A 54,175-nucleotide genomic window follows, 5' to 3' on the forward strand; every position below is an offset into this window, starting at 1 on the left:
AGGCGTACCGCAAAGGGTTCTGATGCGGAATCATGTCGGCACGGGGCGTCATCATGAGCTGACGAGTTCCGAGACAGCTACGCTGACCGAATACCTCGTCACTCCGAACCCCGGATCGGCTTCGCCGATCAAAATCACGCTCCTCGCGAGCAACCGACCACTCCCGACCAGACCACGGCGCGACGCCCCCCAGCCCGGCAACGAGGTTGGACGACCGGCGGGTGCTGAACGGAATCGTGTGGAAGCCGCGGACGGGGTCGGCGTGACGTGACGTGCCGGCACGGTACGGGCCCTGGAGGACCCTCTACACCCGTTTCCGCAGGTGGGTGCTGGACCGGACGTTCACGCGAATGCCGGCCGCCCGTGCAGGCCATGAGGGACGCGACCGGTGACGGCTGGCTGGTGTCGGTCGACTCCACGGTCCCGCGGGCCCACCAGCATGCCGTGGGCGCCCGTTAAAAGGGGCAGGGCGGCGGGACGAAATATGTGATCACGCCCCTGGACGATCCCCAGGCGCACTGACCACGAAAGTCCACCTGTCCTGCGACGGCCGCGGCCGGCCTCTCGGCTTTGTCCTCACCGGCGGCAACGCCGCCGACTGAACCCGCTTCGAGGAGGTCATGGACACCGTCAAGGTCCGCCGGGCCGGCGGACAAGAGCCACAGCTCCCGGCAGCCGTCACCATCCCGCAGACGTTCACGGCTTGCGGATGGATCGGTTCGTGAAGCTGGTGAGAGTGGTGCGGGAGCGGGGCGGGAAGGGACCCGGTGGCGGCCGACCGTGATGTTTGCCGCTGGCGGGCCGCCTTCTGCCGGTGGCGGTGTACTACTGCACGAACCTCACGATGCGGCAGCCGGCCCCGCTGTTCGGTATCTCCTCGGCGACGGTCGGCCGGGTCATCCAGCGGCTGAGGCCGTTGCCGGCGCTGGAGCCGGCAACGCGGCCCGTCGCGGACGTACACCCGGCTGGTCATGGCATCGGCCCGGCCGACGCCGAGAACAAGGCCGATGCCCACGTGTGGCGGGAGTCGAACCTGCCGGTCGTGGCCGCCGGGACGACGGTGATCGGGGACGTTGCCTACCTGGGCACCGGGCTGATCACCCAGCACCACAGAAGGGCCGGTCGGCCCGTTGCGTGGGGCAGGAGGGGGACAACGCCGGACACCGACGGGTCCGTGGCCCGCGTCGAGCACACCTTCGCCCGGATGAAGACTTGTACGTGTCCGAGATCCGTGATCTCGACCCCGCCGAGCGTTGCGGTGATGAACCAGAACACCAGGGCCATTGCGAAGACGAGGAATGACGGACGGCATGACACCGAGCCGGCAGGTCAGGGTGAAAGACTGCCGCGGCCACGGGCGGCGCGGAAGGTGTCCCGCTCACCCCGAACCAGGGCGGTCACCCAGTCGAGCGGGCCGGGCTCGATCAGGACCGGGTGCTGCTCGCCTGTCGCCGGGGCGGTGCCTGTGGCGATCACGGGCGCTGTGCCCTCCGGGTCGGTCGGTTATCCGTCGGCCAGCTCGGCGAGCGCCTGGGCGAAGTCGGCGGCGGCCGTGGTGGTCTCGGTGCTCATGCGTCGGCTTTCGTTCGCTGGGCGATCTCTTCGTCGAGTGGGTACGCCTCGCCCCACGGGTTCGGCTCCTCGACGGGGCGGCCGTGCCTGATGTCGCGCAGCCGTTCGCCGCGGCGCTCCTGGACGTAGCCGCGGCAGTGCAGGGGGTCGTGCTGCGAGGTGGGCCAGTTCGAGGCGGTCGCGCACCACCCGCAGTGTGGCGTGCGGGTCAGGCCACGCCGTATGGCGAGGGTGAGCAGAGTGGCGGCGCAGCCGAGCAGCGCGCCGATCGCGAGCATCATGCCGTGTCTCCGTCCGTCGTGGTGGTGTTGGCGGCGAGGAAGACGGCGGCGGCATCTTCACTCGTGTCGTATGTGAGGTCCTCGGGTGCCTCCTGGACCTTGCGGTTCGCGGCGGTGGCAATCCACCACCGGGATGGGTTCACAGCCTCGGTGCTGACCGGTTGGGGCCGGCGCTTGCTGCGCCCTGGCGGGTCGTACCCCAGGCAACGCCAAGGTCTGGGTGGTCCGCGCCGTGCATTGTCCGGCGCTCTCCTTCCGAAATGGACACGCGTCAGAGCGTGGCCCCCTGCATGGACTCCCGGCCTCCGGCGATGGACGCGAGCACTGCGCCGAAGGTCCGAGGGAGCCGACCGCAGCAGGTCGAGGCCATCTCGACTGCGAGGCACGGCAGTTCCTTGCACCAGGCTGCGCCCTGCTTTCGCAGAGCCCTCCGGATCAACTCTGTTGATCCCCAAGCGCCAGACGGGCCCGCAGGCACTCTGCGCAACCGAGTCCCGCTCTGTGCAGCCTCTACAACCCCTATCGCGCGACATTCTGACTCACCACAGACCATCATTGAATGGCCACTCGAATAAGATACCCTCAGAGACCAGTGGATCCAATCAGACTGGTCGGCAACAGGGGATGCGAGGCGAGAAGAGATGAGGACCTGGAGGACGAAGAAGGTTGGACTCTCCACTGCGGTGCTGACTGCGGGCGTTGTGCTCGTCGGGTGCTCCAGCGGCAACCACGGAACGGCCAAGGAGGCGCAGCCGTCGCCTGTACCAAGCCCGACCGTGAGCACAGCCAAGGTCGCCGACACGGCTCTCGGCAAGGCGCTGGACAAGCTCGCCTTCCAAGGCGCCGGAAGCTCCGGAAAGAACAGCGGAGCTTGCCTGGGTAACGCGGTGCGGAAGGCGGGAATGTCGGAGAAGGCGCTGGCCTACATCATCAAGGCCGACAGCGACGACATGGGCACGGTCATCGGCGGACTGCACAAGGTGAGCGAGGACGACGCCGCACTGCTGGCCTCGCGGTCGCTGCGCGAGGACTTCGACGGATGCGTCAGCGAGGCCGTACTTCCGAACAGCGGTAGCCCCAAGGCCCAGAGCTACACGCCGCCGGAGGCAGCCGCGAAGCCAGTGACGGGCAAGCCGAACCTGAAGCCTGCTTACCCAGTCCGCGCGGATCAGCCAGTCAGCTCTTCCATCGAGCTCACCAAGGGCCTGGTCTCGATGTTCTCCTCCTACGCCCGTGACGAGAGCCAGAAGAAGACCTACGCGGCGGCTGGCCCCTGCCTGTCGACCTTGGTGTACAAGGCAGGCTTCAGCCAGGAGGCGCTGCACTTCCTCGCAGGTGGTGCGCCGCTCGGCACCGGGTCGATCGCCGAACACCTGCCGAACGACAAGGACAAGGCGGTCTGGCAGTCCCCGAGGTTCACCCAGGAGCTTGTCGACTGCACGGCGAACGCGACGCCGACTCCCCTGTCCCCCTCCTGATCGGGCGCTCATCAGACAGATGATGAACCCATTGCGACGCGTATCGCTCGGCCCGTTCCAGGAACCACAAAGAGTGGCAGGTGTCTTATCCACTAGCGTCGATAGGGCGACTGCACGGATTGGCGAGGCAAGGCATTGGAGAAGCCGCAGATGACTGCCGTACACGAGTTGGACGAGACGACGCAACCTGTGCGCGGCGCGAAGAAGAAGCTGCCGGGCGGGCCACGGAGCAGCAGCGGTGGCCGCCAGGGCATGTTCGTCCGGCTGAGTTCGGACGAGAAGCAGCGCGCGGAGTACTGGGCCGACAAGCGCGGGTTCTCCTCGGTGAGCGAGTACGTGGCCGAGGCGGTGGTCGAGAAGATCCGGCGCGAGAACCTCGACTATGACCTGCCGACCCTGGAGATCGCGCGGCTCAATGAGCTCGTCGATCAGGTCGCGGCGCTGGCGAAGAACTCGGCGAACCTCGAACGCGTCGTCACCATGGGCTTCGACTCGCTGATCGGGCTCACCCGCGGCGACAACTACCTGCTCGACGAGGAGGACGGTGAGCTCGTATGAGCCGGGACTTCGCGGAGATGCTGGAGGCGGCCACGCCCACCGACGAGGTGATGGATGTGGACACGTCCTTCCTCGACGCCTACCGGCGTGGTGGGAGCGAGGAGTTGAAGCGCGTCCAGGCTCGTCAACTCGAGGGTGAAGGCCCGCGGGCTGATCTCGATGGGGAACCCGAAACAGATCGCCCGAACCGGGAGCCGGACCGCGAGCCCGACGTCGGCGACTCCGAGCGGACCGGCAGGTCCGATCAGCGCGGTGGCGCCGGCGGCGGGCAGAACACCGCTGACGAGGTGCTCCCGGGCGGTGTGCCGGCGGGTCCTGCGGCCGATGCCGTTTCCGCTCCCGGCGCACAGCCGGACGCGGAGGGCGCTGCCGCAGCCGAAATCGATGCTCATGACGATGCCGCCGCACCGGACCAACCCGAGCAGGTGGGGCCCGGATCGCCGCAGTTCACCGGTGATCTGCGCGCCGTGCGGAGCGCGCCCTCGAAAAGGGGCTCGGGCAGTACAGCCGAGACCGCCACGCTCCCCCAGTCGGGCTTCCGGCTCGACGGCGTGCAGAGCCAGCCGCACATCAAGGCGCTGCCCGAGAGCGTCATGAACGCGCTGCGGGAGCAGCTGCGAGCAGCCGCGGTCCGTGAGCTGGGCGTGAGCGACAGCGCCGCTCGGGAGTTCAGCCGGCGGCTGAGCCAGGGCACGCTGGTGATGGCGTTCTTGTTGGCACAGCTCGACCTGCGCCTTGATGCCGATCCTGCCACCGAGCGCGCCGTGGAGCTGTTCCGCTCCCGCGACCCGCTGCTGGGCAGCGTGTTGACACGGTTGGTGAGCATCGAGTCTGCCGAACGCGAGCGGGACGGGTTGTTGCGCAAGCTGCGCGACGAGCTGGGCGAGGTGCGCCAGACCAGCGCGGTGATCGAGCAGGCGCTCGCATACTCCATCGCCGACCGCACGGAGAACTTCCTGCGGGGCTCGCACAACCTTCATGACGCGCCGATCACACACAAGGAGGCGATCCATCTCCGGGACATGGCCCGTGAGGCGACCAGGAAGCAGTCGAGGCTCGAACGCGAGCGGGAAGGGCGGCCGATCCGGTGACCGCGACGAGCGAGGAGCAGTGCTTTGCCGTCCGTCAGCGCTGCAAGGCGTGGGGTTGTCGGTTCTCTGTGTCCAGGACCCGGGTGTACCACGGCTGCTACTGCACTCCGCTGTGTGCGGGTATGGCCGCGCCGGCCTCGCGGCTCCGAGGACGTGCCGCGTCTCACCGGCGGCCTCGTTCCACGTACGTGAAGCCCCAGGGCGTGCACGGCGCGAACCGTCCGGGTCCGGGCGAAGTGAGTTCGCCGCGATGACGAAGAACACCTCGTCCATGCGCGCCGAACCCGGCCTGAAAGAGCAGGTCGGCGCCGCCCGCGCCGAGGGCGTGTGGCAGGCCGCTCCAGGTGGCCCGAAGAAGGTCGCCTTCAAGAAGGTCTGGTCGGGCCACGAGTTCAGCGATGACGAGGTGGCACAGCTGCTCGCGGGCGAAACGATCTCGTTCGAGGCGAGGTCGAAGGAGAACAAGTCCTTCCCGGCCACCGGTGCGCTCGGCGTCGGCAAGTTCAAGGGGCGCACGTTCGTCGGGTTCCAGCCGGAGGTGCCGGACAAGCCGACGAAGTGGTCCGGCCGGACGTTCACGCCGGCGGAGGTCGCGGTGCTCCTGGCGGGCCAGGCGCTGGAGATCGACGACTTCGTCAGCGCGCGGACTCGCAGGACCTTCGGTTGCAAGGTCACCTGGGACGCGAAGGCCGGGAAGATCATCCCTGATTTCGGCTCCGCCGACGAGCCACCTCGGTCCTGGTGCCAGGTGACCTTCACCGATGCGCAGCGCAAGGACCTGGCGGCAGGTAAGACCATCCAGGGCACGGGCTTCGTCTCGGCCAAGGGCAAGACCTTCGACGCCCGCATCTCCTGGAAGAAAGAGGGCGGCAAGAAGAAGATCGTCCCGTCGTTCGGTTGATGTCGGCCGGGTAGACGAGTAGCAGCGGGTCCCGGACCTCGGGGCCCGCTGCTGCCATTTCACGACAGAGAACGAGGCGGCACCCGCAGCGGGATCCGTCCGGGCCCTGGGGGTTGGACGAGCAGCTCGCCCTGCCGAGCGAGCGCCTGCACCACGAGGCGCCAGCGGTCCCGGGGTTGGTCCAGCGGCTCGTCACGGCCACGGCCGGCGCCCCGACGCTCTGGTGTCTGCGCGTGGTGCATCAAATGCACCACGCGCGAGTGCTCTCGGTGCCTGATCCGGTCAAGCAGACACTGCGCGGGGCCGGGCACGCCCTCCCCCCCTCGGCACTCGGCACTCGGCACTCGGCACTCGGCACTCGGAGCAGGCAGTGCTCGGATGACTCGGATACGCCAGTCAGACTCGCCCAACGTCACCGCCCGAGTCCCTTTCACTCTCGTTTCGAATGGCTTATCTGAGATAGGATGCCATTCGCGCGCCTCATACATGAAGGCTTCTCGATAGGTCGAACAATGGCCATTGCGATCGCAGGGGGGATGGGAGATTCATGGCGAAAATGTCCTATAAGGTGCCAAGTTCGCTGAACAGGAGCTTCCTGGATCACGAGATCACGCTCAGCAAGGGCGGCTGGGCGGCGAAGCCCTCCCCGATCAAGCAGCTGCTCTTCTTCGGTGGCGGCATCCTCGCCCTGCTGTGGTTCAGCACGTCGACGTTCGTCGCGAGCTCGGGCCCAGTCTCCATCGCGTTCTTCGTTCTCTGGGGCCTGGCGGCGATCGCCTACTTCGGCGGGCTGATGAAGACGAAGGAACTGCGCATCATGCGGGTGCCGGCCCTCCTTGCCTATGTGCCCCGCAAGGCCCGCCACGTCTTCACCCGTCGCAGCTCGAACCCCACGGACTTCTACTCGATCGTCGGCATCGACGGGATCGACGAGGACGGGCTGATCCGTTTCTCCGACGGCGGCGAAGGCCGGGTCTACCTGGTCGTCGGCTCAGCGAGCTATCTGCTCTTCGACGAGGACCGGATCGGGATCCTCGACCGGGTGGACTCCTTCTGGCGCAAGGTCGAGACGACCTGCGAGCACAGCTTCATCACAACGAAGGAGCCGCAGCGGATCTACCACCAGGTGGCGAACCTGGAGCAGCGCAACCAGGCCCTTCAGCTCCGTGACCCCGATCTGATCGAGCTGCAGAACGAGCAGTACGACATCCTCACGCAGCACGTGGGCGGGAAGTTCCCCTCGATCCACCAGTACCTGCTGCTCAAGGGCAAGAACACCGACGCACTGCGCAAGGGACACCAAATCCTCCAGGCCGAGGTCGGCGGCTCCACCCTCATGATCAAGGAAGCCACGATGCTCGACCGCGAGGAGGCCGAGCCGATGCTGCGGGTCTTCTACCAGGGCATCGACGACGAGCTGCTCGATCTCAAGACGTCGCTGAACTGACAGCGCCAGGCCGACCCACACGACGAGGAACGAACGAAGGACACCATGGCGCTGATGACGAAAGTCCGGGCACAGCTCGGCGTCCCGGGAAAGAAGCCTGACGAGACGAATGAGAGCGCGGAGCTTCCGGTCGGTGATCTGCCCGCGGACGACGCTGCTCGGGCCGAGGTCCTGCAGGACACCGCGTCGGCGGCTCCCGGCGTGGCCGACGAAGCCACCGAGCCGAAGAAGAACTGGTGGCAGCGCCGCCGGGAGGTGAAGCACCTCCAGGGTACGTTCGACGCCTATCCTCATCTGCTCGCGCTGAAGCCGAAGGAGAAGTACCTCTTCCACTCCGACTACTTCGAGGTCGACGGCTCGGTCGCCTGCATCCTGGCGTACTTCCACGACGACGCCGCGCACGACAACTTCGCCGCCTTCTGGGGCATCGACCGGATCCCGGACGGTCTGGACGAGCGGGTCACCGCGGTCGTGCTCGAGCAGGTCAAGCGGATGGACGACAAGTGGATCGACTCATATTCGAAACAGTCCGAGAAGCTGGAACGGCTCGATGCCAACGAGCAGGAGGAGACGGGCACAACCTCCTCCAGGCGCAAGGCCGCGAAGATCTCCGGTGACCTCGGGGTCACGATCGGAGAGCTCCAAGACGGCGCGAGCTACCTCTCGGTGCACAACCGGCTCTTTCTCAAGGCCCCGGATCTGGCGACCCTGGACGACACGATCGACCGGGTCACGCGCCTGTACATCGACCGCTTCGGCACGCTGAAGGCCGCGCCCTACGCCGGCGAGCAGCGCCAGGAGCTCTCGGGCCTGTGGAAGAACAACGAGAAGAAGAAGGGCAAGGGCTTCCACTTCACCTCGACCGAGCTGGCCGGCTCGTACTCGCTGGTGACCAACGGCCTCAACGACAAGGGCGGCGAGTACGTCGGCTACATGGTCGGCGACGTCAACAACAGCGCCGTGCTCATGGACGTGAACGCCTACGCCCACCACGTGATCGTCGCCGACGCCACCCTCAGCGAGTACCTCGACCGCCAGCGGGTGGCCAACATGTGGTGCTCGAAGATCTCGCAAGCGACGCTGCTGAACAACGGCCAGGTCGTCCACCTCGTCCTTGACGGGGCGAATCTCGACAAGCTCGGCCCGAGGTTCGAGCGGCTCACCTCGCGCGTGGACCTGAACCAGGGCGACGTGAACATGTTCGAAATGTTCGGCGAGGAGGAGGACGAGCTGACGGTCTTCTCCGCTCAGATGGAGAAGCTCAAGCTGATGTTCGAGCAGCTCTACGAGACCACCGACGGTGCCGTCGGCTCGATCATCCGCAGTGCCCTCGAAGACACGGCCACGGACTTCTACATCGAGCAGGGCATGTGGCGGCACAACGCCAAGGAGCAGCGCAACCGCCTGCGCGTGGTGAACATCCCGCACACCCAGGTGCCGCGTCTTCAGATGTTCGTCTCCTACCTGGCGACCGCGCACAAGGCACTGCTGAACTCCAGCAAGACCGACCCGGACCAGCTGCGCGCCTACAACGTGCTCAGAGGCATCGCCAACGCGATGCTGAGCACCAACGGCGACCTGTTCAACAACCACACGGCCTCGGCTGTGGACGGGGTCCGGGATTCGCGGCGCGTGGTCTACGACTTCTCGCGGCTCATGCGCCGCGGCAAGGGCGTGGCGATGGCGCAGCTGGTGAACATCGTCGGCTTCGCCGTCGGCAAGCTGGCAATCGGCGACACAGTGATCATCCACGGCACCGAGCACATCGACGACCGGGTGAAGAAGTACCTCAAGGACCAGTTCGACCATATGCACGAGCGCGGCGGCCGGGTGGTCTACAGCTACAACGACGTCGACAAGATGCTGGCCGACAGCGACTTCAACAAGTTCGACGCCGCGGACTACACGCTCTTCGGCCCGATGCGCGACAAAACAGTGGCGGAGTACCAGAAGCAGTTGCACCAGCGGATCCCGCCGGATCTCGCCCAACTCATCACGACCAAGGACGAGAACCTCACGTACCTGCGCCGGGGCGTCTCCAACGTGGTCTTTCACCTGGATTTGGCACTGGGGATCAACCCCTACCGCGAGGCCCAACGCAGGCAGGTCCGACTGGAGGCGGCCAAGGCCGAGGAGACGGCGCGGATGGACTCGATCATGCACGACAAGCCGACACCGGGCGCGAACCTCACCAGCATCCGGAAGCACAGCGAGGGCGACGGCGGTGGGGCCGACGCGGGCCAGGCTGACGCGATCAAGCGCACCGACGGCAAGAGCCTGCAGCAGCCCGGGAACAACGCAAAGCGACCAGCAACAAGGCCGAAGCCCAAGAAGCTGGAAAAGACATGAGCGAGGTCAGCACTGATACGAGGACGAGGAGCAGAGGAGAGACCATGAACGGGACGATCACGGCGGTGGCGAGGCTGCGTGCCCGGGCCGGCCACAGCGTGGGTGCCGTCCGCCCGGGCCGGCTCGCGCGCGGGCTCGCCGTCATGCTCCTGGCGGCGCTGCTCGTGCCGGTGTTCATGATCGCGACGTCTTCGCCGGCGTCTGCGGACGACAAGAAGGAGCGCGACAACTACAGCCTCTACCAGCTGGCCTCGAACGCGAGCTCGTACTTCAGCGAGAAGAACTCGCCGCAGAACGACAAGGGCATGCACGAGAACTGGAAGCCGGTCACGTCCAGCCCGGCCTCGGGCGGTTCCATTCTCGGCTACGCCGACCCGGAGTTCAGCCTGGGCAACATCGTGGGCTGGTTCTTCGCCGAGGTGTCGGGGTCCTCGCAGACCGTCACCTACGAGACCCTGGCCGCGAAGGATGACAAGGGCAACGCCAAGTACGCGGGAATGCTCGACTACGCGCACTTCGGGGCGGCCAACAACGACCTTGGCCTGGACACGATGTCCTCGGGCATCGGCGGCCAGATCGTGAGCGTGATCGGGGGGTCGATCATCTGGGTCCTCTACGCCCTGGCGCTGGCGGTCGGCACGCTGTTCTACGTCATCATCCAGTTCCTGAAGCTCGTCAACCCCTTCCTGTGGTTCTACAACGCGGTCGCGGCGGTGAATCCGACTTTTGCCGAGGGTATGACGGGAGGCGATACCGGAGGCGGCGCGCTCTCGGGTCTGCAGCACTGGATCAGCGGCTGGTACGGCTTGCTCGTCGACATCTCCTGGCAGGCGCTCGTGCCGATCTTCATCGGCGTCCTGCTCATCGGCCTGGTCCTGTTCAAGAAGATGGACCGTGGCTCGGCGATCAAGAAGCTCATCGTGCGCGTCGTCTTCATCGGCGTCGGCCTGCCGCTCGTCGGGTCGATGTACTCCGGCGTGCTCGGAAAGTTCGACGACTCCGTTCTCGGTCAACACGCCGGCCCGACGCGCGTCGTGCTGAGCACTTACGTCGACTTCGAGGCGTGGATGATGAACGACCGCCTGGGGATTCCGGACCAGGCCACTGTTTCCTGGGACGATGACCAGGCCAGCCCGGACGCGATGATGTCCGTGCGCACCAGTGCGCTGGCGATCAACAAGCAGTCCCACGGGGCGACGTTCAACGGCATCAACATCGGGACGAAGGCCAAAGACGCCGAGTCGGCTTGGAAGGACGGCACCGTATCCGTCAACGGAGGCCGTGCCTCGGACGACTTCAAAGCGGTGTTCTCGACCTTCGGGATCATCGGCAAGTACATCGCGAGCAACGAGATGGCAGCCTCCGACTTCGAGTCGGGGATCAAGACCTCGATCACGCAACTGGACGAGAGCTCGGATACCAAGAAGAGCTGGTTCGTCGACAAGGACAGCTACGGCGACGTGAAGGAGTTCGGTGAAGAAGAGGGGCCGAAGCCGGTCGATCACCCGGTGATCTCGACCGACGGCACGGGCTTGACCTCCTCTCGTCCCGGTAAGGACTCGACGGTCTTCACGACGACGGGGACGAAGGGTGGCTGTGGCTTCACGGTGGGCAAGACACCCTCCTCGTGCAACCTGTCTCCCCTGGCGGCGTACAACTACCTCAACACCGGGTTCAACCCCGGCTCACTGGCCATGTACTCGTCCAACAACGCCACCAGCGGGTTCACCCGCGAGAACCACATGGCCGTCAGCCAGGTGGGCACGGGGCCGGCGAAGTTCATGTACTGGAGCAACGCGGCCACGGTCCTGGGCTCCATCGTCCTGCTCGGCTTCTGGTACGCCATCGGCATGCTGGCCGGGGCGATCAAGCGGACCTTCGGCCTGGTGGCCGCCGTACCGTTCGCGACGCTGGGCGCCCTGCAGGCAATCGCCAAAGTGATCGTGTACTCCACAGCGATGATCATGGAAGTCCTCGTCACGCTGTTCGTCTACCAGTTCGTCTCGGAGTTCCTGATCTCGGTCCCGGACATCATGGCCGGCCCCGTGTCGAGCTTCATGAGCCCGGGTGGCTTGTGGGGCAGCGCCGCGCTCGGCGGGATCATCGTGGTGGTCCTGACCCTGATCTCCTCGCTGGTGATCATAGGCATCACCTTCGCCCTGCTACGGGTGCGCAAGACTGTGCTGCAGGCGATGGACGAGGTGGTCACCAAGCTCGTGGACAAGTTCCTCGAGACGAACAGCACGCCGAAGCCGGACAAGGGTGGGCTGATGCCTGCTCTGGCCTCGGGTGCGGGGGCCGGCGCGGGTATGGCCATGGGCAACAAGCTCGCCAATGGCTTCGACAGCAAGACCAGCGGTCCGGCGTCCCCGAGCGGGGGCAAGCCCACGGGCAAGACGGCGTCGACGAACGCCGGCGGCACGAACGGTGGCGCCACGGAGTTGACGTCCGGTAAGCAGCGGCTGACCCTCGAGGGTGGCGGGCAGGACGGACCGGATGGACCGGACAGGCCCGCGCTGGATGGTGGCCCTGGTGGTCGTGGCTCCGGCGGCGGCAGTGACGGCGTCAAGGCTCTGCCGGGCGGCACCGGTCCCGCCGGTGTCCTGGGCACGCCCGGTCACGACGGACCCGCGGACAAGGGTGGTCCGCTGCAGCTGACGAGTGGTGGAGCGGGCAGCTCGCGCTCGGACAAGCAGACGGCGCAGGGTCTGAGCGCCCAGGGTGGCCTGTCGAACCTCGGGTACACAAGCGGCCACAAGGTCATCCAAGGTGAGGTACTTTCCTCGTCGACGGACCCGTCGAGTTCTCGTGGTGGTGCTCAGGGCGAGAGCGGCGCCAACGGCGCTGGTCCTGTCCCGACCAGCGGAGCCCGTGGGGCTGTCGCCGGTCAGACGGGACCGACGCAGTTCGGCGCGGGTTCCCAGGGTGCGCAGAGCCAACAGGACGGCAACCAGCAGGCCGCACCGCAGCGCTTCAGCGGCGACGCCGTGCCTGCTCCGGCTCCGACGCGGCCGGGTGCGCCGAGCGCGCGTCCCACGCAGTCGGGTGCGCCGAGCGCGCGTCCGACCCAGTTCGGCGCGGGTTCCCAGGGTGCGCAGAGCCAACAGGACGGCAACCAGCAGGCCGCACCGCAGCGCTTCGGCGGCGACGCCGTGCCTGCCCCGGCACCTGCTCCGGCTCCGACGCGGCCGGGTGCGCCGAGCGCGCGTCCCACGCCCTCCGCTCAGAGCACCCCTGCCCCGGCTCGGGCCCAGACCCCCATCCGGCCGCCGGCACGGCCGGAGCAGGCCGAGGCGCAGACGAACAGTGACCGGCTGCTGCCCGTGAACAACGCCCGCCGCGACGGCTCCTCGACTCCGAGGCAGCCAGGGGCCGGTGCTACGGCTGCGCCTGGTGCGCGGACTCCGGGTCGGACGCAGGCAGCGGGTCAGCCGGGTTCGATCCAGGCGCCGACGCCGCGCCCGACGCCTGCCCCGCCGGGGCGTGCTCCGCGGCCGCCGGCTCCTGCACCGGCTCCTGCACCGGCTCCTGCACCGGCTCCTTCGCCGGGGCGGGCTCCGGTTCCACGTCCGCGCCGGACTGCCGATCCGGCCCCCCGGAGCGTGGAGACCCCGGAGCCGCAGCCGCGGCCGACCGTTCGCCGAGGCCGGCGCGAGGGGGACTGATCCTCCGATCGAGGGCGAGCGTGGAGGCCTGACGCACCCGGTGAGAACGATCAACCTCACCGGGTGCGTCGTCCATACCCGGCGCCGCAGCTTCAGGAGGAGGCGTCAGAGGCTTGACCAGCCGAGGACGGACAGAACCCCGTGGACGCGATGCCCACGGGGTTCAGTGCTGCTCGCCGGCCGGCGGGACGTCGACGCTACTTGGCACACTTGGTCTTGAATCCGTCCAACAGTGCCTTGCCGGCATCGGAGTTGTCACGCACGTACGCGCTACCGCTGATGCTGATCGAGGTGTTGCTGGTCGAGATTGGCTCGCTGCCGGTCCGCTTGTTGCGGGTGTCGTCTCCGGCGACCGTCCATATGATCTGGGACTGATCCTTGTTGAACTCGCCGGTGCTGGTCACGCCCGGCTTCTCGTAGACACCATCGCAGCCGTACTCATGATGCGAGACGCTGTTGCCCTTGACGACCAGCTGGCCGAGTTTGGACGTGCCGTTGACGTCCTTGATGTAGTAGGTGCCGTCGAGCTTGCCGGCGCTGTCGCTGCTTCCGCCGCAGGCGGTGAGTATGAGTGAGCCCGCGGCCAGGGCCGCGACGGACACGGCAATCCTGGCCCGCGTCCTACGTGCAGTCCTGGTGATCCTCATGGCGTTTCCCTTCGTTCGTTATGGCAGTCGATTCGAGACGGACAGGCCAGTCAAAATAACCTATGGATAGGGGACTTTGGCGGACCGGGACCGTTTGTCAGGTCCTTCTCGGAGGTTGTCGAGCCGATGCCCGGTCAGCGCCAGTGCGGCCTGGGCCTGATCGGGCGCGTGTTCGCCGTCCTGGATGCGCCACTGCGGACGCTGCACCGGCGGGGCGTCTGCCGACCACGAGTACCTGTTCCCGGCCATTGGCGGCGGGCTGCCGGCCAACACGAACTCGGCTATCAGAAGACCGCGGCCGTCCTCGGCACCAAAGCCGCGCTCGCGAACCTGGTCGGCATCGCTCCTCTGGAGGATCGCGACGCCGTCGCCGCCGCCGTCATCAAGGCTGTCGGCGTCAAGGAGGTCGCTCCCCTCACCCTCGGCAAGCAGCTGTCCGCCTCGGCCGTCCGGCAGCCCCCGGGCGTCACCGGCTCCGCGCACCGGGGCCGCTCGCGATGAGCGCCCACCACCACGTCCAGGCCCCCGCCATCACGCCGGACGACGACGCCGACCTCGCGCGATGGGACGACGACGGCGCCCCGCCCGCGCAACCCCGTTCCTCCCCGGACGCGCGGCTGCGCGTGGGAGCCGAACTCGGCGATCGGCTGGTCGTCCTCTCCGGCCGCCAGGACCTCCTCGTCACCTGCCGCCCCGGCACGCGCAGCGGCGCACCGGCCGCGTTCTTCCCCGCTTTGGGCGAGGTCGAGTTCGACGCCGGCCTGTTCGCCCCGCTCCAGCCCCACGAGATCCATCCGCGGATCGTGGGCGACGAGGAGCGGTATCCCGCCGCCTGGGGAGTGTTCGTCCACGAGGCCGCGCACGCGGCCCACTCCGTCTGGACGGCGCCAGCCGGAGCGAACCCCCGTGTCGTCGAGGCCGCGCTCCTGCTGGAGGAGAGCCGTGTCGAAGGCGCACACCTGATCACGCGGCCCACGGACCGCACGTACCTGCGCACCAGTGCCCGAACCCTGGTCATGCCCGACCTCGCCCACCCCACCCTCTAGGGCATCGAGCACGCCGCCGCCGTGGCGGCCCTGGTCCTCGGCCGCAGTGACGTCGGCATCCTGGACGCCGGCGAGACCCGGGCCGTCGCCGATCTGTGCGAAACGGCGCTGGGCGCAGGCCTGCTGGCCTGCTGGCCATACTCACCCGCATCTGGACTGCAGCCCACCAGTGCGCCGACCACGACGTCACGACCATGCTCGCGCACGCTCAAGAATGGTGCGACGCTCTGGACACCGCGGCCCCTGCCCTGCCCGTGCCGGAGAACCTCACCGATCTGCTGTCCGGCGCCGTTGGGGTCGTCATGGACAGCACGGCAGCCACCGACGCCGCCGACCTCGCGGCACAGGCCGCAGCGACCAACGCCAAGGCCGCGCGGTCCAAAGCGCAGGCTCAGGACCGCGCCCAGCGGGCCAGCCAGCGGCGCAAAGCCGCCGCCACCGCCAAGTCGGTCTTCAACGCCCGTGGCACCACCGTCGCCCCCGACGGCACGCCGGCGCCCTACGGCAACCCGGTCACCGGTACCCGCAGGCCAACCGCCGCCGAGCAGAGTGCCGCCGCACGGCTGAGCCGCGCCCTGCGTGCCGCCGCCTACCGCGAGCGGACCACTGAATGACCCTCGTGCGTTGGCCCTGCCCGACTGGGAAACCCTCCAGGCCCTCGCGAAGGCCTTGGTGGCCCGGTCGCACGGCGAATACCGCGGTCCTGCGCGACGCCACGCACTGGGACGACGTCGTCACCGAGCTCGGCTTCGAGCACCTCCGGCGGCACGACCTCCGCCACACCGGACTGACATGGTTCGCCGACGCCGGCGTCCCACTGCACGTGCTACGCAAGATCGCCGGACACGGCTCACTGACCACCACCCAGCGCTACCTGCACCCCGACGCTGACCAGATCACAGCAGCTGGTGCCGCACTCTCTGCGCACCTCATGATGCTCCGCGCACCTCGTTCACTGCCACTCGCAGCAATGGCCGCCGCCTGACCCGTTCAGACCGGCTTGGTCCCCAACTGGTCCCCAAAAACGATCTTAAGGCCGTATCGGATATTTCCGATACGGCCTCCGACCTGCGTAAACGCTGGTCGGGACGACAGGATTTGAACCTGCGACCCCTTGACCCCCAGTCAAGTGCGCTACCAAGCTGCGCCACGTCCCGTTGCACCTTTGCCCGGTTTTTTTGGGTTTCCCCTGACCGGCGGCACATGCAGAACATTACCCCACGCCGAGGGGTGTGCATGCACGGGTAATCGCCCCGGGGGAGGATGGGCCGGTGAACGCACGCGATCGGGATGGCGAAGGGCGGGCGCGGAGCGCGCGGCCCCGGGATGGGCTGGGGCGGCCGCTGCCCTACGGGGCGCCGGGGGTGGAGCGGCAGCCCGAGGGGATCGTGCGCTCGCCCGCGGAGACCGTGCGCGAGGCACAGCGGCTGCTGGACGCCGGGATGCCCTTCCACGCGCACGAGGTGTTCGAGGACGCGTGGAAGTCGGGGCCCGAGGCCGAGGCCCCGCTGTGGCGGGGCCTCGCGCAGCTCGCGGTGGGGCTGACGCACGCCGCACGGGGCAACGCGGTCGGCGGCGCGCGGCTGCTGCGCCGCGGGGCCGGCTCGCTGGCCGGGGAGGGCGGGGCGTACGGGATGGACGTGGCGGGACTGGTCGGCTGGGCCCTGGATCTGGCCGCGCGGGTGGAGGCGGGCGGGTCCGTCGACCCCGCGGACGAGGCGCCCCGGCTCACGGGCCCGCCCGGTCCTGGCCGGGGGGCGTAGGCCCTGTCGTCGAACTCCCGTCTGCCCCGCGGCGACGGAAGTTCGACGACAGCCCCTAGCCGGCGGGCTGGAGGAGGTCCCAGCGGTTGCCGTACAGGTCCTCGAAGACGGCGACGGATCCGTACGGCTCGTGGCGCGGCTCCTCCAGGAAGCGGACGCCCTCGGCGGTCATCCGGGCGTGGTCGCGCGCGAAGTCGTCGGTGTACAGGAAGAAGCCGACGCGCCCGCCCGTCTGGTCGCCGACGCGGGAGCGCTGGGCGTCGTCCTTGGCGCGGGCCAGCAGGAGGGCCGATTCGGTGGCGCCGGGCGGGCGGACCACGACCCAGCGGGAGCCGTCCGGGCGGGCCGTGTCCTCGGCGAGGTCGAAGCCGAGGGCCCGGGTGTAGAAGTCGATGGCCTCGTCGTAGTCGTGGACCACGAGGGCGGTGAGGGCGATGTGGGAGGACATGCCCTCATTGTGCGCCGAGGAGGATCACTTCCAGGGTGCGGGGGCCGTGCACGCCCTCCACCCGGTCCAGTTCGATGTCGCTGGTGGCGGAGGGGCCCGAGATCCAGGTCAGCGGCCGGGTGGGGTCGAGGCGTTCGAGGGCCTGCGGTACGGAGTCCACGAGCTGTTCGGGGACGCGGACCACGCAGATGTGGTGGTCGGGGACGAGCGTGATGCGGCGCCGCCCCTGGTCCGGTCCGCCGTCGAGGACGACGGTGCCCGTCTCGGCGATGGCCAGGGCGCAGCCGGTGACCACGCTGTCGACCGCGTCGAGTTGGGCCGTGGTGGACGCGGCCCGGTCGTGGATGCGGACCGGGTCGGCCTCCTTGAGCCAGTGCGGGGGCAGGGCGGGCGGTACGAGGACCGTCTGCGAGCCGTGCACGGCCAGGAGCCGCATCAGCAGCCGGGCGATGCCGTCCTCGTCGGTGCGGTGCACCTTGGCGCGGTACTCGGCGAGGTTGGCGGCGAGCAGGTCGGCGCTCTCGGACGGGGTGCGGCTGCCGTGGACCCGCAGGTAGTCCCGGGGGATCCCGGTGTCCGTGCCGGACGGGCCGGACGGGCCGGACGGGCCCGGGGTCGCCCGGCGGATGCGGGCCAGGATGCGGTCCTTGCTGCTCACTGCGGGGTCTCCCGTTCGCGGTCGGCCCACCAGTCGCGGAAGGACTCCGTGGGGAGGGCGGGCAGTTCGCGCGTGTCGGTCCAGGCCCGTCCGGGTCCCGGAAGCCTGCGGGGCGCCAGCCGGCGGGCCCGGGCCAGCAGCCGTTCGCCCGCGCGGAGGGCGGCCGGGCGGTCCAGGAGCAGCCGGGCGGCGCGCACGGCGGCCCGTTCGGCGGTGTGGCCGTGCGCGGGGCGGACGGTCACCCGGATGCCCTGGCGGGTCACCGGCCCGCCCTGGGCCACCCGCTCGCGCAGGTGGACGAGGACCTCGGGGATGTCGATGGCCACGGGGCAGACCTCGTAGCAGGCCCCGCACAGCGTGGAGGCGTAGGGCAGCGTCGCGTCGATCTCGCTCCGGGTTCCCCGGAGTTGGGGGCTGAGGATGGCGCCGATGGGCCCGGGGTAGACGGAGCCGTAGGCATGCCCGCCGGCCCGTTCGTAGACGGGGCACACGTTCAGGCACGCGGAGCAGCGGATGCAGCGCAGGGCCTGGCGGCCGGTCTCGTCGGCGAGGGTGTCGGTGCGGCCGTTGTCGAGGAGCACGAGGTGGAAGGCGGAGGGGCCGTCGCCGTCCTCGGTACCGGTCCACATCGTCGTGTACGGGTTCATCCGCTCGGCGGTCGAGGAGCGCGGCAGCGTCTGGAGGAAGACCTCCAGGTCGCGGAAGGTCGGGACGACCTTCTCGATGCCGACGACCGAGATCAGGGTCCGGGGCAGGGTCAGGCACATGCGGCCGTTGCCCTCGGACTCGAAGACGACCATCGTGCCCGTCTCGGCCACCATGAAGTTGGCGCCGGAGACGGCGACTTCGGCGCGCAGGAACTTCTCGCGCAGGTGCAGGCGGGCGGCCTCGGCGAGTTCGCGCGGGTCGTCGCCGAGCCCTTCGGGAGCCGGGCGGCCCCAATTCCCCATCTCCTCCCGGAAGATGTCGCGGATCTCGCCCCGGTTGCGGTGGATGGCCGGGACCAGGATGTGCGAGGGCCGGTCGTGGCCGAGCTGCACGATCAGTTCCGCGAGGTCGGTCTCGTAGGCGGCGATGCCGGCCGCCTCCAGCGCCTCGTTGAGGCCGATCTCCTGGGTGGCCATGGACTTGACCTTGACGACCTCCCGCTGCCCGGTCGCCCGCACCAGGTCCGTCACGATGCGGTTGGCCTCGTCGGCGTCGGCCGCCCAGTGGACGGTGCCGCCGGCGGCCGTCACCGATTCCTCCAGCTGGAGGAGGTAGTGGTCGAGGTGGCGCAGCGTGTGGTCCTTGATCGCCTTTCCGGCGGCGCGCAGCCGGTCCCAGTCCTCCAGTTCGGCCACGGCCCGGGCCCGCTTGTCGCGGATGGTGTGGGTGGCGTGCCGGAGGTTGGCGCGCAGCACCCCGTCCCGTACGGCGTCGCGAGCGGCCTCGGGGAAGGCGGGCATGCCGAGGTACGTACCCGTCATGTGAGTGGTTCCTCCTCGGTCGCGGCCAGGATCTCCGCGAGGTGCACGGCCCGCAGCGGGGCGTCCGCGCGGCGCAGCAGGCCGTCGAGATGGGCGAGGCAGGAGTTGTCGGCGCCGCACAGTACCCCGGCCCCGCTCGCGGCCGCGTTCGCGATCTTGTCGGTGCCCATGGCGGTGGAGACGTCCGGGTTCTTGACGGCGAAGGTGCCGCCGAAGCCGCAGCACTCCTCGGCGCCCGGCAGTTCGACCAGCTCCAGCCCCTTGACCGCGGCCAGCAGGCGGCGCGGCCGGTCCGCGAGCCCGAGGCTGCGCAGGCCGTGGCACGACGGGTGGTAGGTGACGGTGTGCGGGAAGTACGCGCCGACGTCCGTCACCCCGAGGACGTCGACGAGGAACTCGGTGAGCTCGTACACGCGCGGCGCGAGGGAGCGGGCCGCCTCGGCGAGTTCGGTGCCGCGGCCCTCCCCCGCCGCCTTGCGGCCGATGCGCGGGTAGTGCTCGCGGATCATCGCGGCGCAGGATCCGGAGGGGGTGACCACGTACTCGTATCCGGCGAAGGCCCGCGCCGTGCGCCGGAGCAGCGGTTCCGTCTCGCGCCGATAGCCCGTGTTGTACTGCGGCTGGCCGCAGCAGCTCTGGGCGGCCGGGAAGTCGACTCCGACACCGAGCCGCTCCAGGAGGCGTACGACGGCGATGCCGGTCCGGGGGTAGAGCGCGTCGTTGACGCAGGTGACGAACAGGGCCACACGCATGATGGGCACAATAGCCGGGTGAAGAAGTTCTCAGTGATCGGCATAGGCGCGGGCGACCCGGACCACCTGACCCTCCAGGCGGTCAGGGCGATCGGCGCGGCGGACGCATTCCTCATCCTGGAGAAGGGCGAGGAGAAGGCGGACCTGACCGGGCTGCGGCGCGCGATGCTCGAAGAGCACGCCCGCCCCGGCCACCGCCTGGTGGAGGGCCGCGACCCGGACCGGGACCGGACCCCCGCCGACTACACCCCGACGGTGGACGGCTGGCGCAGTGCGCGGGCCGCCCTCTTCGAGCGGTTCATCGAGGAGGATCTGGCGGAGGGCGAGACCGGGGCGTTCCTGGTGTGGGGCGACCCGTCCCTGTACGACTCCACCCTCGCGATCCTCGACGAGGTGCTGGAGCGGGGCCGGGTGGCCTTCGAGCACGAGGTCGTACCCGGCATCAGCAGCATCTCCGCCCTGCTGGCCCGGCACCGGACCAACCTGAACCGGGTCGGCCGGCCGGTCCAGATCACCACCGGGCGCCGGCTCGCGGAGGGCTGGCCCGACGACGTGGACGACGTGGTGGTGATGCTGGACGCGCGGCACGCCTTCACGGCCCACCTGGACCAGGACCTGTTCATCTACTGGGGCGCCTACGTGGGCACCCCGGACGAGATCCTGGTCTCGGGCAAGCTGGCCGAGGTCGCCGGGCGGATCGAGGAGCTCCGCACCGAGGCCCGGGCCCGCAAGGGCTGGATCATGGACACGTACCTGCTCAGGCGCGCCTGAGGTACGACGGCAGGACGGCGGCGAGGCGTTCGTACTCGGCGGGGCGGTTGTAGATCTGCCCGCAGACGCGGATGCCTCCGCCGCCCGGCCAGGGCCAGATCAGCACCCGGATGCCCTGCTCCGCCGCGATCCGCTCGCGCAGCACGGTGGCCTCGTCCCGGGTCTCGGCGACCCCGGGCGGCAGGCGCAGGGCGCGCATGGCGAGGGCGTCGTCGTACGGGAGCGGGGTGATGCCGGGGATCCCGGCGAGCAGGGCCGCGCCGTGGGCGGCGAGGGCGCTGTTGTGGGCCCGCACCTTGGCCGCGTCGAGGCGGTGCAGGAGGTCGAGCCCCTCGGGGGCGGCGAGCCAGCCGGTGTAGTCGACGGTGGCGCGGTTCTCGACGGAGCGCGGGAAGCCGTGTTCGTCCTCCCACGAGGGGACGAGCGCGCGGATGCGGCGGCGGTGCTGCGGGGCGACGGCGAGGAAGGCCGTGCCGGAGGGGGCGTAGCCCCATTTGTGGAGGTTGCCGAAGTAGAAGTCGGCGCCGCCTGCGAGCGGGTCGGCGAGCATGCCCGGGGCGTGGGCCCCGTCGACGACCGTGGTGACCCCTCGCTCACGCAGGTCCGCGAGGAGCCGGGGCGAGGCGATGATCCGGGCCGTGGGCGAGCTGACGTGGTCGAGGACGGCCACCTTGGTGCGCGGGGTCAGCGCGGCCAGCACGGTCTCCCGTACGGCGTCCTCGTCGGGCAGCCGGGAGTCGAGTGCGACGGTGGCGACCGGGGCGCGGCGGGCGGCGGCCGCGACGACGGTGCCGTAGCCGTGGTCGGTGACCAGGATCTCGTCGCCGTCGGCGAAGGGGATCGCGTCGAGTGCGAGGTTGGCGCCCTCGGTGGCGTTGGAGACGAAGGAGATGTGGCCGGGGTCGGCGCCGAGGTGCGCGGCGATCCGGCCGCGGGCCTCGGCCAGCCGGTCCGAGACGCCGATGAAGAAGGTGTCGGGGTCGGCGTGGGCCTCGGTGCGCAGCGCCTCCTGGGCCTCCTGGACGGGCAGGGGCACGGCGCCGAAGGAGCCGTGGTTCAGGTGGGAGACGCTGGGGGCGAGGCGGAACAGGGCCTGCCCTCCGGGGAACTCCCCCGGAGGGTTGGGCGACCCGGCCGGGGTGGCGGCGGGTCGTATCGGCTCGTGCACGGGGTCCTCCGTGGTTGCGGCACGGTGTGTCGTGCGGATCATCTCCCGCGGCCGTCGGCGCCGCCAGGCGTTTCCCCGCCGAAGGCCCGCCGGGCGTGGGCGACGAGCTCGCGTACGGCGGGGGCCTGCCCGGGGCGCCAGACGAGGGAGAGCAGGGCCGGGGTGTCGACGTCCTCGATGAGGCGGGCGGTCAGCCGGTCCTCGTGGCCCGCGGCCATGGACTCGCTGAGGATGCCGACCCCGAGCCCGCGGGCGGCGAGATCGGCGACGGCCTCCGCGGCCCCGGCCTGCAGCGCGATCACGGGGTCGACGCCCCGGGCGGTGCAGGCCTGGTCGAACACCGTACGCAGCCCCGTGCCGGGCGGCATGCACACGATCGGGTGGGCGCCCAGGTCCCGCAGGGTCACCCGGCGCCGGAGGGCCAGCGGGTGGCCGGGCGGGACCAGGACGACGAGCCGCTCGCTGACGATGGTCAGCGCCTCCAGCCCGGCCGGGTTGGCGGTCGCGGTGCCGATGAGGGCCAGGTCGACGGTGCCGGCCCGCACCCCTTGGACGAGCCGGTCGGAGTTCTCCTCGAGCAGGGCGATCTCCACTCCGGGATGCGCCCGGTGGAACGCGGCGAGGGCCTCGAACAGGGGCGTCACGGTGCAGCCGAGGACCATGCCGACCGTGATCCGGCCGCGGATCAGGCCGGACACCTCGCCGACCGCCTGGCCGACCGCCTCGGCGGCGGCGAGCGCCGCGCGGGCAGGTCCGAGGGCGGCCGCTCCGGCGGCGGTGAGGGTGGCGGTGCGGCCCGACCGGTCGAACAGCTCGGCGCCCAACTCCCTTTCCAGCTGGCGGATCTGGGCGCTGACCCCGGACTGGCTGATGTGGACGCGCTCGGCCGCGCGGGTGAAGTTCTGCTCCTCGGCGACGGCGACGAAGTATTCGAGCTGCCTCAGTTCCATGACTGGAGATTCTAGCTTCCAGAAGATCCATCTGTTGGACTTCTGATCCACGCCGGACGATCCTGGAGACACGAGCCGAGGACGACGACCGGAGGAAGCCGTGAACGAGACGCACGAGGCGTACGAGCCGCGCAAGGCGCACGAGGCGCACGCGACGCGAGAGCCGTACGGGTCCTACGAGAAGGCCATGCGCCCCGAGGACATCACCCGCCTGTTCGTCGAGCGCTCCAACGCCGGGGACGCCGCGGGGGTGGCCGCGCTCTACGAGGAGGACGCGGTGATGGCCTATCCGGCCGGCGAGCGCACGGTGGGCCGGGAGGCGATCCGCGCCCTGTGGGCGAAGGTCCTGGCCCACCGCCCCGTCTTCGCCCGGGAGGCCCCGCTGCCGACCCTCCTCGCCGACGGCATCGCGCTCACCTCGACCCCGCCGCGGGACGGCGCCGGCGCCCGCGCCCAGGTCGTACGGCGCCAGCCCGACGGAAGCTGGCTGCGCCTGCTGGACCAGCCGGAGTTCGCCGCCCCCGGGACGCGCTAGTCGTTCCGCCCGCTGGTCGCCCCGTAGTACTGGAGGTCCTGCACCCGGGCCGTGCCGCCCGCCGGGTACGGCAGCTCCACCTCCGCGCCCGGCTTGCCGTCCCGCACCACCTGCGCCGAGCTGGTGCCCGGCTTCAGGGGCAGCAGTTCGGAGTGGAGCCCGGCGGGGGCCTCGTGGGTGTCCTTCGCGGATCCGACGGCCGTACGGACGACCGCCGGCCCGGCGAGGAAGCTGAGCACCTCCACCGTGTTGCGGGGTGCGGCGCTCCCCTTGCGCAGCGACATCAGCAGCGATTGCGGGCCCGTCGGGTCGGCGCCCGCGAACTGGGTGCGGGCGGTCAGGTAGAGCGTGTCCCGGACGATCTTCGGCCAGCCGCCGGTCTTGAACCTGGTCAGGTAGTACGAGCTCAGGTCCAGATAGGTGTGCCCGTTGTGCAGGGAGGGCGCGAACTGGCTGCCCTCGGAGTAGTCGTTCCAGGTGGTGAGCTGCACCCAGTCCGCGCCGTCCTCGATGGCCCGCGTCCACGTGGCGCGCAGGGTCGCGGTGTTGCCCGCCTCGTCGTAGATGCCCTGGTTGGGGCGGGCGTCCTGCACCGACACCGGCTGCATCCAGATCTTGCCCGCGTCGTGGGCGCGCCGGACGTCCCGGGTGGAGCTCTCCTGGCCGACGTAGCTGCGGCTGCCCCACTCGGAGAACCCGTAGCTGATCGGGGCGAAGTCCCCGTTGTGGGCGCCGAAGTCGAGGAAGAGCGGGACGAAGGCGGTGCGGATGCCGTGCCGGGTGCGCAGCAGCTCCAGGGTCCGGCTCCACCAGGCGGCGCTCTTGGCCTCCGCCTTGAAGGGGGACACCACGAGCCGGCCGTCCGGGAGCCGGTGGGCGGCGGGGGCCGCGCCCAGCTCGGCGATCGCCGCGGCCAGGACGGCGGGGTCGTCGGTCCCCAGCGAGGTCATGTCCGGCATCAGCATGATCTTGAACCCGGGGTCCACCGCGTGGGCGGCGGCCATCAGCCGGCTGCAGCGTTCCCAGTTCTTGCCGGAGAGGGAGAGCAGGTCGAGGGTGAACCCGTCGATGCCGGCGGCGCCCGCCGTGCGGACCTCCTGCTGGAGGTTGGCGTACTCCCAGTCGCCGCCCCGGGGCGGCACGGGCAGCGGCCGGTCGCGGAGCAGGCCGCCGTACGCCCCGTGCTTGCCGTTCTCGCCCGCCGGGTCGAGGTAGTTGCGGGTGTAGTAGTCCTCGTCGGCGTTCTCGTTGTCGAGGGAGAGCGGGTACGGGGTGAAGTAGTGCGCGAAGACCAGCTTCCGGCCCGCTTCCCCGGAGCGCAGGGCGGCCGGGCCGGGCAGGTCGAAGGGCAGGGGGCCCTTGCCGGGGGCGGCGGCCGGAGGGGCCGTCGTGGCGGTCGCGTCGCCGGTGGGCGGCGTGCTCCCGGCCGGCTGCCCGGGGGACCCGGCCGTGCCGTCGGCGGGCCCGACGTACCAGGGGGTTCCGATGGCGGCCACCGGGCCTTCCCCGGCGGAGCCGCGGGGGAAGGGGTCCCAGGCGATGCCCGTGGCGGCGCAGACGCCGACGAGGAGGAACCCGCAGACCAGGAGCAGCAGCGGCCGGCGGCCCCGGAAGCCGGTGCGGCGCCGGTGCCGGTGCGGCAGGGGCGGTGCGGCCGCGTCATGGCTCCGCCGGGCCCGGCGGGTGGCGCCGTCCACGCCGCGGCCGCCCGGCCCGTCCGCCCGCCGGGCCCCGCCTGTCCGCCGGCCGGCCCGGTGCGCCGCGCGCCCGACCCGCCGGTCCGCGGTGCCGCCCGCCGTACCGTCCGCGTTGCTGTCCGCGCCGCCGTCCGTGTGCCGACGCTCCGTCATTCCGGCCTCCCCGCACACCCCGTGTGTGTCCGCTCAGCCCGCTATGGGATACATGGAGCCCCGCCGGCCTTCGGGCGAGGTCAGCCACTCCAGCTTCGCGGCGGTGTCCGTGCCCGGCAGCGGGTTGTGCAGCACGATGGCCAGGTCGGGGCGGGCCGGTACGCGCAGCTGGGTCGACTCCACGTACAGGGTGCCGACGACCGGGTGTTCCAGCTCCTTCTTGGTCTGCCCGGCGGGACGGATGTCCCTACGCTCCCACAACTCCGCGAATTCCGGGCTGAGTTCGCGCGCCTCCTCGACGACGGCCCGGAACCCCTCGTCGTGCGGGCGTTCCGAGCAGGCAGCCCTGAACTGGGCCACGACCGACACGGCGTTCTCCTCCCAGTGCGCGGAACGGGCCCGGTAGACGGGGTCGGTGAAGAAGGCGATCAGGCAGTTCTGCACGATCTCCGGGCGCATCCCGAGCACCAGCGCGGCCGCGCCGTTGTAGAGCACCGTGTTCCAGTACGCGTCCATGATGTGCGCGGGGAACGGCATCCACGCGTCGATCAGCCGCTGCAAGCCGTCGCACATGTCCCGGTCGGCCGGGGCGACTTCGAGGGCGGGCGGGTTGAGCCCGGCCAGTACGTACAGGTGCCGGCGCTCGGCACTGCTCAGCTTCAGCACCCGCCCCACGGAGTCAAGGACCTGGGAGGACACCGTGATGTCGCGGCCCTGCTCCAGCCACTGGTACCAGGAGACCCCGACGCCGGCGAGCACGGCGACCTCCTCGCGGCGCAGGCCCGGCGTGCGGCGGCGGGCCCCGCCGTCCGGCAGGCCCGCCTCGGCCGGGCTGATCCTGGCCCGTCTGCTCATCAGGAACCCGCGCAGCTCGGTCCGTCGGTGCGCTTCGGTCGGTGTGGCCACGGAGTCCCCCTGTTCGGCTGCCTGGTGGTGCCGCCAACAGGATAAGTTCCCACTCTCCACGGGCATTCCCCCGCCACGAGGGTAGGGGCCATGGCGATAGACACACACCCCACGACCCACCCGCCCCGCGCGGCGGCTCCCGAGGACGGGCGGCTCACCGGACGCGCCGGGCTGGTCCTCTTCGTCCTGTGCGCCGCCCAGTTCATGGTGGCGCTCGACTTCTCCGTACTGAACGTGGCCCTCCCCGTGCTCGGCAAGGACCTCGGGCTGAGCCGGTCCGGCCTCCAGTGGGCGGTCACCGCGTTCGCGCTGCCGTCCGGCGGCTTCCTGCTCCTCTTCGGCCGGATCGCGGACCTGTACGGCCGCAAGAAGCTGTTCCTGACCGGCCTCACGGTCTTCGGCGCGGCCTCCGTGCTCGCCACCCTCGCCTGGGACCCGGCCTCCTTCCTGACCGGGCGCGCGCTGCAGGGACTGGGCGCGGCGGTCATCGTGCCGACCGGCATGTCCCTGCTCACCACCACCTTCCCCGAGGGCCCGCTGCGCGACCGGGCGCTGGGCATCTCCGGCACGCTGCTGTCCCTCGGCTTCACCGTCGGCATGGTGCTCGGCGGCGTCCTGACCGACACCCTGGGCTGGCGCTCGACGATGGGCCTGCTCGCGGTCGCCGCCGTGGCCGTGCTGGTCCTCGCCCCGGGGCTGCTGCGGGAGTCGCGCACGACCGAGCGGCCGCGCCTGGACACGCCGGGAGCGGTCACCGTCACCGGCGCCCTGCTGGCGCTGATCTACGCCCTGACGACGGCGGCCCAGCGCGGCTTCGGGGGCGTCGACGTCCGGGGTACGCTGCTGGCCGGGCTGGTGCTGCTCGCCGCGTTCGTGGCGGTGGAGAACCGGTCCCCCGCCCCGCTGGTCTCTCCGGCGATGCTGAAGCGGCGCACGGTCGCCTGGGGCAACCTCGGCGGTCTGGTCACCTTCTCGATGATGTCCACGGTCGTCTTCGTGCTGACCCTCTACCTCCAGGAGACGCTGGGACTGTCCGCCTTCCGCACGGGCCTGGTCTTCGGCGTCCAGGGCATCGCCTCGGTCCTCGCCGGTTCGTACGCGCCCAGGGTGATCGGCCGCTTCGGCGCCCGCCGGACCCTGGCCGTCTCCCTGGTCGGCCAGGGCGTGTTCACCGCCGCGCTGCTCACCACGGGCGCGTCCTCGGGCGCCCTGCTCGCGACCGTGCTGGTGTCGCTGGCGAGCATGTGCCACCTCGGCGCGATCATCTCGTACGGCCTGGTGGTCACGAGCGGGGTGCCCGACTCGGAACAGGGCCTGGCGACCGGCCTGGTCACCACCACCCAGCAGGTCGGCCTGACCATCGGCATCCCGCTGCTGGGGGTGCTCGCCACCACGCAGACCTCGCTGTTCGGCGGGGTGCGCACGGTCCTGGCGATCGACGCGGCGATCGTGCTGGCGGCCGCCCTCCTGGTCGCCCTCGGCCTGCGCCGCCGCGCGTAGGCGCCCGGTCCGGCCCCGGCCCCCGGCGGGCCCGCCCGCACCGGGCGGCCCCGGGGGCGGGCACAGGAATACGGCATTCCCCTGGCCTTCTGCCGCAACTGGCGCATAATCGTCGTCACGCGGCCCGAAAGAACCCTGTTGCCGCGCTTGGTCACGCATGCAATGGGGGGCATCGTGCCGATGAGGGATTCAGGGTCGCCGTCCGGAACACTGCCTGCGACATCCGCCGAGATGTCCCGCCTGCTCTCCGCCGTCCGGCGGGGGCGGGTGCTGACCGTGGCCGGCGGGTTCCGCGGGCCGCGGAGCGTTCTGGTGCGGGAGATCGCACGGCGGCTCGCGTCGAACTTCTACGACGGGGTCGCCGTCGTGGTGGCCGAGCCGGTCCGCGGACCCCTCGGGGTGCGCGAGCTGACCGCCGAGCTGGGCGGCGTACCCGGCATGCCGTTCCTGCCGTGCGGGCGGACGGCGAGCGTCGTCTCCGGGCTGGCGGAGCGGGACATGCTGCTCGTCGTGGACGGTGCGGAGCAGCTCGCCCCGGACGCGCTGGCCTGGCTGCGGGACCTGCTCGCCGTGGCCCCGGGGCTGCGGATCCTGGCCGCCGGCCGGTCTCCGCTGGGCTTCGACGGGGAACGGGTCCACCGGCTCTGAACGGCGCGCCGGGTCCGCGGCCATGTCGCCGTCATGACGGCGCCACATCGCCGCCACATCGCCGGTACATCCCCGGCACGGCAATGGAACCGCACTGCCATACGCCGGTCATTGAGTGGCGGGGAACTGAAATCTAGGGTCTGACCTGCAGGTTCCGGTTGCGCTCCGAGCGCTGCCGGGAGCCCCCGGTTCGTACGTCGACTCCCCCGCACGTACAGGAGACCCTCGTGAGCGAGCACATCGGTACGCCCCGGACCGGCGCCGTCGGCAGACGCGGCTTCCTCGCCGGCGCCGCCGCGGTGGCGGCGGCCGCGGCCACCCCGGCGCAGGAACAGGCCCTCGGCATACCGGCCCTGGCCGCGGCGCTGGCCGCCGACCGCACGGCCTGACCCCCCTACCGCCCCGCTCTGGAGAACCCCATGCCGCCCAAGCCCTGCTGCACCCCCGGCCGCGAGCCGTCCGCCGGCCTGCTGACCCTGGTCCCCCGGCCGGAGGCACCGCGGGCAGCGGTCCGGGCGGCCGATCCGGCCGCGGCGCGCGCCGTCCGCGATCTCATCCCGCTCGCGGGCGGCAGGTTCCTGATGGGGACGGAAGACCCGGACGGGTTCGCGGCGGACGGCGAGGGCCCGGTACGGGAGGCGGTGGTCGGGGCGTTCCGTGTCGCCCCGACCACCGTCACCAACGCACGGTTCGCCTCGTTCGTGAAGGCCACCGGCCATGTCACGGAGGCGGAGTCCTTCGGCTTCAGCTTCGTCTTCGCGGGCTTCCTCGGCGGTGAACTCTCCGCCGTGTCACCGGCGGTGGCCGGCACCCCGTGGTGGCGGGCGGTCTCCGGGGCGGACTGGCGCCACCCGGAGGGGCCGGGCTCCTCCTTCGCCGCGCGGCAGGACCACCCCGTGGTCCACGTCTCCTGGAACGACGCGCAGGCGTACTGCGCCTGGTCCGGGACGCGGCTGCCCACCGAGGCGGAGTGGGAGTTCGCGGCGCGCGGCGGGCTGGAGCAGAAGCGCTACCCGTGGGGCGACGAGCTGCGGCCCGGCGGGCGGTACATGTGCAACATCTGGAACGGTGGCTTCCCGGTGCACAACACCCGGGCCGACGGGTACGCGGGCACCGCTCCCGCCAAGTCCTTCCGGCCCAACGGGTACGGGCTGTACAACGCGGTCGGCAACGTGTGGGAGTGGTCCGCCGACCTGTTCTCCCCCTCCGGCGGCCCGGAGCGGGCGATGCGCGGCGGCTCCCACATGTGCCACGACTCGTACTGCAACCGTTACCGGGTCGCGGCCCGGACCCGCAACACCCCGGACAGCTCGGCCGGGAACATCGGTTTCCGCGTCGTGGCCGACCCCGCATAGGGGTCCGCCCCGGTCGGCGCAGGGCCGACCGGGGCGGATCACTCATGCTCCGCGGACTCAGCCGAGGAGGGCCAGCGCCTCGTTGAAGGTCGCGGACGGACGCATGATCGCGGCGGCCTTGGCCGGGTCGGGCTGGTAGTAGCCGCCGATGTCCGCCGGGGAGCCCTGCACCGCGATGAGCTCGCCGACGATGGCCTGCTCCTGCTCGGCCAGGGTCTTGGCGAGCGGCTCGAAGGCCGCGGCCAGCTTCGGGTCGTCGATCTGGCGGGACAGCTCCTGCGCCCAGTACAGGGCGAGGTAGAAGTGGCTGCCGCGGTTGTCGATGCCGCCCAGCTTGCGGCTCGGCGACTTGTCCTCGTTGAGGAAGGTGCCGGTCGCACGGTCCAGGGTGTCGGCCAGGACCTGGGCGCGGGCGTTGCCGGTGGTGGTGGCGAGGTGCTCGAAGCTCGCGGCCAGGGCGAAGAACTCGCCGAGGCTGTCCCAGCGCAGGTAGTTCTCCTTGACCAGCTGCTGGACGTGCTTCGGGGCGGAGCCGCCGGCGCCGGTCTCGAAGAGGCCGCCGCCCGCCATCAGGGGGACGACCGACAGCATCTTGGCGCTGGTGCCCAGCTCCAGGATCGGGAAGAGGTCGGTCAGGTAGTCGCGCAGCACGTTGCCGGTCACCGAGATGGTGTCCTCGCCGCGGCGGATGCGCTCCAGGGAGAACTTGGTGGCCTCGACCGGGGAGAGGATCTTGATGTCCAGGCCGTCGGTGTCGTGGTCGGCCAGGTACGTCTTGACCTTGGCGATCAGCTGCGCGTCGTGGGCGCGGGTCTCGTCGAGCCAGAAGACGGCCGGGACGCCGGTGGCGCGGGCGCGGGTGACGGCCAGCTTGACCCAGTCCTGGATCGGCAGGTCCTTGGTCTGGCAGGCGCGGAAGATGTCGCCGGCGGCGACCTCCTGCTCGAGGACCACGTTGCCAGCGGCGTCGACGAGGCGGACGGTGCCCGCGGCGGCGATCTCGAAGGTCTTGTCGTGGCTGCCGTACTCCTCGGCCTTCTGGGCCATCAGGCCGACGTTCGGCACCGAGCCCATGGTGGACGGGTCGAACGCGCCGTGCGCGCGGCAGTCGTCGATGACGGCCTGGTAGACGCCCGCGTAGCTGCTGTCCGGGAGGACGGCGAGGGTGTCGGCCTCGTTGCCGTCCGGGCCCCACATGTGGCCGGAGGTGCGGATCATGGCCGGCATCGAGGCGTCGACGATGACGTCGGACGGCACGTGCAGGTTGGTGATGCCCTTGTCGGAGTCGACCATCGCGAGGGCCGGGCCCTCGGCGATCTCGGCGTCGATGGAGGCCTTGATCGCGTCGCCGTCGGGCAGGGCGCCCAGGCCGTTCAGGATGGTGCCGAGGCCGTCGTTGGGCGACAGGCCGGCGGCGGCGAGGGTCTCGCCGTAGCGGGCGAAGGTCTTCGGGAAGAAGGCGCGGACCACGTGGCCGAAGACGATCGGGTCGGAGACCTTCATCATCGTGGCCTTGAGGTGCACGGAGAACAGGACGTCCTCGGCCTTGGCACGCTCGATCTGGTCGTTGAGGAAGGTGCGCAGCGCGTCGACGTGCATGACGGACGCGTCCACGACCTCGCCGGCCAGGACCGGTACGGAGTCGCGCAGCACGGTGGTGGCGCCGTCGGCGTCCACGTACTCGATGCGCAGGGTGCCGGCCTCGGCGATCACGGCGGACTTCTCGGTGGAGCGGAAGTCGTGCTCGCCCATGGTCGCGACGTTCGTCTTGGACTCGGGGGTCCAGGCGCCCATGCGGTGCGGGTGCGTCTTGGCGTAGTTCTTGACCGAGCCGGGCGCGCGGCGGTCGGAGTTGCCCTCGCGCAGGACCGGGTTGACGGCGCTGCCCTTGATCTTGTCGTAGCGGGCGCGGATCTCGCGCTCCTCGTCCGACTTCGGGTCGTCCGGGTAGTCCGGGAGGGCGTAGCCCTGGCCCTGGAGCTCGGCGATCGCGGCCTTCAGCTGCGGGATCGAGGCCGAGACGTTGGGCAGCTTGATGATGTTGGCTTCCGGCGTCTTCGCCAGCTCGCCGAGCTCGGCGAGGGCGTCGGCGATGCGCTGCCCCTCTTCGAGGTGCTCGGGGAAGCTGGCGATGATGCGACCGGCCAGGGAGATGTCACGGGTCTCGACATTCACACCGGCAGTCGACGCGTAGGCCTGGATCACAGGCAGGAAGGAATACGTCGCGAGGGCCGGGGCCTCGTCAGTGTGCGTGTAGATGATGGTCGAGTCAGTCACCGGTTGCTCCGCTCCACAGTCTGCGTCTCTCGTCTGCAACATTGCTCGACATCAAGATATCTCGTGATCGGGCCGGTCTGGACAGCCCCCTGCCCCAACGTCCCGGTGAGGCGTGTCGCACATGTCACGCGAGAGCGCCGCCTCCGACGGGTTCCGTCGGGAGCGGCGCTCGGGTACGCGTGCACGGGCGCGCGGCGGTTCACAGGTGGGCGTAGGCCGCCTTCGGGCTGGGGCCGTGCGCGTTGGTCTCGCGGTCGCCCTCCGTGGCCATCAGGACGATCATCCAGATCCAGCCGATGACCGGGATCAGGTTGATGAGGTACCACCAGCCGGACTTGCCCTGGTCGTGCAGGCGGCGCACCGCGAGGCCGACGACGGGCAGGAGGATCGCCAGGGTGTAGACCCCGTAGAGGATGAAGTTCAGCCCGATGAGCACGTCCGCGGTCAGGACGACCGCCTCGACGAGCCAGTTGCACAGGATGAACATCCACACCTCCTGCCGTCGCGCACGGCCGGAGAAGACGACGTACTTCTTCAGGACGTCGGTGTAGTAGTGCACGAGTCCCCCCAGAGGACGGGTGGTGGGCCAGTCCTGCTGGAGCAAGCCGGGGCAGAATTTATGCCGATGTTACTGCCCGGTCAAGGTCTCTTCCCTCGTCAGCCGATGTGGAAGGGGTCCCCGTAGACCTTCCAGTCGAGGGGGGTGTTCAGGTTCAGATTGCCCTTCCTGAGGAAGACCCGCTGGGCCGTGTCGACGCGGCTGGTGTCGCTGTGCGCCTCCTCCTGCTTCATCGCCCACACCCGGGCGTCGAGGAAGGCGTTCAGGTACTTGGTCTCGTCCCCGCCCTGCGACGGGGGCTTGGCCTTGGTCAGGGCGCGCTTGCGGATGTTGCGGAAGCTGGTGGAGTCGCTGCCGTCGCCGTGCATCACGATGGCGTCGTAGTAGATGAACTGGCCCAGCACGCCGACCCCGTCGGCCTTGCCCTGCTTGACCGCGGGGTTGAAGTAGACCCGGTCGCGCTCGTGGTCCTGGGCCTTCTTGAACTCGGTGTCCTGGGCGGCCTTCGCCCAGTCCTTGGTGAAGTTCGGGTCGAGCCCCGAGTGCGAGTCGGTGCCGTCGACCCTGCGCAGCGCGGGCAGGTACTTGGCGAGGACGTTGTCCGGCTTGACCTGGGTGTAGTACTCGACGAGGTCGAGCATGTCGCCCGTGCCGGAGCAGAAGCCGATGATCCCGGCCGTGTAGCCGCGGCCGTCGTCTATGTCCTCTATGTACTTGTACTGGGCCCTCCAGTCCAGCGAGGAGTTCTCCGCGCTGGAGACGATCTTCATGGCGATCTCCTTCTTCGCCGGATCGTCGAGCCCGACGGCCGCCGCCACCGTGGCGGCGGGGGCCGCCGCGGAGGCCGCCGGGGCGGAGCCCGGGGCGGTGGCGTGGGCGGCGACCGGTACGGCGATCAGCGCACTGCCGAGCAGTGCGCCGATCACCATCGTCTTGCGGTGGGGGGTGAACACAAGGCCTCCGTGGGGTAGTTGAGGCTTCCCGGTTGGTTAGGAAACTTTACTACCAGCCTTTGCGGCTTCTCAAGACCCCTGCACCCGGGCGGCGAGCGCCCGCTTCACCTCCGGCCATTCGGGGCGGATGATGCTGTAGACGGCGGTGTCGCGGATCCAGCCGTCGCGCATCGGCATGTGGTGGCGCAGCACCCCCTCGTGCGTCGCGCCGAGGCGCTCGATCGCCGCCCTGGAGCGGGCGTTGCGCACGTCGGTGAGGATCTCGACCCGGTTCATGTCCATCGCCTCGAAGGCGTGGGTGAGCATGAGGAGTTTGGCCTCGGCGTTGACCCCCGTGCCCTGCCAGGACGTACCGAGGAAGGTGAAGCCGATCTCCAGGCGCCGGAACTGCGTGTTGATCACCATGAGCCGGGTGGACCCGGCGATCCGGCCGGTCGCGAGGTCCACCGTCGCGTACGGGAGCTGGGTGCCCGCCTCGCGCGCCGCCAGGGCGTCGTCGATGAAGGCGGGCACCTGGTCCGGGTGCGGGACGATCGTCACCGGGAGCTCCCACAGCTCCCCGTCCCGGACCGCCTCGCACAGCCCGTCGTGGTGCCGGTGCCCGAGCGGCTCCAGCCGTACGCGCTCACCGACCAGCGCGTCGCCGTGGGACTCCCCCGCTGTCTGCTGCATGTCCGACCTGCCCGTTCCCTGTGATCATCAGTGACAGGCGGACCCTAACCGGCGGCCCCGGCCGGACTCATCCGGATTCAGAGCCAGCCGTTGCGGCGGAAACCCCGGTGGATGACGAAGCAGGCGACGGCCATGACCGCGAGCACGACCGGATATCCGTAGGTCCAGTGCAGCTCGGGCATGTGGTCGAAGTTCATGCCGTAGACGCCGCAGACCATCGTCGGGACGGCGACGATCGCCGCCCATGCGGTGATCTTGCGCATGTCCTCGTTCTGGGCGACGGTCACCTGCGCGAGGTGCGCCTGGAGGATGGAGTCGAGGAGGTTGTCGTAGGCGCCGATCTGCTCGGTGGCCCGGGTGAGGTGGTCGGCGACGTCCCGGAAGTAGGCGCGGATCTCCGGCGGGATGACCGGTATCGGCTGCGTGGCCAGCTGCTGGAGCGGCCGGCTCAGCGGGCCCACCGCCCGGCGCAGCTCAAGGAGTTCGCGCTTGAGCTGGTAGATGCGGCCGGCGTCGCCGCGGCCCCCGTGCTCGCTGAACACCGCGGTCTCCACGGCGTCGATGTCGTTCTGCACGGCGTCCGTGACGGCCACGTAGTCGTCGACCACGTGGTCGGCCATGGCGTGCAGGACCGTCGCCGGGCCCTTGGCCAGCTGCTCCGGGTCGGCCTCCAGGGCCTCGCGGACCGGGCCGAGGGTGCCTCGGCCGCCGTGCCGGATGGTGATGACGAAATCGGCGCCGGTGAAGGCCATCAGCTCGCCGGTCTCCACCACCTCGCTGGTCGCGGTGAGCTCCTCGTGCTCGACGTACCGCACCGTCTTGAAGACGGCGAAGAGGGTGTCGTCGTAGCGCTCGATCTTGGGGCGCTGGTGCGCGTTGACCGCGTCCGCCACGGCGAGCGGGTGCAGGCCGAAGAGCTGGGCGAGCCCGGCGAGTTCCTCCTGCGAGGGCTCGTGCAGGCCGATCCAGACGAAGCCCTCGCCCGTCTTGCGGACCCGGCGCAGCGCCTCCTCGGCCTCCGCGCAGCCGTCCTGCCGTACGCCGTCCTGGTAGACCACGCAGTTGACGACCGCGCTGCCGAGCGGGGAGCGGGCGGGGTGGCTGAGGTCGACGGCCCGCCGGTAGCCGCGGCGCACGGCCCTTCGCAGGTTGCTGAACACGGACAACGTCGTACTCCCCTTCGGCGGATCAGCGGCCAGTCTGCCACCGCCCGCGCCGCCACCCGCTCTTCGGGCCCGGGGCGGGCACTTCAGCCCGTCCGGCGTTTGAGGACCAGGTCCGGGCAGAGCCCGGGGAACGGTGGAAGGGCGGGGCGGGGAGCAGCTCCGCGCAGCGGCACCCGGCACGGCCCGCACGCGAGGGGCCGGCCCGGCCTCCGCATCCCGGTCGCGGCGCAGCCCACCGGTCAGGTGCGGTCGACGAACACGCTCGTCGACTTCACCCGCGCCGTGGCCCGCGCGCCCACCTCCAGCCCGAGCTCCTCCACCGCCTCCCGCGTCAGCAGCGACACGATGCGGTGCGGGCCGGCCTGGATCTCCACCTGCGCGGTGACCGTCCCCAGCTTCACGCCGGTGACGATCCCGGGGAAGGCGTTGCGGGCCGAGGTGTACGGGGCCTCCTCGCCGTCGGCCGCCTCCTGCGCGGCCTCCACGCAGAACGCGGCCAGGTCCGGCCCGTCCACCATCCGCCGCGTGCCTTCCCTGCGGGTGGGGAACCGTTCCGCATCCGCCCAGCGCCGCGCCGTGTCGACGCTGACGCCAAGCAGCCGTGCCGCCTGACCGATCGTGTAGGACTCCATGCCCCGCAGCCTACGGCCCGCTCCGCGGCGGACGGCGCAGGGCCTCACGGGCCGCCGCCGCGACCACCTCGGCCACCGCCGACAGCGCCGGGGAGTCGAGCTTCCACTGCTGCCAGTACAGCGGCACGTCCATCGGCCGACGCGGCGCCAGCAGCACCAGCCCACCCTCCCGTACCAGCGGCCCCGACTGCTGCTCCGGCACCAGACCCCAGCCGAGCCCGGCGACCACCGCGTCGCGGAACCCCTCCGAGGTCGGGATGTAGTGCCGCACCGCCCCCGCACCGGCCGCAGGATCCCCCGTCAGCTCCCGCACGAACGCGTCCTGGAGGTCGTCCTTGCGGTCGAACACGATGGTCGGCGCCTCGAGCAGGTCCCGCTCCGGCGCCCCCGTCAGGTACCGGGCGGCGAAGCCGGGGCTCGCCACCGGCAGGTACCGCGCCAGCCCCAGCAGCCGGGAGGCGCACCCGGCCACCGGGTCGGGCGAGGAGGTCACGGCCGCCATCACCTGCCCCTCCCGCAGCAGTTCCGTCGTGTGCGCCTCGTCCTCGCGGTGCAGCTCGACGCAGACGGGCGGGTCCTGCGGCAGCCGCGCCAGCGCCGGCAGGAACCAGGTCGCCAGCGAGTCCGCGTTCACCGCGATCGGCAGCCGCACCGGGCCCGTCCCGTCGGCCATGCCCAGCTCGGCCCGCGCGTCCCGCTCCAGGCGGGCCAGCTGGCGGGCGAAGCGGACCACCACCTCCCCGGACGCGGTGGCCCGCACCGGCTTCGTACGCATCAGCAGGACCCGCCCGGTGCGCTGCTCCAGGGCCTTGACCCGCTGGCTGACCGCGGACGGCGTCACGTGCAGAGCCGCGGCGGCGGCGTCGAAGGTGCCCTCGTCCACGACCGCGAGCAGGGTCCGCACCTGGTCCAGGGGAAGCTCTTCCATCACGAGCGCTAATGGTACGTAAAAATCTTTAGCTGTACTGAACGAAACCCACTGCCTACCGTCAAGGGCATGACACACGGCATCATCACGGCGGCCCTCGCCGGTTTCGGCACCGGCCTCTCCCTCATCGTCGCCATCGGCGCGCAGAACGCCTTCGTCCTCCGCCAGGGCGCGCGTCGCCACGCGGTCCTCGCCGTGGTCGCCATCTGCGCCGTCTCCGACGCGGTGCTCATCGCCCTCGGCGTGGCCGGGGTCGGCGCCTTCGTCACCGCCTGGCCGGCCGCCCTGACGGCCGTCGGCATCGCCGGCGGCGGGTTCCTGATCTGCTACGGGATCCTCGCGGCCCGCCGCGTGCTCCGGCCCGCCCCGGGCGCCGCACTCACCACGGAGGGCTCCGCCGCCTCCGGCCGCCGGGCCGCCGTGCTGACCTGCCTGGCCATGACCTGGCTCAACCCGCACGTCTACCTGGACACCGTCCTGCTGCTCGGCTCCCTCGCCGCCGACCGCGGCGACCTGCGCTGGGCCTTCGGCATCGGGGCGGGCCTGGCCAGCCTGACCTGGTTCTCCACCCTGGGCTACGGGGCCCGGCTGCTGAGCGGCCTGCTCTCCCGCCCCTCGGCCTGGCGGGTGCTGGACGGCCTCGTCGCCGCGACGATGGTCACCATGGGCGGCCTGCTCCTGGCCCGCGCCTGACGCCCGCGCGGCGCGCGGCGGCGCCCGGCCGGCACCCTGCCTACGCCCCCGTGATGCGTTGCCGGTGTCCGCGTGGCGCCCGGCCCGGCCCGCCGGACCGCGCCGCCGCGCGTGGCATAGTGCGGTGGACCGACCCCGTCCGTGGAGCTGGAGCCCGCCGTGCCCGAACGCCCCTCCCCCGACGAGGTGCGCGCGTACTACGCCGCCCAGCCGGCCCCGCTCGTGGCCGCCACCGGGATCGTCCTGGACACCCGCGGCCGGGTCCTCGTACTGACCACCTCCTACAAGCCCGAACTCGAACTGCCCGGCGGCACCGTCGAGGACACCGAGACCCCGGAGCAGGGCCTGGCCCGCGAGCTGAAGGAGGAACTGGACCTCCTCGCGCCCGTCGGGCGGCTGCTGGCCGTGGACTCCCGGCCGCCCGGTGCGCTCGGCCGCTCCCTCATCGTCCACGTCCACCTCGTGGGACCGCTGACCGCCGAGCAGGCCTCGGCGCTCTCCTTCCCCGACGGCGAGATCACCGAGGCCCGCTGGATGCTGCCCGAGGAGGCCTGCGCGGCCCTCCCGGCCCGCATCGCGCCCCGGCTGCGCGCCGGCCTGGCCGCCCTGCACGCCGGGTCCTTCGCCCACCTCGTGGACGGCGTGCCCCAGCCCGGCTCACCCGCCGGCCTCGACCCGGCCCGCCGGGCGGCCCTCGGCCACGCGGGCGCCCTCGACGCCGCCGACCACCGGGCCAACCGCCCCAAGGCCCTGACGGCGGCGAGCGTGCTCTTCACCGACGCCGAGGACCGGATCCTGCTGGTACGCCCCGCCTACGGCAGCACCCTCAGCTGGCACCTCCCCGGCGGCGGCGTCGACAGCGACCTGGGCGAAACCCCGCGCGCCGCCGCCCGCCGCGAGGTCCGGGAGGAACTCGGCCTCGACCTCCCGCCGGGCCGCCTGCTGGCCGTGAACTGGTCTCACAAACCGGGCCGTCCCGCCCGCATCCGCTTCCTCTACGACGGCGGCGTCCTCGACGCCCCGACCCTGGCGCGGATCCGGCTGGACCCCGCCGAACTCCTCGCGTGGCGCACCGTCCCCCGGCCCGGACTCCGCGACCTGGTCAAGGGCGCCCTGCGCCGCCAGATCGAAGCCTCCCTCTCCGCCCGCACCACCGGCACGGGCCCCCTGGAACTCCACGCGGGCCGCCCTGCGGACTAGTCCGTCCCCGACTGCGCCAGTGTGCGGCGGCGCAGTACGTGCCGGGCGTACAGGAGGTGGGCGATCGCCTCCGCGGCCAGGAGCAGGACGACCTGCCACGGGGTGAGGACCCGGGCGGCCCACACCACGAGGAGGGGGACGGCGATGCCCGGGACCGCCCAGACCGCGACCGAGGCGAGCGGGCGGTGGAAGCGGAGGGCGATCGCGGCGTGGGCCGAGTGGTAGAGGGCCAGGCCGCCGGCGAGCGCCCAGACGGCGCCGGTCGGCAGGTGGGCGTGGTCGGCCTCGTCGACGGCGGTGGCCAGCCCTCCGGCGATCGCGAGCACCCCCGCGGTCACGAAGAAGTGCAGGAATCCCGCGACGTCGCGGGCGAGCAGGTACGCGTCGCGGCCCCGTGCTGCGCCGAGGATCAGCTCCGCCGAGGTGGAACCGAAGTCGAAGTACGACCACCACAGCGCGGCGAGCAGTACGAAGCCGATGACGCCGACCGCTCCCGCCCGCAGCGTCCACGCGCGGTCCGCGGACGTCACGAGCCCGATCACGGATTCGCCGAGCACGATGATGACGAACAGGCCGACCCGCTCGACGATGTGCCCGGTGTCCAGTCGGCCCGGCACGCCCCTGCCCCGCGCGCTGAGCAGCAGTACCATCTCGGCGGCGATCAGCACGGCCCACACGGCGTACTGCCAGGGCGCCGGCACGAGGGCCGACCCCGCCCACAGCAGGCCCGAGGCGAGGCAGTAGCTCAGCGGCCGCCAGCGGGGTACGCGATCGGGTTCGGGGAAGCGGGTGGCGGGCCACCAGAGCCCGAGGAGGACCAGCCGGGTCCCGGCGTAGCCGAGGGCGTAGACGGATCCCCGATCGGTGTCCGCCTCGGGGACGGCGGCGGCCATCACCGCGATGCAGAGCATCGCGAAGAGCATCAGCAGCCGGCGCCGCGGGCCGTTGTCGGCGAAGAGGTTCGAGGACACCGTGACGTTGGCCCACAGCCACCAGGGCGGGAAGTAGAGCGCCAGGAAGACCGCGAAGTCGCGCAGCCCGGGGTCGCCGTGCAGCCCGTGCGCCACCTGGGCGGCGACCGCGACGAAGACGAGGTCGAAGAAGAGTTCCAGCCAGTCGGCGTGCCGGCTCGTGTGCGCCGCCGCGGGCGGCACGGGTGCGCCCGACTCCGGCCGAGGTGTGCTCATGGGTCCGCCCGCATCCGTACGGCCGCACCTGCGGCCTGCCGCCTGGCTCCTGCCTTTTCGTAGCAGACCACGCCCGCCGCCGGCACGCCTGCCGGGCACGGGGGAAGGGGAAGGGGAAGGGGAAAGGCTCTCCGGACGGTCACCGGGTGCGGAAGGTGCCGGTGTACACGTCCGTACGGTTCTGCGGTGCGTCGGAGTGGGTCTCGGTGAGCACCGCCCGTACCCCCTTGCCGTCGGCCACCAGGCCCTGGTAGTCGCCCAGGAAGTAGCCCCCGGCGAACGGCGCCTGCAGCCAGTCGAAGACCCGCGAGATCCGCCGTTCGGTCCGGAGCTCCGGGTCCCCGTGCGGGAGCGTGGCCAACTGGTAGGCGGTCGGCAGGGTGGTGGTGTCGCCCGGCTCGAGGTGGCGCAGGTCGTTGTAGGTGATCGCCACCGTGCCCCGCTCGTCGACGGCGATCGACGGCGAGAAGGCCGGCACGTCTTCCGGACTGATCAGCTCGGGGCTCCCCCAGGTGCGTCCGCCGTCGGTGGAGCGGACGAGCTGGACGGCGTCGAACCTGCCGCCGGAGAAGTCCGAGCCCTCGTACGCCATGTACAGCGTGCCCGTCCTGGGGTCGATGGCCGGGCTCGGCAGGGTCGCCGCGGAGCGCAGCAGCTTGGAGGGGTCGTTCGGGTCGACCTCCGGGACGGAGGTGTCCCGGGCCACGACGACCGGGGCGCTCCAGGTCTCTCCGGCATCGGTGGAGGTGACGACCTCGTAGCGGGCTTCGACGACGGTGCTCAGGTCCTCGGAGGCGGTGATCCGGTCGAAGAAGTCGTACAGGGTGCCGGTGCACGGGTCGACGACGATCAGGTGGCCGATGGTCTGGGTGTTGGGCACGGAACTCGTGTCGACGAACGGCCTGGCCCTGCTCCAGGTGCGGCCGCCGTCCCGGGTGAGGGAGATGTAGCCGGGACCGTCGAGGGAGCTGGGGCCGGGCGGGTCGTTGTCGAGGCGGTCCCAGACCTGGTAGGCGGTGCCCACTCGGACCGGGTCGGCGGTGAGCGAGGGCTTGTCGTTGAAGAACGGCTGCTCGTCGACGTGGGTGGTGGTGAGGTTCTGCCAGGTACGGCCGCCGTCGCGGGAGGTGACGGCCAGCAGGGCGCTGCGCGTGCTCTTAGTGAAGTCGACGCCCTCCCCGCTCGCGTAGACGGTGCCGTCCGGTCCGGTGCTGACCCAGGGGTCGGAGGCCCGTTCGTAGTCCGCGCCACCGGGGGCGCACAGGCTGAACGGGAGCGTGCTCCCGTGGAACGTGCGGCCGTCCGTGCTCCAGGAGGCCGCGAGACCACGGGCGGCGCCGTCGTTCCAGCGGTCCTGCTGGAACACGGTGACCACGCGCTTGGAGTCGCGCGGATCGACGGACAGGTACGGCTCGACCTCGGTGCCCGGGTAGACCACGCTGTCGGGGCCCCGCGCGCCGATGGTGCAGTCCGCGTACGGGTCCCCGTGGGACACCTTGACCAGCGGTGTGCCCTCGGGGTTCCGGTCCGCCGCGGCGGACGGAGCCGCACCGGGGCCCGTGACGAGCAGGAGCGCGGCGGTCGCGACGGCGGTCAGGGGCAGGAAGACGCGCATGCGGGATCTCCTCCGGGCCTGGCGGCCGCGGTACGGGACCGCCGTCATCGAGGCGGCCCGGCCTGGGGCGCGGAGGGATTTCGGAACACGTGGGTGGGGCGACGACTCCGCTTGATCCTTTTCGGCGTCGCGACCGGCGCGCTTGATGCGCCGAACAGCGGAGTGCTCCCCTGGTCGTCGAGGAGCAGGAACAGGAACAGGAGCACGAGCAGGAGAAAGCCGACCGGCGGTGTACCGAGCCGGTCGGCTCTTCGGTCGTGCTATTCGGGCGGCGCGGACGGTCTACTCGCCGGGGCGCCGGAAGCCGTCACCCCTCATCCGACTGATCCGACTGATCCGACTGATCAAGTGATCGCCTGCGAGCTCCCGTCAGGCAGCACGCAGGAGTAGCCGGCGTAGGGGCGCGCAACGATCTGCCCGCCGGCGGCCGTGCACTCGTCCCTGCTGATGTCCGGAGACGAGGCGGCCTGGGCACTGACGGCGCCGATGGCGCTCATGCCGGCAAGGGTTGCCGCGGCCAGGGCGAGGCCCAGGATCCTTCGCAGGCGCATGACTTCCTCCTCCTCTCGGGCGCCTCCGTTCGGCCCTCGGGAAGGACAAGTCTCAGGACGACGGCGCCCTCCTCTCCAGCATGGGCGCTCCGCACGGGCCCCGCGAGGCGAGGCCGTTCACGGCGACCGGTCCTCTAGCGCGGTTCGTACGCCGCCGCACGGCAGGCACCGTTGGCGGCACCGCCCGCCACACCGGCCGCGGTCAGCCCGGACACACAACTCTGCAGGTCTCCGACCACGCCACGGCTGCAGGCGGCCGCAGCGGCGTCGGAGTCGGTGGCACCGGCCTGTGTGGCCATCTGCGTGCAGGCGGGTATGTCCGCCCGGACCGTGGGGGCGGCGAGGACCGCACCGCCGAGGGTGAGGGCCAGTGTGGTGAGGACACCGGCTGTACGTGTGGGACTGCGCATGGGAGCCACCTGCTCTCCGGACGTGCACTGGGGACGGAAACCGAACTGGACCGAAAGGGACCGAAGGAGACCGAACAGACTGGACCCGACCGCTAGTTGGGGGCCACCCGGCAGGCGGTCACCGCCGTCCCGTTGGTCACACCGCCCCCGGTCAGACCGGACACGCACCGCGCGTGGTCGCCGGTCAGGCCGACGTGGCACGCCGTGCGGACGTAGTCCGGGGCCTCGCCGCCCCGCAGCTCGCGCTCGACCACGTTGATGCAGGCCGTGACGTCGGCGTGGGCGGCGGGCGCGATGAAGGCCGTGCCGCCGAGGGCGAGGGTCAGGCCGGTGAGGACACCGGCGATACGGGTCGACGTGCGCATGGGACGCACCTGCCTTCCGGGTTGCTCGCGCGGCCCTGGTCCCGGCGGGCCGGATCCGCGCGGTGACACCGGCCGGCGACGCTCGGGTGAGTGGTGACCCAGGCCGAAGGAGGCGGCCCGGACCGAATGGGACGCACTCGGACCTCCACTCGCGGGCCCCCACTCCAGCGTCCCACCCTCTCCCCCGCCCGTCCTGGGCACCGGAGATCGGTCGCACTGAGCAACCCCACCTGTACAGGTGCCTACAGGTGCTTCTCCCCGGCGCGGGTGAACCGTTGGCCACGGGGGCCGCGGTCATCAGCAGCGCCGGCCCGATCGCGGCGGCCGTCCCGAGGGGGGTGGAAGCCAGTCCGGGTACCAGTCCGAGGGCTCCGGCCACTTCCAGGGCGCCGACGACGCGTCAAAGGCCCGGCGGCATGCCGAGGTGTGCTGCCGCCTGGCGCGTGAACGGCACTGCGGCGATCTTGGCCGCTCCCCGTGGCAGAGGGACCAGGGTCAGGATGACGGCGAGGGTGATCTGCGCGGCTGTCATGTCGACCGGCCCCGGCGTTCGGCACCCAGGCGGGCAAAGTAGTCGATGAGGTCGGGGGCGTCCACGGCTGCCGGGTTGACGACCTGCTCGACCGGGGCGCCCTGAAGGAGGCGTTTGACGGGGACTTCGAGTTTCTTGCCGGTGCGGGTGTGCGGGATGCCGGGGACTTCGAGGATCTCGTCGGGGACGTGGCGGGGTGAGGCGCCGGTCCGGATCGCCTCCTTGATCTTCTCGCGGAGCGGGTCGTCCAGGGTCGCGTCGGCGGCGACGACCACGAACAGCGGCATCCAGTAGCCGCCGTCGGGTTCTTCCGCGCCGATGACGAGGGCCTCGGTGATCTCGGGGAGGCGTTCGACGACGTCGTGGATGTCGGCGCTGCCCAGGCGTACTCCGTTGCGGTTCAGGGTGCTGTCGGAGCGGCCGTGGACGATCACGGAGCCGTGTCCGGTGACCGTGATCCAGTCGCCGTGCCGCCAGACGCCGGGGTGGGAGGAGAAGTAGGCGTCGCGGTAGCGGGTGCCGTCGGGGTCGTTCCAGAAGTACAGCGGCATGGACGGCATCGGGCGGCTGACGACCAGTTCGCCGACCTGGTCCACGACCGGGACGCCCTCGGCGCCGTACGCGGCGAGGGCCACGCCGAGGTGGGGTGCCGAGAGCTCTCCCGCCCACACCGGCGTGTTGGGGGCGCTGCCGGCGAAGCCGGAGACGACGTCCGTGCCGCCGCTGATAGAGGCGAGCAGGACGTGGTCGCCGACGTGGTGGCGGACCCAGGGGTAGGCGGAGGCGGGCAGTGCGGAGCCGGTGCAGCCGACTACGCGGATCGACGACAGGTCGTGCGCCGAGGGGTCGATGCCGTACTTGGCCATGCCCAGCAGGTACTGGGGGCTGGTGCCGAAGACGGTCACCCGGTGGCGCGCGGCCAGCTCCCACAGGACGTCGAGCTTGGCGAAGGGCGCCGGACTGCCGTCGTAGGTGCACGTGGTGGCGCCGGTGAGCAGCGTGGAGGCGACCAGGTTCCACATCATCCAGTGGGTGGTGGTGTACCACAGGAGGCGGTCGCCGGGGCCGAGGTCGGAGTGCAGTCCGAGGGTCTTGAGATGTTCGAGCAGCACGCCGCCGTGGCCGTGGACGATGCCCTTGGGCAGGCCGGTGGTGCCCGAGGAGAACACGACCCACAGCGGGTGGTCGAACGGAACCGGTGTGCAGGTGAGTTCCTCGGTGCGGGTGGCGGCGTCCTCCCACGGCACCACCCGTGACGGGTATGCGTGTGACGGCCACGGCAGGCCCACGTGGTCCACCAGCAGCGCGGCCTTCAGCGTCGGCAGCGCGCCGGCGAGTTCGAGGCCGGCCTCGCGGCGGTCGTGGGTGCTGCCGTTGAAGAGGTAGCCGTCGGCGGAGATCAGGACGGTGGGTTCGAGCTGGGCGAAGCGGTCGGCGGCGGCCTCGGGGGCGTAGTCCTGCCCGCAGACCGACCACACGGCGCCCAGGCTCGCGGCGGCGAGGAAAGCGACGATCGCGTGCGGGGTGTTGGGGAGGTAGCCCACGACCCGGTCCCCTCTACCGACGCCCAGGTCGCGCAGGGTGGCGGCAACGGAGGCCACCTGTGCCCGCAGTCGGCTGCCGGTCACCTCGTATCGGGAGCCGGTCTCGTCGAGGGCGATGATCGCCACGGTGTCGTCGGTGAGATTGCGCAGGGCGTGGTGGGTGTAGTTGAGGGTGGCGCCGGGGAACCAGCGGGCGCCCGGCATCCGCTCCTCGGCCAGCACCTGCTCGTACGGGGAGTCCGCGTCGATGTCGAAGTACTCCCAGACCGCGGCCCAGAAGCCTTCCAGGTCGGTGACCGACCAGCGGTGCAGGGCGGCGTAGTCGGTCCCGTCGAGCCCGGCGTGGCGGGCGAAGTCCATGATGCGGCTGTCGGCGACGGCCTGCGGATCGGGCGTCGTGAAGGGTTCCGGGTACGGCCTGGTCATCGTGTGGCGCTCCTCAGCAGGCTCTGCTCGACGGTCCGTGGGGAAGGGTGGGGGCTGCGCGTGGTGTGCAGGAGAGATGCCCAGGCAGCGGTGTCCGTGAAGTCGTGCCTCCCGGCCGGGACGACGTCCATGACGACGCGGTCGGGGCGCAGCAGGACGGCGTCCACCCGGCCGGCGCGCAGCCAGGCGGCGAGGGTGCCGTCGTCACGGAGGTCGGTCACGGGGATCGCCGGGACGCCGAGCCCGTGGGCGAGGGCGCGCAGCGAGGGCGAGGGTTCGGCGGCGGTCAGGACGCTGAAGGTGCCGCCGAGCAGTTCGTCGAGACGGGAGCGCCGGCCGTCGAGTCCCACCACCCAAGGTTGCGGGCAGTGGCTGCCCACGAGGCTCCTGCGCATACGCCGCCGGACGAGGGGCCCGGCGGTCAGGGGCGGGCTGAGGTCGCGGCCCGCCGCCGCGGTGAGGCCGGGTATGCGGCAGGCCGCTGCCAGGATCCTGCGGCGTAGTGCGGCGGCGCCGTCCTGGCCGCCGGTCATGGCCCAGCCCATGGCGACCGCCAGCCGGATCGCATGCCGTACGTGCGGCTTGCGCTCGCTCTCGTAGGTGTCCAGCAGCCGTTCGTCGCCGCCCCGGCCCAGGACGCGGGCCAGTTTCCAGGTGAGGTTGTGGGCATCACGCAGGCCCGAGCACAGTCCCTGCCCGATGAACGGCGGGGTGAGGTGGGCGGCGTCGCCGAGGAGGAAGATCCGTCCGCTGCGCCACCGGTCGGCCACCCGCGCCCGGAAGGTGTACTGCGTCTCCCGTACGACGTCGAAGTCCCCGTCGTACGAGGGCGACAGCCACGGGGCGATCAGTTCGCGGACCGGTTGCTGCCCGTCCTGCAGCCGGAACTCCCAGCGGTAGCGGTCCTCACCGACGCGCATGAACGTCGCCGGGCGGTGCGGGTCGCAGACCTGGTCGACGCCTTCCCAGCAGCGGACGTCGGCCTTCGTGCGGACGTCGATGACGGTCCAGCGTTCCTCGAAGCGCAGGTCCTCCCATGCGGCGCCGATCGCGTCGCGGGTGAGGCTGCCCGCGCCGTCGCAGCCGAGGACCGCCTCGGCCCACAGATGGTGCTCGCCGTCGTCGTCGCGGTAGGTCACGCGCACGGGGCCGGCCGGGTCCGGGCCGACGCCGGTGACCTCGACACCGCCCCGCAGTTCGCACTCCGGGCTGCGGGCGAGGGCGTCGCGCAGCAGTCGCTCCAGCTCGGGCTGGTCGAACATGCTGGTCTGCGGGTAGCCGTGACGGCCGTGCTCGGAGCGCCGGAACTCGGCCATGACCCGGTGGCGGGCGTCCAGCAGCCGAAGTCCGTTCGCGGGGCGGGCGATCGCGGCGAACTCCTCGCCCACGCCAGCGGCCTGGAGGATGCGGCGCACCTCGTCGTCGGCGGCGACGGCGCGCGGGAGCGGGTAGACGTCCTGGTGGCGTTCCAGGATGACGGTGCGGATACCGCGCCGGGCGAGGAGGAGCGCGGCGGTCACGCCCACCGGCCCGGCGCCGATGATCACGACGGGTGCGGGGTCTGTCTGTGCGGGCCCGGGTGCGGGAGCGGGTGTGGTGTCCCGGGGTCCGGTCTGGTCGGCGGTCATGTGCGGCTCACCTCGGGTCCTACTTCGCGTCCGTGACGGGCGTGCGCTGCTCGCCGAGTTCGATCCGCCCGTCCGCGGTCGAGATCGCCGCCGTGATCACGTCACCCGTGTGCAGGTAGTGCGGGTTACGGGCCTGGCTCTTGAAGAACGCCTTCCACTTCACGGCGGGCGGCAGCAGCGCGCCGATCTTCTCGACGGCCTTGGGCGGGGCCTTGAGGGCCGTGCCGCCGGGGGTCCCGGTGAGCAGCAGGTCGCCGGGGTCGAGGGTCTGGAAGCGGGCCAGCAAGGTCAGCGCCTGTGCCGGGCGGACGATCATGTCGGCGAGGGTGCGGTCCTGACGCAGCTCGCCGTTGACCGACAGCCGCAGCCGCAGATCGAGGAGGTGGGCGAAGTCCTCGGGCTCCAGCAGCGCCAGGTAGGGGCCGGTCGGTGTGAAGGTCGGGTAGGACTTGCTCTCGTAGAACTGCGTCTTGGTGAGCTGCACGTCACGCGCGCTGACGTCGTTCGTGATCACCAGTCCGGCGACGTACGACGGCAGGTCACGCTCCTCGACCACGGTGCCGACGGGCAGGGGTGCGCCCATGACGAGCCCGAGCTCGATCTCGTAGTCGAGGAACTTCACGTGCGACGGCCGGACGATCGCCTCGCCCGGGCCACTCACCGACCCGGACGCCTTGCGGAAGAAGGCGGGCGGGATGTCGCCGGTGAAGCCCGAGTCGCGGGCATGGCTGCGGTAGTTGACCATCTGTGCGACCACCCGGCAGGGAGTGGTCACCGGCGAGAGGGCGACCAGATCGGCGACGGGCGTGCCCGCCTCCCCGGAGAGGGCGGCCTCGCGCACGGCCGCCCGGTCGGCGATCAACTCGGCGGTGGTGGCTGCCTTGGTGTCGACGGGGACGGCCCGGTCGAATGGGGTCTCCCCCGCTCGAGCGGAGTCGAGAGCTTGGGGAAGGAGGACCCACCATCCGTCGGCGGTGCGCAGGACGTTGGTGCTCATATCAGTACCTTCGTGAGGGGGTCGGGTTTCAGGACTTGGCGGCTTTGAGCAGGCCCAGCAGGCGTGCCGGGTCCATCTCGTTGTCGCCTCGCAGGGCTTCGATGACGTCACGGACCCGCTGCGGGGAGGGGCTCGCGCCGAGGAAGTCACGGGTGGCAGGAGGTCCCCACTGGGCGAGGCCGGTGGTCGACATGGGTGCCCAGCCGGGCTCCAGGTCGCAGGAGAACAGGTCGCCGTCTGCGAAGTGCTCCAGCATGAAGCGGTCGGGGTCGCGCCAGTAGTCGAAGAGCTGGCTGCCCTGGATGTGCCGGCCGATGCCCCAGCTGCGCTGGTAGCCGCGCTCGGCCAGGTACTCGCCGCCTGCGGCGATCGAGTCGAGGTCGGTCACCTGGTAGGCGGAGTGGACGTAGCCGTTGCCCGGGCCCAGGTGCATGGCCAGCGTGTGGTGGTCAACGGCCCGGCTGCCCTGGTCACAGCGGATGAACGCCATCGTCGGGCCACGGCCGCGCCGGCCGTCCAGGAACAGGAAGTCGGAGACGATCATCCCGAGGGTGTCCAGGTACCAGTCGAGGGCGCGCCCGAACACCCGTGTCTCCAGGACCACATGCCCCAGTCGCTGGATGCGGGAGGGTTCACGCGGCGGGCGCTGGGTGACGTTCGTGCGACGGTGATCGGTGCCGAAGTTGAGCAGAAGCGGCTGCTGCTCGGGCAGCGCCGGCAGTTCCTCCGCGCAGTGCACGACCCGGACCGGGAAGCCGGAGGGGTCGAGCAGGTCGACCGCCTTGCCGCCGCCGGGCACGTCCGCGTCCCGTACGGACGTGCCCGTGGCGCGGGCCAGCCGGTCCATGTCGGCCCGCTCGGCGGCGCGGAACGCCGGGCCGATGAAACGGGAGGTCCGGCCGCGCCGGATCACCATGCACGGCGAGCCGGCGAAGGTGCCCCGCAGCCACAGCTCGCTCTCGCTCCGGGCGGCGATACCGAAGCCGAAGTCCCGGGCGAAGACCTCGGCCCGGTCCAGGTCGGGCTTCTCGAACTCCAGCCAGGCCAGGTCGGCCACCTTGATCACGGGGTTGCGGGACCGCCCGGGATGTTCGCCGCGCAGGGCTCCCTGCGCGCTGTGGAGGTCCTGATGAGCCGTCCTGACGTCCGGGACGCCGACTGCGTTGACGCGGGTTTCGGACATGGTGTCCTCCAAGCAACATTGCCGTAATGAGGAAATCATCAAGTGTGAGGGTTCTATCGTCAAGGCGTTCGCGGCAGGAGATGATGAATTCATCAGGACTGCGATCGTCATCGTCTCCACGGTTAGACTCTGGGTATGCCTACGTCAGCCCCGCCCAGCAACCGATTCGAGCGGCGTCGCGCCGAGACCCGCGGAGCTCTCGTCCGCGCGGCTCGCCAGATACTCGCCGAGACCGGGGACACCGGCGTCAGCATCCAGGTGATCGCCGAGCGCGCAGACGTCGGCTTCGGCTCGTTCTACAACCACTTCGACTCCAAGACGGAGCTGTTCGAGGCCGCGGTGCAGGACGCGCTGGAGGAGTTCGGCCAGACCTTCGACGAGCACCTGGCCGGCATCGACGACCCCGCGGAGCTCGTCGCGACGGGCTTCCGGCTCAGCGCCCGCATGGCCGAGTCGCACCCGGAGCTGATGCAGGTTCTGCGCCGTCGCGGCCTGGGCCACATCCACTCGGACAACGGCCTGGCCCGACGGGCCCGCCGGGACGTCGAGGTCGGCATGGCCTCCGGCCGTTTCACCGCCGTCGACCCGATAGTGGCCCTGTCCGCACTGGGTGGAACCCTGCTGTCCCTGGTGGAGCTGAGATTCGCCCGCCCCGACGTGGACGGCGATGACGCCGCGGTGAACCTCGCCGAGATGGTCCTGCGCATGCTGGGCGTACCACCGGACGACGCCCACGAGGTCGCCCGGCGCCCCCTCCCCGACCTCGCCTGACCGACCCCCGGCGTCCGCTCCCCCTACGCGGTGAACGACGAGCTCGGACGGAAGGTGACCGAGCGGCCGGTGAAGCGGGCGTCGATCCCGCTATCCGTGGTGGTGCCCAAGCGCAGGTGCAGCCCCTCGGGGACGTTCTCCAGCGGAATAGACCCTTCCAGGGCCTTGCCGAGCAGCGCCTTCAAGGGCGAGATCAGCTCACCTTGGACCGTACGGACGTACGTGAAGGCCATGTGGTCGTCATTCGCCGCCGAGACGGCCGCACAGTCCCGTCGCCAACCGTCTCGTCATCACCACGCCCAAGACCCGATCGAGCCGCGGCCGGGTCGCCATCGCACCCCGCGTCGCCACCACCCTCCGGCACCGTGCACTCACGATGCCCCGAACGCACGGAGATCCTGACAATCCGTTCGCCGGACTCGTCTTCTGCCGATCTGACGGTCGACCGCTCGGACCTCACCGGCTTCTGGACCGACTCCGAAGGCTCGCCGCCGAAGCCGGCGTCCCCGGGATCACGGTCCATGACCGGCGCCACCCGGCAGCCACCATCACCATCACCGCCGGCGCGCCCCTGACCGTCGTCTCCAAGACCCTGCGGCACTCCACCCCGTCGACCACCGCCAACATCTACAGCGACCTCACCCAGCAGGCGGCCCACGAAGCCGTCGACACCATCGCTCACACGCTCACCGGAGCCGAGAAGGCCAACCGCCCAACGGCCGTGCCGCGTGGCTGCGACCACCACGCGACCACATCCACCGGCTCAGTGAGCTCGTCCGCCGACTCCGCTCCACCCGCGCCGCCGGCCTTCAGCGCTACGGCCGACCGGCCACGGAGTGGACGTGCGACCACATGGCGACCACCATGGCCCCGGACGCGCGAAAGGCCGCCCTCCCATGGATGAGAGAACGGCCTCCGACCTGCGTTTCCGCATGGTCGGGACGACAGGATTTGAACCTGCGACCCCTTGACCCCCAGTCAAGTGCGCTACCAAGCTGCGCCACGTCCCGATGCCCGCTGACCTGGGGTTTCCCCCGGTTGCAGGCGCAGGAGAACAATACCGCACTTCGCAGGGTCGTCGCGCGCACCTTTCCGTGCGACCGGTCAGGCCCGGTCTTCGGCGGTCAGCTCCGGGTGGGCGGCTGCCAGCCGTTTCGGGGCGGCCTGTAGCCAGGAGTCGGTCAGGATGGCCCGGAGCTCCTCCGCGTCCTGCACCGCCGAGAGGCGGACCCGGAGCCAGGCGTAGTTGTCGTCGTGGCCCTCGCGCATGAAGAACTTCTCCGGCTCGGCCGCGATCAGCTCCGCCCGGTCCTCCTTCGGGCACTTCACCCCGATCGAGGTGTCGTCGTCGGCCAGCGATACGAAGATCTTCCCGCCCACCCGGAAGGTCGGCATGCCCCAGGCGGGTTTTTCGGTGCTGTCCGGGAGCGACAGCGCGATCATGCGGACGTCCCGCGCGGTGGTGGCCATCGTCGCGGCTCCTCTCCAGCCTCCGGCGAACCCTCGTCCCACGACCGTAGGGCCCGCCACTGACAGTCGCCCCGCCGGCGGGGTTCACGCGCCCCGGTCCTCCCTCTCGTGCAGCAGCCCGACCAGCTCGGCCGCCAGCCTCTTCGCCGTGGTCAGGCCCTCCGTGCCCCAGCGCCGCGGGACCAGGTCCACCGCGCACACCGTGCCCAGGACGATCCCGCGCCGGTCCGTCAGCGGCGCGCCCACGTACGAGCGCACCCCGCTCCCGTCCACGACCGCGTTGCCCGCGAAGCGCGCGAAGTCCCGTACGTCCTCCAGCACCAGCGCCCGCCTGCGCGCCACCACGTGCGGGCAGTAGCCGTGGTCGCGGGGCAGGACCCGGGCCGGGTAGCTGCTCGCCGGGGCGTCGGCCGCGTGGTGCATGCCGGCGAAGAACTGCCGTTCCTCGCCGATGAAGTTGACTCCCGCGTACGGCGCTTCGAGCGTGTCGGCCACGCGGCGCGCGAAGGCGTCCAGTTCGGTGTCCGTCCGCTCCCCCAGGCCCAGCTCGCGGAGCCGGACGGTGCGCGCGGGCGCCTCCCGGTCCACGGGCGTCAGCAGCAGGTGTCCGGTCGATTCGTAGTACGTCATGGCGGTCCCCCCGACTCGTTGGACAGGCACAGCAGATGGCGGACGAGGGCGGCGAGCGCGCCCGTCCCGGAACTGGTCACGCGCGCGTCGCACCGTACGACGGGCACCGCGGGCCCGAGTCCCACCGCTTCGCGCACCTCGTCGGGCGTGTAGCGGTGGCCCTCGTCGAACTCGTTCACGGCGAGGACGAAGGCGATCCCGCGACGTTCGAAGAAGTCCACGGCGGGGAAGCAGTCGGCGAGCCGCCTGGTGTCGGCGAGCACCACCGCCCCCAGCGCGCCCGCGCACAGCTCCTCCCACAGGAACCAGAAGCGGTGCTGGCCGGGGGTGCCGAACAGGTACAGGACGTGTCCCCCGTCCAGGGTGATGCGGCCGAAGTCGAGCGCGACGGTGGTCGTGGACTTGGACTCGACACCGTCCAGCGGGTCGTCGGCCGCACCGAAGTCGCTCAGCAGCTCCTCGGTGCTCAGCGGCTCGATCTCGCTCACCGCGCCCACGAAGGTGGTCTTGCCCGCGCCGAAACCGCCCGCGACCAGGACCTTCAGGGTCGCGGGGACGGCCGCCGCGGCCGCGGCGTCACAGTCGTGCACGGAGGCCATCGAGCACCGCCCTGAGCAGGTTCTGGTCGGCGGGGGCGAAGGAGCCGAACGGGTCGCCGTCTCCCTCGATGCCGGTGTCCGCCCCGGCCCCGGCCCCGACGCCGACGCCGACGCCGGGAAAGCGGGGCGCCTGCGCCACCAGGGCCCCGTGCTCCATCAGGTCGGCCAGCAGCACCTTGACCACCGCCGCGGGCAGCCGCAGCTGCCCCGCCACCTCGGCGACCGTGACCGTGGCTGCGCCCGCGCCGGCGCAGGTCCGGAGCGCGAGGGTGTGCTCGGCCCCGAGCGGGACGCGCGGCCGCACACCGGTCGCGGTCACCAGGGACAGCAGGTCGAGCGCCACGCCCGGCCGGGTGCGGCCGCCGCTGGCCGTGTACGGGCGCATCACCCGGCCCGCCGAGTCGTCGAGCCAGGGCGTGTCCCGGCAGCCGCTTCCGGTTCCGATTCCGTACGCCCCCCTGGCGCGGGCCCTCATCGCTCCGGGTCGGCGACGGGCCGCCGCGGCGGGGCCGCCAGGTACGGCCGGACGCTCTTGACCAGCATCGCCATCTCGTAGCCGAGCACACCGGCGTCGGCCTCGCGGTCGGCCAGTACGGCCAGGCAGGTGCCGGAGCCGGCCGCCGAGACGAAGACCAGCGCCGTGTCGAGCTCGACCACGACCTGCCGCACCTCCGCGCCGTCCCCGAAGCGGGCTCCGGCGCTGCGGCCGAGCGAGTACAGCCCGGAGGCGAGGGCCGCCAGGTGGTCGGCGCTGTCCGCGTCCAGGCCGTGTACGCAGGTCACGAGCCCGTCCGCGGTGAGCAGTACGGCACTGCGCGTGTACGGCACGCGCTGCACCAGGCCGCTGAGCAGCCAGTCGAGGTCCGAGAGCCTGCTGCCGGTCTTGGTCGCCGCTTCGCCGCCCATGGGGGTGTGCTCCTTGCCGCTGTGAAGGGTCATGACTGGTTCTCCGACTGCGCGAGGCCGAAGCCCCGCTGGAAGGCGGCCATCAGGCCGGGGTCGTGCACGGGCCGCTCGGCGTCGTCGGCCGGGGGACGGGGCGCGGGGGCCGTCTCCCGGAGCTGCGGCGCGAGATGCTGCTGGGCCCGCCGGCGGGGCAGCTCGGGCCGCGTCACGGCTTCCGGGTCACCTGCGGCGGGCTCGCCGACCGCCTCCGCACCGGGCCCGGTGCGCCGCACCGGCAGCGGCGGGTGCGCTGCCGGAGCATCGGTTCCGGCGGCCCCCGTGGGCGTGGCCGCCGCGGCGTCCCTGGGCCGGGGCCGGCGCACCGGGCCCCCCGGGGCCTCCGTACGCGGCGAGGGCACCACGGCCCCGCCCCCGGCCTCGGGACCGGCCCCCGGGCCGCCGCCGGGGCCGGGGCCGGAACCCAGGTCGAGGGC

Annotated in this window: 55 protein-coding genes, 2 tRNA genes and 4 pseudogenes (1 of these 61 running past the window's edge); 23 read left to right on the forward strand and 38 right to left on the reverse strand. The window is 71.3% G+C overall.

Features of this window, described 5'->3' with window-relative positions; genetic code table 11:
- Together ACIGFK_RS02000 and ACIGFK_RS02005 are read left to right on the forward strand one after the other, a co-directional pair.
- The coding region (locus ACIGFK_RS02000) for a hypothetical protein (protein ID WP_400050156.1) at positions 1-271 on the forward strand (271 nt) is incomplete at its 5' end.
- Positions 272-709: 438 nt separating this feature from the next.
- Positions 710-1,210, forward strand: a pseudogene (locus tag ACIGFK_RS02005) (transposase family protein); the annotation flags it as partial.
- A 119-nt stretch (positions 1,211-1,329) separates the two neighbouring features.
- On the opposite strand, the gene ACIGFK_RS02010 reads toward ACIGFK_RS02005, so the two are convergent.
- The 3 genes from ACIGFK_RS02010 to ACIGFK_RS02020 form a co-directional block, all read right to left on the reverse strand.
- Positions 1,330-1,476 (reverse strand): hypothetical protein, encoded by a 147-nt coding sequence (locus ACIGFK_RS02010; protein WP_400050226.1) that lies wholly within the window; start codon positions 1,474-1,476, stop codon positions 1,330-1,332.
- A gap of 92 nt (positions 1,477-1,568) precedes the next feature.
- A complete protein-coding gene (locus tag ACIGFK_RS02015) occupies positions 1,569-1,853 on the reverse strand; it encodes a hypothetical protein (protein ID WP_376659406.1) in 285 nt (94 codons plus the stop codon).
- Positions 1,850-1,996 (reverse strand): hypothetical protein, encoded by a 147-nt coding sequence (locus tag ACIGFK_RS02020; RefSeq protein ID WP_386463210.1) that lies wholly within the window; start codon positions 1,994-1,996, stop codon positions 1,850-1,852. Before ACIGFK_RS02020 ends, ACIGFK_RS02015 begins: the two co-directional genes overlap by 4 nt.
- A 633-nt stretch (positions 1,997-2,629) precedes the next feature.
- Between ACIGFK_RS02020 and ACIGFK_RS02025 the strand changes: the two genes are divergently transcribed.
- The 7 genes from ACIGFK_RS02025 to ACIGFK_RS02055 all read left to right on the forward strand — a co-directional run bounded on the left by ACIGFK_RS02025 (position 2,630) and on the right by ACIGFK_RS02055 (position 13,342).
- A complete protein-coding gene (locus ACIGFK_RS02025) occupies positions 2,630-3,331 on the forward strand; it encodes a hypothetical protein (RefSeq protein WP_400050157.1) in 702 nt (233 codons plus the stop codon).
- A gap of 150 nt (positions 3,332-3,481) precedes the next feature.
- The gene (locus ACIGFK_RS02030) at positions 3,482-3,889 is read left to right on the forward strand and encodes a hypothetical protein (RefSeq protein WP_386463204.1); all 408 of its coding nucleotides are present in this window, start codon (positions 3,482-3,484) and stop codon (positions 3,887-3,889) included.
- Positions 3,886-4,980, forward strand: a complete 1,095-nt coding sequence (locus tag ACIGFK_RS02035) for a hypothetical protein (RefSeq protein WP_376659403.1) — start codon at positions 3,886-3,888, stop codon at positions 4,978-4,980. The genes ACIGFK_RS02030 and ACIGFK_RS02035 overlap by 4 nt, the downstream gene beginning before the upstream one ends.
- A gap of 250 nt (positions 4,981-5,230) precedes the next feature.
- Positions 5,231-5,881, forward strand: coding sequence for a DUF3945 domain-containing protein (locus ACIGFK_RS02040; protein WP_400050158.1), 651 nt, complete (start codon positions 5,231-5,233; stop codon positions 5,879-5,881).
- Positions 5,882-6,449: 568 nt separating this feature from the next.
- Positions 6,450-7,328 (forward strand): hypothetical protein, encoded by an 879-nt coding sequence (locus tag ACIGFK_RS02045; RefSeq protein ID WP_376660268.1) that lies wholly within the window; start codon positions 6,450-6,452, stop codon positions 7,326-7,328.
- A 54-nt stretch (positions 7,329-7,382) separates the two neighbouring features.
- On the forward strand, positions 7,383-9,677 hold the full coding sequence (locus ACIGFK_RS02050; protein WP_376660269.1) for a hypothetical protein: 2,295 nt from the start codon (positions 7,383-7,385) through the stop codon (positions 9,675-9,677).
- 44 nt (positions 9,678-9,721) lie between these two features.
- On the forward strand, positions 9,722-13,342 hold the full coding sequence (locus ACIGFK_RS02055) for a hypothetical protein (RefSeq protein ID WP_400050159.1): 3,621 nt from the start codon (positions 9,722-9,724) through the stop codon (positions 13,340-13,342).
- A 197-nt stretch (positions 13,343-13,539) separates the two neighbouring features.
- Here the strand turns inward: ACIGFK_RS02055 and ACIGFK_RS02060 are convergent, their stop codons facing one another.
- Complete coding sequence (locus ACIGFK_RS02060) at positions 13,540-13,944, reverse strand: hypothetical protein (protein WP_376660271.1); 405 nt, start codon at positions 13,942-13,944, stop codon at positions 13,540-13,542.
- Between the two features lie 321 nt (positions 13,945-14,265).
- On the opposite strand from ACIGFK_RS02060, the pseudogene ACIGFK_RS02065 reads away from it, so the two are divergent.
- The 3 pseudogenes from ACIGFK_RS02065 to ACIGFK_RS02075 all read left to right on the forward strand — a co-directional run.
- Positions 14,266-14,490: pseudogene (locus ACIGFK_RS02065) on the forward strand (hypothetical protein); the annotation flags it as partial.
- A pseudogene (locus ACIGFK_RS02070) lies at positions 14,487-15,646 on the forward strand (hypothetical protein); the annotation flags it as partial. The pseudogenes ACIGFK_RS02065 and ACIGFK_RS02070, both read left to right, overlap by 4 nt.
- A 68-nt stretch (positions 15,647-15,714) precedes the next feature.
- A pseudogene (locus ACIGFK_RS02075) lies at positions 15,715-16,020 on the forward strand (tyrosine-type recombinase/integrase); the annotation flags it as partial.
- 95 nt (positions 16,021-16,115) lie between these two features.
- On the opposite strand, the gene ACIGFK_RS02080 reads toward ACIGFK_RS02075, so the two are convergent.
- Positions 16,116-16,192 (reverse strand) — tRNA-Pro (locus ACIGFK_RS02080).
- A 114-nt stretch (positions 16,193-16,306) separates the two neighbouring features.
- On the opposite strand from ACIGFK_RS02080, the gene ACIGFK_RS02085 reads away from it, so the two are divergent.
- Positions 16,307-16,798, forward strand: a complete 492-nt coding sequence (locus tag ACIGFK_RS02085; protein ID WP_376660272.1) for a DUF309 domain-containing protein — start codon at positions 16,307-16,309, stop codon at positions 16,796-16,798.
- Positions 16,799-16,853: 55 nt separating this feature from the next.
- On the opposite strand, the gene ACIGFK_RS02090 is transcribed toward ACIGFK_RS02085, so the two are convergent.
- The 4 genes from ACIGFK_RS02090 to ACIGFK_RS02105 are packed head-to-tail and all read right to left on the reverse strand — an operon-like array spanning position 16,854 to position 20,125.
- A complete protein-coding gene (locus ACIGFK_RS02090) occupies positions 16,854-17,246 on the reverse strand; it encodes a VOC family protein (RefSeq protein WP_376660273.1) in 393 nt (130 codons plus the stop codon).
- A gap of 4 nt (positions 17,247-17,250) precedes the next feature.
- Entirely contained in the window at positions 17,251-17,904 is a 654-nt protein-coding gene (locus tag ACIGFK_RS02095; protein WP_400050160.1) for a lactate utilization protein C, read from the reverse strand.
- A complete protein-coding gene (locus ACIGFK_RS02100; RefSeq protein WP_400050161.1) occupies positions 17,901-19,373 on the reverse strand; it encodes a lactate utilization protein B in 1,473 nt (490 codons plus the stop codon). The genes ACIGFK_RS02095 and ACIGFK_RS02100 overlap by 4 nt, the downstream gene beginning before the upstream one ends.
- A complete protein-coding gene (locus ACIGFK_RS02105; protein ID WP_376660276.1) occupies positions 19,370-20,125 on the reverse strand; it encodes a (Fe-S)-binding protein in 756 nt (251 codons plus the stop codon). Before ACIGFK_RS02105 ends, ACIGFK_RS02100 begins: the two co-directional genes overlap by 4 nt.
- Before the next feature lie 18 nt (positions 20,126-20,143).
- Between ACIGFK_RS02105 and cobF the strand changes: the two genes are divergently transcribed.
- The gene (gene cobF, locus ACIGFK_RS02110) at positions 20,144-20,896 is read left to right on the forward strand and encodes a precorrin-6A synthase (deacetylating) (RefSeq protein ID WP_376660277.1); all 753 of its coding nucleotides are present in this window, start codon (positions 20,144-20,146) and stop codon (positions 20,894-20,896) included.
- Here cobF and ACIGFK_RS02115 read toward each other — a convergent pair.
- Both ACIGFK_RS02115 and ACIGFK_RS02120 read right to left on the reverse strand, forming a co-directional pair.
- The gene (locus ACIGFK_RS02115) at positions 20,883-22,064 is read right to left on the reverse strand and encodes an aminotransferase class V-fold PLP-dependent enzyme (RefSeq protein WP_400050162.1); all 1,182 of its coding nucleotides are present in this window, start codon (positions 22,062-22,064) and stop codon (positions 20,883-20,885) included. The two genes, cobF and ACIGFK_RS02115, sit on opposite strands and share 14 nt — an antisense overlap.
- A gap of 38 nt (positions 22,065-22,102) precedes the next feature.
- Complete coding sequence (locus tag ACIGFK_RS02120) at positions 22,103-23,014, reverse strand: LysR family transcriptional regulator (RefSeq protein WP_376660279.1); 912 nt, start codon at positions 23,012-23,014, stop codon at positions 22,103-22,105.
- Positions 23,015-23,201: 187 nt separating this feature from the next.
- On the opposite strand from ACIGFK_RS02120, the gene ACIGFK_RS02125 reads away from it, so the two are divergent.
- Positions 23,202-23,549, forward strand: a complete 348-nt coding sequence (locus ACIGFK_RS02125) for a YybH family protein (protein ID WP_386463507.1) — start codon at positions 23,202-23,204, stop codon at positions 23,547-23,549.
- On the opposite strand, the gene ACIGFK_RS02130 is transcribed toward ACIGFK_RS02125, so the two are convergent.
- Entirely contained in the window at positions 23,546-25,399 is a 1,854-nt protein-coding gene (locus ACIGFK_RS02130; RefSeq protein ID WP_400050163.1) for a glycoside hydrolase family 71 protein, read from the reverse strand. The two genes, ACIGFK_RS02125 and ACIGFK_RS02130, sit on opposite strands and share 4 nt — an antisense overlap.
- Positions 25,400-25,432: 33 nt before the next feature.
- Positions 25,433-26,254 carry a helix-turn-helix transcriptional regulator gene (locus ACIGFK_RS02135; RefSeq protein ID WP_400050222.1) on the reverse strand — a complete coding sequence of 274 codons (822 nt, stop codon included), beginning with the start codon at positions 26,252-26,254 and terminating at the stop codon, positions 25,433-25,435.
- 141 nt (positions 26,255-26,395) lie between these two features.
- Between ACIGFK_RS02135 and ACIGFK_RS02140 the strand changes: the two genes are divergently transcribed.
- The 4 genes from ACIGFK_RS02140 to ACIGFK_RS02155 all read left to right on the forward strand — a co-directional run bounded on the left by ACIGFK_RS02140 (position 26,396) and on the right by ACIGFK_RS02155 (position 29,808).
- A complete protein-coding gene (locus ACIGFK_RS02140; RefSeq protein ID WP_376662285.1) occupies positions 26,396-27,805 on the forward strand; it encodes an MFS transporter in 1,410 nt (469 codons plus the stop codon).
- A 231-nt stretch (positions 27,806-28,036) separates the two neighbouring features.
- Positions 28,037-28,453 (forward strand): hypothetical protein, encoded by a 417-nt coding sequence (locus tag ACIGFK_RS02145; RefSeq protein WP_376662286.1) that lies wholly within the window; start codon positions 28,037-28,039, stop codon positions 28,451-28,453.
- A gap of 227 nt (positions 28,454-28,680) precedes the next feature.
- A complete protein-coding gene (locus ACIGFK_RS02150; protein WP_376662287.1) occupies positions 28,681-28,842 on the forward strand; it encodes a hypothetical protein in 162 nt (53 codons plus the stop codon).
- Positions 28,843-28,872: 30 nt separating this feature from the next.
- Positions 28,873-29,808, forward strand: a complete 936-nt coding sequence (locus tag ACIGFK_RS02155) for a formylglycine-generating enzyme family protein (RefSeq protein WP_376662288.1) — start codon at positions 28,873-28,875, stop codon at positions 29,806-29,808.
- A 57-nt stretch (positions 29,809-29,865) separates the two neighbouring features.
- Here ACIGFK_RS02155 and ACIGFK_RS02160 read toward each other — a convergent pair whose 3' ends face one another.
- The 7 genes from ACIGFK_RS02160 to ACIGFK_RS02190 all read right to left on the reverse strand — a co-directional run bounded on the left by ACIGFK_RS02160 (position 29,866) and on the right by ACIGFK_RS02190 (position 36,995).
- Positions 29,866-32,085 carry an NADP-dependent isocitrate dehydrogenase gene (locus tag ACIGFK_RS02160; RefSeq protein WP_376658597.1) on the reverse strand — a complete coding sequence of 740 codons (2,220 nt, stop codon included), beginning with the start codon at positions 32,083-32,085 and terminating at the stop codon, positions 29,866-29,868.
- Between the two features lie 199 nt (positions 32,086-32,284).
- Positions 32,285-32,689 (reverse strand): DUF805 domain-containing protein, encoded by a 405-nt coding sequence (locus ACIGFK_RS02165; protein ID WP_376658598.1) that lies wholly within the window; start codon positions 32,687-32,689, stop codon positions 32,285-32,287.
- A 53-nt stretch (positions 32,690-32,742) separates the two neighbouring features.
- Positions 32,743-33,573 (reverse strand): chitosanase, encoded by an 831-nt coding sequence (locus tag ACIGFK_RS02170; protein ID WP_376658626.1) that lies wholly within the window; start codon positions 33,571-33,573, stop codon positions 32,743-32,745.
- Positions 33,574-33,666: 93 nt separating this feature from the next.
- A complete protein-coding gene (locus ACIGFK_RS02175) occupies positions 33,667-34,269 on the reverse strand; it encodes a GNAT family N-acetyltransferase (RefSeq protein ID WP_386463164.1) in 603 nt (200 codons plus the stop codon).
- Between the two features lie 77 nt (positions 34,270-34,346).
- Positions 34,347-35,435 carry a magnesium/cobalt transporter CorA gene (gene corA, locus ACIGFK_RS02180; RefSeq protein ID WP_376658600.1) on the reverse strand — a complete coding sequence of 363 codons (1,089 nt, stop codon included), beginning with the start codon at positions 35,433-35,435 and terminating at the stop codon, positions 34,347-34,349.
- 239 nt (positions 35,436-35,674) lie between these two features.
- The gene (locus ACIGFK_RS02185) at positions 35,675-36,067 is read right to left on the reverse strand and encodes a molybdopterin-binding protein (protein ID WP_376658601.1); all 393 of its coding nucleotides are present in this window, start codon (positions 36,065-36,067) and stop codon (positions 35,675-35,677) included.
- Positions 36,068-36,077: 10 nt separating this feature from the next.
- A complete protein-coding gene (locus ACIGFK_RS02190) occupies positions 36,078-36,995 on the reverse strand; it encodes a LysR family transcriptional regulator ArgP (protein WP_376658627.1) in 918 nt (305 codons plus the stop codon).
- Between the two features lie 69 nt (positions 36,996-37,064).
- On the opposite strand from ACIGFK_RS02190, the gene ACIGFK_RS02195 reads away from it, so the two are divergent.
- Positions 37,065-37,688, forward strand: a complete 624-nt coding sequence (locus tag ACIGFK_RS02195; RefSeq protein WP_376658602.1) for a LysE/ArgO family amino acid transporter — start codon at positions 37,065-37,067, stop codon at positions 37,686-37,688.
- A 141-nt stretch (positions 37,689-37,829) separates the two neighbouring features.
- The gene (locus ACIGFK_RS02200) at positions 37,830-38,888 is read left to right on the forward strand and encodes an NUDIX domain-containing protein (RefSeq protein ID WP_400050164.1); all 1,059 of its coding nucleotides are present in this window, start codon (positions 37,830-37,832) and stop codon (positions 38,886-38,888) included.
- Here ACIGFK_RS02200 and ACIGFK_RS02205 read toward each other — a convergent pair.
- The 10 genes from ACIGFK_RS02205 to ACIGFK_RS02250 all read right to left on the reverse strand — a co-directional run bounded on the left by ACIGFK_RS02205 (position 38,885) and on the right by ACIGFK_RS02250 (position 49,326).
- Positions 38,885-40,075: a low temperature requirement protein A gene (locus tag ACIGFK_RS02205; protein ID WP_376658604.1), complete on the reverse strand. Its 1,191-nt coding sequence runs from the start codon at positions 40,073-40,075 to the stop codon at positions 38,885-38,887. The genes ACIGFK_RS02200 and ACIGFK_RS02205 overlap by 4 nt on opposite strands.
- A gap of 139 nt (positions 40,076-40,214) precedes the next feature.
- The gene (locus ACIGFK_RS02210) at positions 40,215-41,690 is read right to left on the reverse strand and encodes a sialidase family protein (RefSeq protein ID WP_400050165.1); all 1,476 of its coding nucleotides are present in this window, start codon (positions 41,688-41,690) and stop codon (positions 40,215-40,217) included.
- A gap of 344 nt (positions 41,691-42,034) precedes the next feature.
- Entirely contained in the window at positions 42,035-42,241 is a 207-nt protein-coding gene (locus ACIGFK_RS02215; protein ID WP_376658606.1) for a hypothetical protein, read from the reverse strand.
- 134 nt (positions 42,242-42,375) lie between these two features.
- Entirely contained in the window at positions 42,376-42,651 is a 276-nt protein-coding gene (locus tag ACIGFK_RS02220) for a hypothetical protein (protein WP_376658607.1), read from the reverse strand.
- A 92-nt stretch (positions 42,652-42,743) separates the two neighbouring features.
- Positions 42,744-43,016: a hypothetical protein gene (locus tag ACIGFK_RS02225; RefSeq protein WP_376658608.1), complete on the reverse strand. Its 273-nt coding sequence runs from the start codon at positions 43,014-43,016 to the stop codon at positions 42,744-42,746.
- Positions 43,017-43,416: 400 nt separating this feature from the next.
- Positions 43,417-43,548: a hypothetical protein gene (locus tag ACIGFK_RS02230; protein WP_386463142.1), complete on the reverse strand. Its 132-nt coding sequence runs from the start codon at positions 43,546-43,548 to the stop codon at positions 43,417-43,419.
- A complete protein-coding gene (locus tag ACIGFK_RS02235) occupies positions 43,545-45,518 on the reverse strand; it encodes an acetoacetate--CoA ligase (RefSeq protein WP_376658609.1) in 1,974 nt (657 codons plus the stop codon). The genes ACIGFK_RS02230 and ACIGFK_RS02235 overlap by 4 nt, the downstream gene beginning before the upstream one ends.
- Positions 45,515-47,146, reverse strand: coding sequence for a bifunctional 3-(3-hydroxy-phenyl)propionate/3-hydroxycinnamic acid hydroxylase (locus ACIGFK_RS02240; protein WP_400050166.1), 1,632 nt, complete (start codon positions 47,144-47,146; stop codon positions 45,515-45,517). Before ACIGFK_RS02240 ends, ACIGFK_RS02235 begins: the two co-directional genes overlap by 4 nt.
- Before the next feature lie 19 nt (positions 47,147-47,165).
- Positions 47,166-48,143, reverse strand: a complete 978-nt coding sequence (locus ACIGFK_RS02245; RefSeq protein ID WP_400050167.1) for a fumarylacetoacetate hydrolase family protein — start codon at positions 48,141-48,143, stop codon at positions 47,166-47,168.
- 28 nt (positions 48,144-48,171) lie between these two features.
- On the reverse strand, positions 48,172-49,326 hold the full coding sequence (locus ACIGFK_RS02250; protein ID WP_400050168.1) for a VOC family protein: 1,155 nt from the start codon (positions 49,324-49,326) through the stop codon (positions 48,172-48,174).
- Between the two features lie 135 nt (positions 49,327-49,461).
- Between ACIGFK_RS02250 and ACIGFK_RS02255 the strand changes: the two genes are divergently transcribed.
- Positions 49,462-50,097, forward strand: coding sequence for a TetR/AcrR family transcriptional regulator (locus tag ACIGFK_RS02255; RefSeq protein WP_400050169.1), 636 nt, complete (start codon positions 49,462-49,464; stop codon positions 50,095-50,097).
- A gap of 23 nt (positions 50,098-50,120) precedes the next feature.
- Here ACIGFK_RS02255 and ACIGFK_RS02260 read toward each other — a convergent pair whose 3' ends face one another.
- Positions 50,121-50,330 carry a hypothetical protein gene (locus tag ACIGFK_RS02260; protein ID WP_400050170.1) on the reverse strand — a complete coding sequence of 70 codons (210 nt, stop codon included), beginning with the start codon at positions 50,328-50,330 and terminating at the stop codon, positions 50,121-50,123.
- A 143-nt stretch (positions 50,331-50,473) separates the two neighbouring features.
- Between ACIGFK_RS02260 and ACIGFK_RS02265 the strand changes: the two genes are divergently transcribed.
- Positions 50,474-51,001, forward strand: coding sequence for a tyrosine-type recombinase/integrase (locus ACIGFK_RS02265; protein WP_400050171.1), 528 nt, complete (start codon positions 50,474-50,476; stop codon positions 50,999-51,001).
- Between the two features lie 29 nt (positions 51,002-51,030).
- Here ACIGFK_RS02265 and ACIGFK_RS02270 read toward each other — a convergent pair.
- The 7 genes from ACIGFK_RS02270 to ACIGFK_RS02300 form a co-directional block, all read right to left on the reverse strand.
- Positions 51,031-51,107, reverse strand: a tRNA-Pro gene (locus ACIGFK_RS02270).
- Positions 51,108-51,201: 94 nt separating this feature from the next.
- A complete protein-coding gene (locus tag ACIGFK_RS02275) occupies positions 51,202-51,567 on the reverse strand; it encodes an MmcQ/YjbR family DNA-binding protein (protein WP_376658616.1) in 366 nt (121 codons plus the stop codon).
- 84 nt (positions 51,568-51,651) lie between these two features.
- Entirely contained in the window at positions 51,652-52,197 is a 546-nt protein-coding gene (locus tag ACIGFK_RS02280; protein WP_376658617.1) for a GAF domain-containing protein, read from the reverse strand.
- Entirely contained in the window at positions 52,194-52,796 is a 603-nt protein-coding gene (locus tag ACIGFK_RS02285; protein WP_376658618.1) for an ATP/GTP-binding protein, read from the reverse strand. The genes ACIGFK_RS02280 and ACIGFK_RS02285 overlap by 4 nt, the downstream gene beginning before the upstream one ends.
- The gene (locus ACIGFK_RS02290) at positions 52,774-53,271 is read right to left on the reverse strand and encodes a DUF742 domain-containing protein (protein WP_386463120.1); all 498 of its coding nucleotides are present in this window, start codon (positions 53,269-53,271) and stop codon (positions 52,774-52,776) included. Before ACIGFK_RS02290 ends, ACIGFK_RS02285 begins: the two co-directional genes overlap by 23 nt.
- A complete protein-coding gene (locus tag ACIGFK_RS02295) occupies positions 53,268-53,702 on the reverse strand; it encodes a roadblock/LC7 domain-containing protein (RefSeq protein ID WP_376658628.1) in 435 nt (144 codons plus the stop codon). The genes ACIGFK_RS02290 and ACIGFK_RS02295 overlap by 4 nt, the downstream gene beginning before the upstream one ends.
- Before the next feature lie 29 nt (positions 53,703-53,731).
- Positions 53,732-54,175 carry the 3' portion of a sensor histidine kinase gene (locus ACIGFK_RS02300; protein ID WP_400050172.1) on the reverse strand. The gene runs 1,365 nt beyond the window's last position, so only the last 444 of its 1,809 coding nucleotides appear in the window; its start codon lies off the right edge, out of view; the stop codon is at positions 53,732-53,734.

Source organism: Streptomyces sp. NPDC085524, assembly GCF_044541755.1.
Classification (GTDB): Bacteria; Actinomycetota; Actinomycetes; order Streptomycetales; family Streptomycetaceae; genus Streptomyces.

Bases quoted from the DNA above. Each gene is read 5' to 3' on its own strand.
- ACIGFK_RS02215 (WP_376658606.1), bottom strand. From the start codon at position 42,241: ATGCGCCTGCGAAGGATCCTGGGCCTCGCCCTGGCCGCGGCAACCCTT.
- ACIGFK_RS02205 (WP_376658604.1), bottom strand. From the start codon at position 40,075: ATGAGCACACCTCGGCCGGAGTCGGGCGCACCCGTGCCGCCCGCGGCG.
- ACIGFK_RS02140 (WP_376662285.1), top strand. From the start codon at position 26,396: ATGGCGATAGACACACACCCCACGACCCACCCGCCCCGCGCGGCGGCT.
- ACIGFK_RS02105 (WP_376660276.1), bottom strand. From the start codon at position 20,125: ATGCGTGTGGCCCTGTTCGTCACCTGCGTCAACGACGCGCTCTACCCC.
- ACIGFK_RS02125 (WP_386463507.1), top strand. From the start codon at position 23,202: ATGCGCCCCGAGGACATCACCCGCCTGTTCGTCGAGCGCTCCAACGCC.
- ACIGFK_RS02055 (WP_400050159.1), top strand. From the start codon at position 9,722: ATGAACGGGACGATCACGGCGGTGGCGAGGCTGCGTGCCCGGGCCGGC.
- ACIGFK_RS02170 (WP_376658626.1), bottom strand. From the start codon at position 33,573: ATGGTGATCGGCGCACTGCTCGGCAGTGCGCTGATCGCCGTACCGGTC.
- ACIGFK_RS02290 (WP_386463120.1), bottom strand. From the start codon at position 53,271: ATGAGGGCCCGCGCCAGGGGGGCGTACGGAATCGGAACCGGAAGCGGC.
- ACIGFK_RS02220 (WP_376658607.1), bottom strand. From the start codon at position 42,651: ATGCGCAGTCCCACACGTACAGCCGGTGTCCTCACCACACTGGCCCTC.
- ACIGFK_RS02135 (WP_400050222.1), bottom strand. From the start codon at position 26,254: ATGAGCAGACGGGCCAGGATCAGCCCGGCCGAGGCGGGCCTGCCGGAC.
- ACIGFK_RS02185 (WP_376658601.1), bottom strand. From the start codon at position 36,067: ATGGAGTCCTACACGATCGGTCAGGCGGCACGGCTGCTTGGCGTCAGC.
- ACIGFK_RS02175 (WP_386463164.1), bottom strand. From the start codon at position 34,269: ATGCAGCAGACAGCGGGGGAGTCCCACGGCGACGCGCTGGTCGGTGAG.
- ACIGFK_RS02280 (WP_376658617.1), bottom strand. From the start codon at position 52,197: ATGACGTACTACGAATCGACCGGACACCTGCTGCTGACGCCCGTGGAC.
- ACIGFK_RS02255 (WP_400050169.1), top strand. From the start codon at position 49,462: ATGCCTACGTCAGCCCCGCCCAGCAACCGATTCGAGCGGCGTCGCGCC.
- ACIGFK_RS02090 (WP_376660273.1), bottom strand. From the start codon at position 17,246: ATGTCCTCCCACATCGCCCTCACCGCCCTCGTGGTCCACGACTACGAC.
- ACIGFK_RS02230 (WP_386463142.1), bottom strand. From the start codon at position 43,548: ATGACAGCCGCGCAGATCACCCTCGCCGTCATCCTGACCCTGGTCCCT.
- ACIGFK_RS02235 (WP_376658609.1), bottom strand. From the start codon at position 45,518: ATGACCAGGCCGTACCCGGAACCCTTCACGACGCCCGATCCGCAGGCC.
- ACIGFK_RS02130 (WP_400050163.1), bottom strand. From the start codon at position 25,399: ATGACGGAGCGTCGGCACACGGACGGCGGCGCGGACAGCAACGCGGAC.
- ACIGFK_RS02190 (WP_376658627.1), bottom strand. From the start codon at position 36,995: ATGGAAGAGCTTCCCCTGGACCAGGTGCGGACCCTGCTCGCGGTCGTG.
- ACIGFK_RS02295 (WP_376658628.1), bottom strand. From the start codon at position 53,702: ATGGGCGGCGAAGCGGCGACCAAGACCGGCAGCAGGCTCTCGGACCTC.
- ACIGFK_RS02120 (WP_376660279.1), bottom strand. From the start codon at position 23,014: ATGGAACTGAGGCAGCTCGAATACTTCGTCGCCGTCGCCGAGGAGCAG.
- ACIGFK_RS02245 (WP_400050167.1), bottom strand. From the start codon at position 48,143: ATGAGCACCAACGTCCTGCGCACCGCCGACGGATGGTGGGTCCTCCTT.
- ACIGFK_RS02040 (WP_400050158.1), top strand. From the start codon at position 5,231: ATGACGAAGAACACCTCGTCCATGCGCGCCGAACCCGGCCTGAAAGAG.
- ACIGFK_RS02285 (WP_376658618.1), bottom strand. From the start codon at position 52,796: ATGGCCTCCGTGCACGACTGTGACGCCGCGGCCGCGGCGGCCGTCCCC.
- ACIGFK_RS02035 (WP_376659403.1), top strand. From the start codon at position 3,886: ATGAGCCGGGACTTCGCGGAGATGCTGGAGGCGGCCACGCCCACCGAC.
- ACIGFK_RS02240 (WP_400050166.1), bottom strand. From the start codon at position 47,146: ATGACCGCCGACCAGACCGGACCCCGGGACACCACACCCGCTCCCGCA.
- ACIGFK_RS02225 (WP_376658608.1), bottom strand. From the start codon at position 43,016: ATGCGCACGTCGACCCGTATCGCCGGTGTCCTCACCGGCCTGACCCTC.
- ACIGFK_RS02260 (WP_400050170.1), bottom strand. From the start codon at position 50,330: ATGGCCTTCACGTACGTCCGTACGGTCCAAGGTGAGCTGATCTCGCCC.
- ACIGFK_RS02155 (WP_376662288.1), top strand. From the start codon at position 28,873: ATGCCGCCCAAGCCCTGCTGCACCCCCGGCCGCGAGCCGTCCGCCGGC.
- ACIGFK_RS02265 (WP_400050171.1), top strand. From the start codon at position 50,474: ATGCCCCGAACGCACGGAGATCCTGACAATCCGTTCGCCGGACTCGTC.
- ACIGFK_RS02195 (WP_376658602.1), top strand. From the start codon at position 37,065: ATGACACACGGCATCATCACGGCGGCCCTCGCCGGTTTCGGCACCGGC.
- ACIGFK_RS02275 (WP_376658616.1), bottom strand. From the start codon at position 51,567: ATGGCCACCACCGCGCGGGACGTCCGCATGATCGCGCTGTCGCTCCCG.
- ACIGFK_RS02210 (WP_400050165.1), bottom strand. From the start codon at position 41,690: ATGCGCGTCTTCCTGCCCCTGACCGCCGTCGCGACCGCCGCGCTCCTG.
- ACIGFK_RS02050 (WP_376660269.1), top strand. From the start codon at position 7,383: ATGACGAAAGTCCGGGCACAGCTCGGCGTCCCGGGAAAGAAGCCTGAC.
- ACIGFK_RS02250 (WP_400050168.1), bottom strand. From the start codon at position 49,326: ATGTCCGAAACCCGCGTCAACGCAGTCGGCGTCCCGGACGTCAGGACG.
- ACIGFK_RS02030 (WP_386463204.1), top strand. From the start codon at position 3,482: ATGACTGCCGTACACGAGTTGGACGAGACGACGCAACCTGTGCGCGGC.
- ACIGFK_RS02100 (WP_400050161.1), bottom strand. From the start codon at position 19,373: ATGACGGGTACGTACCTCGGCATGCCCGCCTTCCCCGAGGCCGCTCGC.
- ACIGFK_RS02145 (WP_376662286.1), top strand. From the start codon at position 28,037: ATGTCCCGCCTGCTCTCCGCCGTCCGGCGGGGGCGGGTGCTGACCGTG.
- ACIGFK_RS02015 (WP_376659406.1), bottom strand. From the start codon at position 1,853: ATGATGCTCGCGATCGGCGCGCTGCTCGGCTGCGCCGCCACTCTGCTC.